The organism is Tardiphaga robiniae (assembly GCF_013359755.1).
GTDB lineage: Bacteria > Pseudomonadota > Alphaproteobacteria > Rhizobiales > Xanthobacteraceae > Tardiphaga > Tardiphaga robiniae.
In genome coordinates this window covers 1-57,671 of the sequence record NZ_JABMCJ010000082.1, presented here as the reverse complement: position 1 = coordinate 57,671, position 57,671 = coordinate 1, and the positions used below count along the sequence as shown (strand labels likewise).

Here is a 57,671-nt window from a genome sequence, read left to right as displayed (position 1 = left end):
GCTGGTCGCTCTCAAGCCGTCGGATGCGGCCGCGCAGAATGTCAGCCTGTCATCGCGGCTCACATTGAACGGCGACAAAGTTACGTTGGAGGATATCGACAGCACACTGGCTGGCTCACGCGTGCGCGGCCGTATTGCGCTGACGCTCGGTGCCGAGAAAGCCATCGATGGTCAGATCGGCATGGATGCGATCGAACTTGGACCGGCCTTTGGTCTCGCTGTGGGCACGAGAGGTCGCGACGCCACGGATCCGCTCGGGCATGGTGTGCTGCAGGGATGGCGCGGGCAGTTGGCCTTTCAGGCGCTGCGCGGGACATTGCCTGGCGGTGTTGAATTGCGTCCCATCAGTGGCACTGTGAAGAGTGATGGCCAGGCCCTGACGATCGATACGATCAAAGGGTCTGTCGGTGGCGGCGAGATCACGGCCGATGTCGATCTGAAGCCATCGATCAGCGGATATGCGCTCGGCGCCCGCGTGCAATTCGCCGGAATCGATGGCGCTGATTTGCGCTATCGTTCCCTGGCAATGCCCGCGGGCAAAACATCGCTGCGGATGACGCTGGCCAGTCAGGGGCGCAGTGCCTCGGCTCTGGAAGGCGCATTGTCCGGCAGTGGATTGCTGACGATCGACGGGGCGCGCATCAATGGCCTCGATCCACGTGCGTTCGACATTGCCATTCGCGCCAGCGATTCTGGGCAGGCCACGAATGACGTCAAGTTGCGTCAGATCGTCGATACCGCGATCGCCGCCGGTGCATTGTCCGTAACTTCGGTGCAGGTCCCGTTCAGTATCAAGGATAGCCGCCTGCGCGTTGGTGCGACGACGCTCGATGGCGAAGGAGGGCGTGCGATCGTGTCAGGAGGTTACGACATCGTTGCCGACCAGGTGGATATGCGCGCGACATTGACCGGCACGAGCGCGGGGACGTCGAGCGTTCGACCGGAAGTTCAGATCTTCGCGGTGGGAACGCCTGACAAGCTTGATCGCACGCTAGATGTGGCGGCGTTATCATCCTGGCTCGCAGTGCGCGCAATCGATCGCGAGACGCGCCGGCTTGATTCGCTTGAACGCGGTGAGTTGCCACCGGCGGCTGTGCCCGTTGCCGTTCCTCCGCCGTCCGCCTCGCTGCCCGTCGACACGCAGACGCCTGCGAGCGATCCACCGACAGCCTCTGCGCCCTCCGATGTGCTTCTTCCCGGTCGCGATCCGCGCCGTCTTGCACCGAAGGCTGCTACGCCTCGTCCTGCGACACCGCCTGTTGCAAGTCAGCAGGTTGCGCCGCTGCCAGCACCCATTGAAGTTCGTCCGGCACCCGGTGCTGCGCGCGCACCAAGGCCGAGGCCCGCGCCTCCGCTAGTACTGACACCGCCGACCGCGAGTTCAGCGCGGCCGACGTTCTGACGATGACTCAGCAAACACGACCGACGGCGAAGCGATTCGCTGAAGGTCGGCTGTGTTTACGCCGAGAGATTGTGCTCCGGCATCCGCTGTTGCGGAACGGCACGTGTACGGAAGTAATCGAGCACGAACAGCCGAATCGCGGACGACAAATTGCCCTGCTGACGGTTTGTGTCGATCTCACCAACCAGCTCGGAAAGCGTCATGTCGCGAAGATTCGAAATCTCCTTCATGCCGTTCCAGAATGCCTCTTCGAGACTCACGCTGGTCTTGTGACCCGCAACAACGATCGATCTCTTAACTACGGGCGATTTCATGATGCGTCCTCGCCATCGATGTGATGCTGATCCAGCACGTTGTTCGCACGGACTGTGCGCTGCTCCTGCAATGTTCGTTCTGACTTAGTTCGTCCGAAGCGCGCACGGTTTATATCGGCTTGTTTTGCCGATTCCTCTCGTGCAGTGCGCTTCTTGAAGCGATTGAGATTGATCAGGTCACCCATGATCGCTCCTGTCTTTAAAAAATGATGGGGTGGGAAACGTCGTCTTCACCATCCAGTAGTTGTACGAGACGAGGGTGAATTCGGTTTCGGTATCCATCCTAAAATATTCTCCGTAGTTCCAAACAAGCTCCGCAGAAAAATGAAGTCATCTACGAAGCGTAACCAGATCACCTTCTGCTGTATCACAAGGAAAAACGCGTCTGATATGCGACCATTCTAACCATTTAGCAGATATGAATTATAACTATTTCCTTCTGGAGTTATTCTCAACAAGCTGTGAGCAAATATTCTTGCTTACCCAGGATGTATCATTTTGGCCGGCTGAACAAGAAGATCGAACTCTGCTGCACTAACAAAACCGAGCCGCAGCGCTTCCTCCTTCAATGTCGTTCCGTTTGCATGAGCAACCTTAGCTACTTTCGCCGCGTTATCGTAACCGATTTTTGGTGCGAGTGCAGTCACGAGCATCAGTGATCGTTCCATCAACTCATGAATTCGTTTTTCATCGGCGCGAATGCCGTTGATGCAGTGCTCTGTGAAGGATCGCGCAACGTCTGCCATCAATTGAATGGATTGCATCATGCAATGGGCCATCACCGGCTTGTAGACATTGAGCTCGAAGTGACCCTGACTGCCGGCCACCGTAATTGCCGTGTGGTTACCGAATACCTGACAGCATACCATTGTCATTGCTTCACATTGTGTCGGATTTACCTTTCCAGGCATGATCGATGAGCCAGGCTCGTTCTCCGGAAGTATCAATTCGCCAAGTCCGGAACGCGGGCCAGATCCGAGCAATCGGATGTCGTTTGCAATCTTAAATAGACTGGTTGCAACTGAGTTGATCGCACCGTGTGCAAACACATAGGCGTCGTTTGATGCGAGTGCTTCGAATTTGTTCGGTGCAGTGATGAAAGGCAGCTTGGTAATTGTTGCTGCGTGCTTCGCGAACAACTTCGCAAAACGAGGCTTGGAGTTGAGGCCGGTCCCGACTGCAGTTCCACCTTGGGCGAGCGGGTAGAGATCCTTCACGACGCTTCGTAGGCGTTTGATGCCGCTTTCGATCTGTGCGGCATAGCCTGAAAACTCCTGCCCGAGCGTGAGCGGCGTCGCGTCTTGTGTATGCGTACGTCCGATCTTCACGATCTTTGCGAAGGCTTTTTCCTTCTTGCGCAACGCAGCATGTAGTTCGCTTAGTGCGGGGATGAGGTACTCAACAATACCCTGCGTTGCCGCAATGTGCATCGCAGTCGGAAACGAATCGTTGGACGATTGACTCATGTTGACATGGTCATTGGGATGCACTGGCTTCTTCGCGCCGCGTTCACCGCCAAGAAGCTCGTTCGCACGATTGGCAATGACCTCGTTGAGATTCATGTTGGTCTGCGTGCCGGAGCCGGTTTGCCAGACGACCAGTGGGAAGTGATCATCCAGCTTCCCATCGATGACTTCGCGCGCTGCGCTCACAATGGCTTTTGCAAGCTTGGGCTCGAGAAGTTTGAGTTCGCGATTGGTTTCGGCCGCTGCCAGCTTGACGATGCCGAGCGCGCGAATGATCGGCATCGGCATGCGATCGTGACCGATCTTGAAATTCTGTCGCGACCGTTCCGTTTGCGCTCCCCAATAGCGATCCGCTGCGACCTCGATCGGACCGAAGCTGTCGGTTTCGGTGCGGGTGGTGGCGGAGGTCTTCGAGGATTTGGCCATGGGTACGGTCCTTGCGATGCCGCGCTCCCTGCAGAGACTTCTGGCGGGTGCGGCGCATAAGAATGGGGCCGCGCGAACGCGGCCCCGGCACCTTACAACGTCTTGCGATTATTTTTTCCGGAAGCGGTCTAAACGGACGACTTCTGCACCTTCGCCCGATTTTGGCGGTTCTTCCTCTGAAGCAGGCGCGGGCGGAGCCGGAGGGGCGGCGAGAGCAGATGCCGCAGTGGCTGCGGACGACGCGCCGGCAGCCGGGGTCTCTACAGCGGTTTCGGTTTCGAACTGCAGGCCGAACTGTACCGAGGGATCGTAGAAACTCTTGATGGCGTTGAACGGCACGACTAGGCGCTCGGGGATGCCGTTAAAGGACAGGCCGACCTCGAAGCGATCTTCGGTGACCACGAGATCCCAGAACTGATGCTGCAGGATCACCGTCATTTCCTCTGGATACTGGGCCAGCAGGCGCGGCGACAGTTTGACGCCGTCGGCCGTTGAAACGAAGGTGATAAAGAAGTGGTGCTCGCCCGGCAGGCCATGCTCGGCAGCGTCGATCAGCACGCGCCGCAGAACGCCACGAAGGGCGTCGCGCGCCAGCACATCGTATCGAATATGATCGGTTGCCATCGGTCGGTCCCGTCGCTTGTCTTGGTCATGGCCATATATGGAGTGAGGGCGAGGCCGGAGGCCGACTCGCGTCACATACTGTTCTATCCATTCTATCCCGGTCTTGACCCGAGGTCAGCAGCCGGAAAAGCTGGCGCCCTCTATATATGACGCAAATTGGACGCGATACAGCCGGGCGGTCATTTCAACCGCCGATTGGCGTGGAAACAGGCAAAAATCAATTGGCCCGATGGGCGGATGGCCCTAGTTCTGGACCATGCGTCCAAGTTCACCACAGGCTGACGCCCCCATTGCGGAACTCGCGTCGGCATCGCCGCCGGGACTGCTGACGCTATTCCTCGCCTTTGCAAAGATGTCCCTGGCCGGTTTCGGTGGCGTTCTGGTTTGGGCGCGCCGGGCGATCGTCGAGCAGCACGGCTGGATGACGCCCGAGGAATTCAATGAGACTTTCGCGCTTTGCCATTTCTTGCCGGGGCCGAATATCGTCAATCTGTCGGTGGTATTCGGGGCGCGGTTTCGCGGTGTGCCTGGCGCCATTGCAGCCTTTGCGGGATTGCTGGGGCCGCCCGTGGTCATCGTGACCATTCTGGCGATTCTGTATGCACGCTTTGGAGACATTGAGGCGCTGCGGCGCACGCTGGCCGGCGTCTCATGCGCTGCCGTTGGACTGCTGTTCGCGGTGATTTTCCGAATGATGCTGCCTCTTCTGAAGAAGCGTGAGCCGGTCAGCTTGGCGCTCCTGATCGCCGTTTTCGTCGCGGTCGGCGTGATGCGATGGCCATTGCCGACCGTCCTTTTGGTATCGATTCCCGTCAGTATCGGCCTGACCATGTTGATGCGACGGCGGGCGGCAGCATGAACGATGCCACTCCCGGATCGCTTGTCACGCTGGCCTGGTCGTTCGGGCTGATGTCGCTTTTTGCCGTGGGCGGCGCCAATTCGGCCATTCCCGAAATTCATCGGCTCGCGGTCGATGTCAACCACTGGATGTCCGACAAGCAGTTCGCGGATGTGTTTGCGATCTCGCAGCTGTCGCCGGGGCCGAACGTTCTCATTGTGACGCTGATCGGCTATCAGGTCGCCGGCATCCTCGGTGCGATGGTTGCAACACTCGCCATGTGCGGGCCGACGGCCGTGTTTGCTTATTTTGTCAGCCAATTGCTTGCGCGGTCGGGCCACGCGCAATGGCCGGGAATCGTACAGGCCGCGCTGGTCCCCTTATCGATAGGTCTCATGAGCGCGAGCGGGCTGGTTCTGCTGTTCGCTTCCGACACCACCTGGACGGCGTTTCTGGTAACGGGGAGCGCCGCCGTTTTGGCGTTTGCCACGCGGCTTAACCCGCTATGGTTGTTAGTTGCCGGGGGCCTTCTTGGTTTCGCTGGCGTTCTCTGACGAAAATCGCTAGCAAGCTTGACCACGGAGCCGTTGGGCGGTCTCCGAACGATGTTGTTTGGGCTAAATGCTCGTGACAGGGGAACGTACCAATGAGTGATGCGCCGAGCCATGCGCCGGAGAAATCCATCTTACCGAGCTGGGTCAAAGGCCCTCAAGACTTTATCGGCGGCCTTGCTTTGGTGGCGATTGCTGCATTTGCTCTGTGGGCATCCAGCGATCTGCAGGGCATGCATGGCTTTTCGTTCGGAGCAGGTACCGCGCCGCGGATGTTCGGCATTCTGCTGCTGGGTCTTGGTGCAGCCGTAACCGTTGTCGGCATTTTCACAGAGGGCCCCGGGCTCTCCAAGTTCCACTGGCGCGGTCCGTTTTTTGTGGCGCTGGCCATTCTGGTTTTCGCGGTCGGCATTCGTCCGATGGGCATGATCTTCGCGGCGATGTCGAGTTTTCTGATTGCTGCGCTCGGCACGCCCGAGACGCGCTGGAAAGAAACGATCATCGTTGGCGCCTGCCTCACGGGCTTCTGCGCCTTGCTGTTCCCGTATGCGCTTGGTCTGCCGTTGCAGATGTGGCCGACATTTCTGATCCGCTAAGAACGAGGGCGTCATGGGTGATCTTTTTTCGAATCTCGGTCTTGGCTTCAGCACCGTCTTCCAGTTCGTGCAGTGGACGCCGGCGTTCCTCGGCGGAATGTCGATCCCGCTTCCGATCAATATTCTGCTCTGTCTGATCGGTGCGCTGGTCGGTACGCTGGTCGGCGTTCTGCCGGGCATCGGTACCATTGCCACCGTGGCGATGTTGCTGCCGATCACGTTCGGTCTGCCGCCAGTCGGCGCGCTGATCATGCTCGCCGGCATCTATTACGGTGCGCAATATGGCGGTTCGACCACGTCGATCCTGGTCAATATTCCGGGTGAAGCGGGTTCTGTCGTAACTGCGCTCGACGGCTTCCAGATGGCGAAGCAGGGCCGTGCCGGTCCGGCGCTCGCGATTGCAGCAATCGGCTCGTTCTTTGCGGGTTGCGTTGCGACGGTCCTTATCGCTGTGCTCGGCGCGCCGCTCACCAAGCTCGCGCTTGCGTTCGGTCCTGCAGAATACTTCTCGCTCATGGTGCTCGGCCTGATCTTTGCCGTGGTGCTTGCCAAGGGCTCGGTGCTGAAGGCGATCGCGATGATCGTATTCGGTCTGCTGCTGTCCATGGTTGGCTCGGACATCGAGACCGGTGCGTCGCGCATGTCGTTCAACATCCCTGAACTCGCTGACGGCCTAGGCTTCGCTACGGTCGCCATGGGTCTGTTCGGCTTTGCGGAAATCATCCGCAACCTGGATGCGGGCGGCGAGGAAGATCGCCAGCTCGTGCAGCAGAAGGTCACGGGCCTGATGCCGACCAAGAAGGATTTGAAGGACTCTGCGCCGGCAATTCTGCGCGGCACGGTGCTCGGCTCCATTCTCGGCATTCTGCCGGGCGGCGGCGCGGTCATCGCATCCTTCGCGGCCTATACGCTTGAGAAGAAGCTGTCGAAGGATCCGAAGCGTTTCGGTCGCGGAGCGATCGAAGGCGTTGCGGCGCCGGAAAGCGCCAACAACGCTGCAGCGCAAACCTCGTTCATCCCGCTGCTCACCCTCGGCATTCCGCCGAACGCGGTGATGGCGCTGATGGTCGGCGCGATGACCATCCATGGCATCGTGCCGGGCCCGCAGGTGATGCAGAAGCAGCCGGAACTCGTCTGGGGCATGATCGCCTCGATGTGGATCGGAAACCTGATGCTGCTCGTCATCAACCTGCCGATGGTCGGCATCTGGGTTCGGCTGCTTCGTGTGCCGTATCGCCTGATGTTCCCGTCGATCGTGGTGTTCTGCAGCATCGGCATCTATTCGGTGAACAACGCACCGATGGACGTGGTGCTCGCAGGCGTGTTCGGTTTGCTCGGCTACTGGTTGATCAAGCATGACTTTGAACCGGCGCCGCTGCTGCTCGGCATGGTGCTTGGTCCGCTGATGGAAGAGAACCTGCGTCGTGCGCTGTTGATCTCGCGCGGCGATGCGACGGTGTTTTTCACCCGTCCGTTGTCGGCCACCCTGATGGCAATCTCGGCGTTCCTGCTGATCCTCGCTGTGCTTCCCGCACTGCGAAAGAAACGCGACGAAGTCTTCGTCGAATCCGAGAGCTGACGAATCTCTCCACGCATCTGCGTCGTTACGCCACGGCCCGAAGTCGAATAGACTTCGGGCCTTTGCTTGTATTCAGTCCCGCGACTGTCGTTATTTTCGCGGCAAAAACATTTTCGGAGGAAACCAAATGAAGCTGTTCAATCGCAGAGTTGCGATCAGTGGCCTGGCGGCCGTCGCCGGCTTCGGCGCACTGGCAACCACTGTTCAGGCGCAGGAATACCCGACGCGCAACATCACCATGATCGTGCCGTTCGCGGCCGGTGGCCCCACCGACGTCATCGCGCGCATCGTCGCTGCCGATATGTCGAAGACGCTCGGCCAGCAGATCATCATCGAGAACGTCGTCGGCGCTGGCGGCACGACTGGCGCGACGCGTGCAGCGCGCGCGGCCAATGACGGCTACACGATCATCACCGGCCACATGGGCACCCATGCTGCGGCGGTGCCGCTGTATCCGAAGCTCGCTTATCACCCCGAGAAGGATTTCGAGCCCGTCGCGCTGCTGGCCGGCACGCCGATTCTGATCCTGGCGAAGAAGGATTTCGCGCCGAAGGATCTCAAGGAATTCGTCACCTATGTGAAGGCCAACAGCGACAAGTTGAACATGGCCCATGCCGGCGTCGGTTCTGTGTCGTATTCGTCCTGCGAGTTGCTGAGCTCGGTTCTGGATATCAAGCCGACCGGTGTGCCGTTCAATGGCACTGGTCCGGCGATGAACGCGCTGGTCGGTGGTCAGGTCGACTATATGTGCGACCAGATCGTCAACGCGGTTCCGCAGATCAAGGGTGGCACCATCAAGGCCTATGCCATCGCGACGCCCGATCGTAACCCATCGCTGCCGGACGTCCCGACCACCATCGAAGCCGGTCTGCCGAAGTATCAGGCCTCGGCCTGGAACGCGATCTTCGCACCCAAGGGCACGCCTGCCGCGATCACTGCCAAGCTGAACGCCGCGGCCGCCAAGGCGCTGGACGACGAGAACGTCAAGAAGCGTCTGCTCGATCTCGGCTCGGACATTCCGAAGCCGGAAGCCCGCACCCAGGCTGCGCTTGGCTCGCTGGTGAAGAGCGAAGTCGAAAAGTGGTCGGCGGTATTGAAGCCGGCGATGTGATCGGAACCGGGTAACCGGTTGATTCCAATGGCTGGATCCCAACGGATCCAGCCATTGCCGTTTGCGGGGCGGGGATACACTTTTTCGGGTATAATCCGGGAATCGGCGTGTCCGACCACCGGCCGAGGCGATAAGTTCGCCCGCTCACAAGCCCGCAAGATCGACCATGAACCAGTATCACGACCTGCTAGAGCGAATCCTGAGTGACGGTGCCGAGAAGCACGACCGCACCGGCACAGGCACGCTGTCGGTGTTCGGCCATCAGATGCGCTTCAAGCTCAGTGATGGCTTCCCCGTCCTGACCACCAAGAAGCTGTCGCTCAAGGCGATCATCCACGAGCTGCTGTGGTTTTTGGCAGGCGATACCAATATCAAATATCTCAAGGACCACGGCGTCTCGATCTGGGATGAATGGGCGGACGCCAATGGCGATCTCGGTCCGGTCTATGGATCGCAGTGGCGCTCGTGGCCTACGGCGGACGGACGCACGATCGATCAGATCGCCAATGTCATCGACATGATCAAGCGCAATCCGGACTCGCGCCGGCTGATCGTGACGGCGTGGAATCCCGCCGAGATCGACAAGATGGCGCTGCCGCCGTGTCACTGCCTGTTCCAGTTCTACGTCGCCAACGGCAAGCTGTCCTGCCAGCTCTATCAGCGCTCGGCAGATGTTTTCTTGGGCGTGCCGAGGTTTTCCGGCATAGCACCTCGATCAGTGAATGTATATCATTGATTCTTATAGTGAATTCTGAAGGTTGATCATCGTAGCGCTATGATAAAGGAATGATCGTTAGGCCGCCATCTAGTTCCAGAACATTGACCGAGATGTTCTTCAACCGATGGCTTACGTAGGCTAATCGAATCACTTTTTGCGTGTAGTCAAGAAGTTCATCACCCGCGCGGCAGGTCAAGCTGGCGCTTCGAGCGGGGATATCTTCCAGCCAGAGTTCTTTGTCTAACTGTCGCGGTGTATGAAGGCTGAAGTCGTGATCGAGAACGGCCTTTGCCTTCGAGAAGCGCAAAGCGTGACGCCTTGAACTCCGACGCTGTGACCGAAATCAGGGACGGCGTCGGACGACATCAAGGGCGGCGATAAATATCCCAGATCCACGAGGCGCAGCGCATGCCATTGCGACATCCCGAATATCAATACCTTGATCTCCTCGCGGACGTTCTCGAACGAGGCGACCAGCGCATAGATCGCACCGGTGTCGGCACAAAGGCGCTGTTCGGTGCGATGTTTCGGTTCGACCTGTCGAATGGCACAGTGCCGATTCTCACGACGAAGCGGGTTTATTGGAAGCTTGCGGTCAAAGAGATGCTTTGGTTCTTGACGGGGAAAACAAATATTCAAGCCCTGTTGAAGGAGGGTGTCAAAATCTGGTCTGACTGGCCGCTGGCGCACTATCGGAAAGAAACCGGTGAACCAATAAGCCAGGCTGATTTCGAAAAGCGCATTGTCGAAGACGATGCCTTCGCGACGCGATGGGGGGATCTTGGCCCGGTCTATGGCAAACAATGGCGCCGCTGGCTTGGGGCGGATGGTCAAGAGCACGATCAGATCGCGCAACTCGTACAGACCCTCCGAACAAATCCGGCCAGCCGACGGATGCTGTTTCACGCGTGGAATCCGCCCGAACTTGGGACGATGGCGTTGCCGCCCTGCCACATGGTCTATCAGTACCACGTGACGAGTGATGGCCGGTTGAACTGTCTCCTCTATCAGAGATCCTGTGATTTGCTGCTGGGCGCGGCCTTCAACTATACCGGGGCTTCGGCTCTACAATTAATGCTTGCGCAACAAGCGGACCTAGTTCCCGGGGAGCTTATCTGGGTGGGAGGCGACGTCCATCTTTACCTCAATCACCTTGAGCAGGCGCGCGAGCAAATCTCGCGCATTCCGCGTGCATTCCCAACTATGAAGCTCACACGTCGTCCCGATAGCATCGATGGCTACAAGATCACGGACTTCGAAGTAGATGGCTACAATCCACATGCTGCAATCAACGCAGAGGTCGCAGTTTAGCGCGCTCGTTCCTAAAAGAGCTCATCCGAGCGGATGAGGAGCGCGCGTGACGACTTGTTGAGCAATCTCCCAAAGGCTCATGGCTAACATGCGACAATTGGCTTTCGCCGCGAGATAGGCTCCGCTAGGTCGCGACATAAAATGGCACATCCATCCAGCGGTCGTGGATTGCGTTCGCGCGCATAGACCGCATGAGCGGCCGTAAATAGATGGGCTCCGGAGCGATCTTCGCCCGTGGTCTGTCACCCCTCTAAGCCGTTGCACTCTGCTCTATTCGATTGGTTTCGACGGGCGGATCAGAACAGCGCGCACTCCGCGATGGTCACCGCTCGCACTCATTCGGAGGAGCCTCCCGCGTCTTATGGCTCACCTGCTGCCAAGAATACACTGCGGCCCCGTCGGAACCGTAATTCTCGCTTTGAAATTTTAGTCGTCGGCGGCTGTTCAGTCTTAGCCGGTTACGTCGCTGGATATCCGTTGAAGGCGCTCCAAGAAGTGAAGCCCCTGGCCGAGCATAGCCGGCCGGCGTCAGTCCATTCAGGCTGCGATGCGCGCCAGTCCCTAGCTGCGTGAGTGGTCCCGATCACAAAATGTTACACGCCTCGCCACGTTACAGACTTGGGCGGGATAGCGATGCGTAACACGGCGGAACGAGCCCTCTCGAGTTTGAGGAGCGAGTCCTTCTAACTACACATCGAGTCCTTCAACAGAAGAATTCGATGCAAAAAATCTCGATGTGTAGTTCGAAAGCGCAGGTCGCGCTTGACGATCACGAACCGCGAGTGAAAGAGCGCTCGCAGAAAATAACGCGATTGATATCGACATAGGAACGTGAATGAATGTTCGAAAATAATGTGGCGTCCGATAGTGCGTTGATCGTTGCGTTGGGCTGGGATGAGTTCCGAGAATGTAATGAGATGCGATCTACCCTCGGTGATGGTTACGATCAGGACGTGTAGAAAGTTGCGGACATGCGTGATCGCAAGATGTTCACGGACCGGTTGCGTCAGATGCTCGACCAACAGCGAGCTTCGAGAAGTCCCGAGGACGATAGACACGCGTTGGTCGATCGGGGGCGGGCGCATACCGACTCTGCCGCCGCTTCCGGGCCGTTCGCGACTGCTCGCGCTGGAACGATTAACCGCGCCCAGTTAGAGGCACTGCTCGGGGGCGCAGGCGAAATCGCGGAGGTGGGCTTGAGAGAGATTCTCAGGCGTTATGAAGAGCGGGCGCGGGCGATAGATAAGAAGTAGACGGCGAAAGGAAGGGCATGCTCGACTGGGTAAAAATTGCTGACCGGTTACGCGACCTCCTCGACCGCGATCGAGAATCAGGCAGCCTTCCCGTGAGCAAGCTCGGAATGATCAGTCGGCGCCACTACGCCAAGGTCCTGTCTGTCCCCCTCACTTCGTTGATCCGGAACTGCGCCGATGTTTTCAATGAATACGAGCGCTATGGAGCCGCATTGATCGATCGGGTGCGCGAGCGTCTCGAGCGGGACGCTGCTTCTTCTTCAATTGTTGTCGGGCGAACAACCGGACTGATCAATCGCGGCCACTACGCGAAGCTTGTAGGTATCACTAGAAAGACCTTGAGTGTCAGATGCGGAGATGTCTTTGCGCCCTACGAAGCGAATTTTAGCCTGCTTGTCGATAAATTACGCAGTATCCTTCATCGAGACGAAGCCGAAGGAAGGATCATCACATACAAAGAAGGGAGGATAGATCAACGGCATTACGCTCGAGAGATCGGCGTTACCAAGTCTTGGTGGAAGGGGCATTGCAGAGAGGTTGTCGCGGAGTTTCAAGGTCGCCTCGTGTCTCCCGCAAAACGACTGCGCGCCTTACTCGATCGCGACATCAATTCGGGAGAAATTCAGACAAGCCTCGACGGGATGATCAATAGGTCACATTATGCGGCACTTCTTGGTATCTCTACGACTTCAATCACTCGCCAGTGCAACGCAGTTCTCGTTGAGTACGATGCCGTCCTGGGTAAAGTTCCGGACCGACTACGCTCGATACTCGAGAGAGACCGAAACGCGGGAGAAATTGTTAAAAGCCGCACGAGCCTAGTCAATCGGGCGCACTACGCTAAGGTCCTTGGCGTCTCTCTCTCATTTGTGATGAATCGATGCCGCGCCATCTTTTCTGAGTACGAAGCCGATTGGGAGAGCGTGGAAAATAAACTTCGAGGTCTTATCGAGCGCGATTCCGCGGCCGGTACGCTCGTCGCGAGCCGTCGTGGGTTGATCAGTCGCACCCATTACGCGAAGCTGATCGGAGTCTCACAATCTCTGTTAGGAAACTCCTACAGGGAGATTTTCGCTGAGTACGAGACAAAATACGCGATCTCGACGGGAGGCATGTCGAAGATCGGAGCGATACGGGAGTATCTCGAAGAAGCGTACACGTCCGGCTCGCTTGGATACCGCAATGGGAAAGTCGATCGCAAGACTTGCATGGAGGCGATGGGATATAAGGACGGTGGCAGCATTTATCGCACGCCAGAAATTGTCGGGATTTTCGCAAGCTACGATCTCAGGGCGCGTTTGGAAGCATACATTCCACTAGATAAACGGTTCGCTCTCGAGAAGGTGGAGACATGGCTGCGCAAGCCAGTGCTCAAGAAAGATCTCCGCACGATCAACAAGAAGAGGCTGTTAGCGGACACCGGCATCGAACCTCGCCTTCTTGATGAGCCGAAGATTGCAGATGCGATTTCTTCTCGCGAGGCGAAAGTGCTTGCGAAGGCGCAAACGAGCATGAGTGACCCGTTTCTGCAGGGTCGCGTGTTCCCCTTCGGAAAACTTCGGGCTCTCTGGTCCGGGACGTTCATTGATCGGATCGGGTCGCGGTTCAAGATCGCAATGTCCGGCTTGGCCGCGCCAAAGATTCCATACCTGGCCCTGTATGACGCGTTGAAGTGGATTGGCCGAGATGCCAGCCCGATATGCAAAGCGGTCGTGGCAGACGCGAAAGCTAATGGCAGGATCACAAACGAGCCCAACTGGGTGCAAGCCCTCAGTTACTTTCGCGAGCATCTCGTAGGCGAAGCGGGTGGAAATCCATCGGCAAGAAATAACGTCATGACCCGGATTAAGGCGCTGCGGACGGCCTTGAATGCGATGCAAGCGGGGGGCGTGACACCGAAGCTTGAGAAGCGTCTGCGCAACATAAGTATGCGAGGAGGGCGCAGTGGCAGGCACCTACGGAGTGTCGCGGAGCTGACGCCGGCTTGTTCGGAGGGCGTGCAGGAGGGTTATTTGCAGTTCGCGAGGGCGCGGTTCGACCAGGCGTGCATATTGGTCAAGAGTGACATGCAAAAAAATGAACGTGATGATTTCATTCGAGGGCTTGGTGCCGAGCTGGCGCGCCAGATACGCTTGCCGGACACCGCTTCAGAAGCGGTGCTGGTAATCTTGAACAACCGCATATCCGCGTTGATCGATCGAGCGATTTTGTCCATCGAGGAGGCTCGCTCAAGATGGGCACAAGGCCAGAAACTTCTTGCCGAGGCGGACATCGAACCTCTGGACTTCGAGAGGAAGTATTTTGCGCAGCAGGTGAGTAAAGAAGGGAGGTGTGCTCGGGATGAACTGGTGCGAAAATACTTTCCTTATCCTCGCGATAGCGGTGCCGCCGCCCGCAAACGCAGCATGGCTAATCTATTTAAGCTGGTACGAGATCGCCTGGGCGGTGCGCTTCCATCGATTAATGATCCGATAGTCGGATATGGGTACTTCTTCCGGTCTCGAATTAGCGAGCTGGGCGGTCTGGAAGAGCTTGATGGAATTCTGACACCAAGTCTCGATGCTTGCGGCGCGATCCTTACGCTCTACTTGGCTGAAAGCGGGGCAAACGTAAGCGTCGGGCGTACTCTCGATCGTGCTTGTGTTCAACCGAGCGATCTAGACGATCATTCTCGCATTACGGGGCATAAAGCGCGCGCCAAGGGGAAGCCGATCTTCTTCGATCATCCTAAAGAGAGCGCGGTGGTGGTGGCGCTCGAATGGATGAAGGAGGTATCGCAACCATACGCATCATCGGCCGGTAGTGATCAGGATCGCCTGTTCGTCGTTCGGTGTGGCGGGAGAATTCAGCTGATGCCCGCGGATTGGTACACCGCCTGGTTCAAACGCTTCTCAGACGAGACGCCAGGATTGGAGGGATTGGAATTCGTTCCAAGAATGATCCGCCCAAGCGTATTGCTGCGCGCCGCCCTCTCAAATGATGGCCGCCTGCAGGTTGGCCTCGCTATTGCGCAGCATGGGATTGGCGAGGCGAAAGGCTATCAGAACAAATGGCCAACAAGACTTTTATATGATGACGGCGTTCGTCGATTCCAGAATGATCTCGAAACGGTGATCGTTCGAGGAATTCCCGAAGCTGCGCATCGACTTGGCGTTTCTGAAAATGAGATGCGCGCACGTCTCGATCAGGTGGCGTCTACGGGATTGGGAACATTCTGCCTCAACCTTAAGAATGCGAGAGGGCCAAGGGATCGTTTGTGCCAAACGATGAGTTGCTGGGATTGTTGCCCACATATGTTGATTATTGCCGAGACGGAGGCGATTGCGACACTGCAGCTTTGGCAGGAATCGCTGCGAGCGGCCGCGGCGGAGTGGGAGCGCGATCGTCCCGAGCGGTGGGAGAAAGTCTGGTTGCCGTGGCTATGTCTCGTTGATGTTGTCCAAGAGAAGATGAGTCGGGGGCCGTTGCATAAAATATGGAAGGCCGCGATGCACCGAGTAACCGAACTCAGGCAATCGGCCAATTTTGTGGCTCATACGCCATGGTAGAAATAAACCCGATTTTAGATCCTGCCATTGAGCGGACTGAGCGGCGCACTCTTGGTAGCGCAGAGTTTGACGAAGCTCGGCGCGCAACGTGGCTGCAAAGTCCTTATTCCGCTGATACATGGCAAGTCGCCGATACGGACGATGCTCGTAATGTGGAAACGATTCGCTTCGATTATCTCCTGGCGGACGGGCGCTCCCTCGTTGAGGCGCCTCGATTATATGCGACTGTTAAGGAATATGCGTGGTTCATCAGAGACCCGCGTTTCGGAGAAGTGGATAAGGCGAAAACGCACGCTTCCTTAGTGCGGCATTTGATGCATATCGCTCATGCTTTGACACTCCGTGGTCTCGACTCCTTCAAATATCTCGTCGAGTATGATTTTGAGTTGCTGACGGAAGCCTGCCGCTACGGCGTGGATTCTATCCTCGATGCGCCGAAGCGTGTTGAGGCCTATCTCGCGGCGCTTGCAGAGTCGGGCAATTCACCGCCGTGCAATGTCCGTCTGTCGGGAAAACTCAGGGACTACTCGACGAAGAAGATCGTTGCGGCATGTAACCTCCCTGAGGTGGCCAGTCATTCCAGTCAAGTTAGTTGGCTCATAATGAGGGCCGAGGGCGACGCGGGTTTCAGAGACTGCAGCGATCTGCCTGCCGAGATGCCGCCGTTCAAGAACCTCACCGTTGGCGGATTGTACCGCTGGCTCGGTGTGATGGAGGGGCTCTGGGGCATGCGAAGGGCGGTCCAGGCGGAGGTGTCTAACACTAAGCCTTTCGAAGCTGGTGCCGTCCGTGTCGCGATGATCAAAGGTGTTCCCAGCGAAGTCACACCCGTTCCGCCGTCGCACCTTGCTCTCCACCTATTTGAGCAATCCGTCAGCTGGGTGTTTACACGCTCGGAGGCGCTTCTTGCCGCTATCGAAATCCGAGATCGCTCGAAACTCCGTGCAGATGTCGTCAATATGGCTACAGCGTGCTGGATCGTGATTGCTGCGTTCTCGGCTCGTCGCGATCGAGAGATCGACGAGCTGACCGTCGATTGCTTGGCCGGCGACGATGCTGGGGGCTGGTGGCTTTTCGTCTACATTGAGAAGACATTGGAACGAAAAGACTGGATCCCGATCCCCAATGTCGTGGCGCGAGCCGTCGAAGTGCAAAAGGCGATCAGCGCCGGAGCGCGTCGGCAAGGGGGAAATGAGGAGATTTTCCAGTGGCTCGACGACCGCAATAGGGTCACCAAGCTGGACGTGGGCGAACGGCTTGATGCTTTTGCCGACATCGTTGGCGTTCCGCTTCACACTCCTCATAATGAACCATCGAGGAAATGGCATTGGGTACCACGGCAAATGCGCCGGTTCTTCGCCGTCCTGTACTTCTACCGCTTCGACGGAGCCACCATCGAGGTTCTCGCCCATCAACTAAGGCATTTCAGCCTTGAGACCGCCCGTGGGTATGTGACCCAAGACACAGAGGTAACGCAAATCTGGCGGGAGGCGGAGATACAGTATCGGAGCGACTTTTGCCGATCCGTCGTCACGGGAAGTCGTGCCATCGGGGGGAAAATGGGTGAGAGGATCAAACGGGCCGCCAGACATATCACCGATCAACTCCGTCGAAAAATGCAGGTCGTCACGCCGAACCATGCGGCCTCGCGCCTGTCGGCCTTCATGGAACGCGAATTACTCGTTCTGTCACCGCTGCCGTGGGTCACTTGCTCCTGTCCGTTGACAAACGATGCTGCAAGAAAAGCTGTTTGCCGCGAAGGAGAGGTCGATCTTTCAGGCGTTAAGGGACCGGACCGGACGAGGCAGGGGCCGTTGACCTGTCATAGCTGTGTGTTCTCGATTATCGAGGGAAACCGTGCGCCTTATGTTGCTGCTCAAGTCAGCCATCTTGAACGGACTGTAGAGGCGGGTTGTGGCAGGTCGACGTTGTTCGGTGATCTTGAGCGTATGAACCTCGTCACCCTCAAAAGCGCCTACGAGGAGATTTACTCGACGGCCGAGCCATTGGAGCCGGTGTTTGCGGTTAGGGACATCCAATGAGACCAGGATCTGGTAGCACTATTGTTGATCTTTTTGCTCGGCCGGGAAAAGACACGCTAGGCGTCGCCGATCGTATCCAACGACGGAAGGTGGTGTTGCTTCAATGGCTTGACGACGGAATTCCGATGGGAAAGCGATACAGCGTTCCTAGAAGTCTTCGTGCTGCGCGCGAATGGGACGATCCCGAAATCGGGATATTTAGAATCTCGTCGCCAAACGACTTCACGCAAACCCATTCGGTGTTCGGCGAAGGCGTCAGGGAAATCGCCCGACTTATGAACGCGATTGCTAAGCGTTACGGGCAACCGAAGCGTCCCATGAAGCCGTCATCGCCGCCATCGAAATTCAATAAATCTCATTTCGAGCAGAAAATCGCAAGCATCGCGTCGCAATGGCATATGGAACGCTATGCACGATTGAATGAGCAGAGGCGCGCAGATGCCGCCGATCAGCAGTCGCGGATACTTCGAGAGGAGAACGCTGACCTTAGAAGGAAGCTTTCCATCTATCAGGGGCCGACGATCGTATCATGAGATACCGCGAAATTGAGAATATCTGGACGGTAGATGTCAGCGCGTTGTCAAATGCGGACCGTGGTCGAGTGTTTTATGAGCGTGCGAAGCAGATCGCCGAGGAGGCGCTGACCGATCCGACGGCGCGGAGCGTTGCGGTCGTGGGCTCTCGACTGCGCCGCAAGTATCTAGCGTCGAAAATTGGAAGCGGAACGTCTGTGATGAACCAGAACCCGAGGATCAAACGTCTTCTCGCTTCGATCGACGAGGACCTATTAAGCGAAGCCCAAAGAGGGGGCCCGGAAGATGATGGGGTGAACTCCGGGGAGGACTTCAAAGTGTCGGAGTTGGTGGGGAGGCTTCGAGACCTCAGGGAGAAGCTGAGGTTGAAGACTGCGGAAGTTTCCAAATTGCGCCGACAGGTACGGCAGCATTCTTTGAAGTCCTAGTCAGCGATTGATCCGCCGTGGTCAAGGTTCAGTCAAAGAACGACTTGGGTTCAATCGTGAAGACGGATGCAACCTGCGTGATTGCCGGACGATCCTACAATGGTCTACCAACGCTTGTATGGGCGGAAGGCATCGATGAGGCTGCATCGGACTGGTTGCGACACATTGTCATTAGGACCGGTGCGGCTCTCTCTAGCGCCTATGAGTATGCCAAGATCCTGCGTCCGTTTCTTCGGTTTTGTCGAGTCCACGGACGTCCTTGGGACGGTGTAGACGACGAATTTCTCGTGCTGTGGCGAGAGAAGATGCGTCGCACTGATGGTATCGACGCAAAACGTATTAATACGGTGTTGATCATCGTGTTCGCGTTCTATCGCTGGGCGGAGGAGACTGGCAGACTGCGATTTCATGTAGGGATCTACGATGCTGAGTTGCTGCCTCACTACGTCCAGCTTCGCAATTTTCCGATTACGGCCGAGAAGATCTTCAGTAAGGGAAAGCGCGGGAGGGTCATCACGTCCTGGACGACGCCTCTTACGATGAGCGTGAGTCAGTCGAGCCAGGGCAAGCGACATACACCTAACGATCATGAAGCTATGAGAATACACGAAGTTGCCGCTGATCGCGAGTTCGGCGAACGCGACACTCTGATGTATTCGTGGGCTGAGGAAGTCGGCACGCGCAGGGCGGAGATCTTGAGTCTCCGCAAAAAAGACCTACCGAAACAGGCCGACGTCATGCGTGACAACGATGGCCATGTTAAGTGGCCGATTAAGGTCGTTCGCAAGGGCGGCGCGACCTGGACGGTCCTGGCGCCGACCGACCTTGTGCTTGCAACATGGGATTGGATCTTCCTTGGGCGCGCAGACATGGTCGAGAGATGTCGCAAGTCAATTCTGGGATATCAGGAGCCACAGGAAATCTTCATCTCAAGTAGAACGGGAATGCCGCTAGACGAGGACAGCCTCACAACTCTCGCCAAGAGGGATTTTGCCGTGGCAAATGTCGAGAAGGCTAGTTTGCATCGCTTGCGGGCGAAGTATTGCGTCGAGCAGATTCAAACGCTCGTAGACTCTTTGTTCGAAGGGGGCCTAAAAGTTGGAGCGACCTCTTCATGGGTTGAGACCATATTGACAATTGTTGCCGAGCGAATGGGACACATGAGTCCGATGTCCCTCAGGCCTTATCTCAACCAGGTTCTTGATCGCAAGATTCGCACAGCTGAGGCGTCGCTGGCACAATCGATGAAGAGCAGCATCCGAATTCTGAACAATCGTAGGAAGATCTTGCGACGGACCGTTGATCTAAATCTGCATCTAAGAGACATCGCTGAAAGTATCGATCGTGGCGATGCCAAGAAGACATCTCAATTAATACGCCAGCTTCAGGTAGAGGTCGACGAATTCAATGGATTGCCAGAAATGGCTTGATCTACGTCGCACATTTGTAAGGCAAGAGATCGTCCTATTTGTCTCGCCCCGGAAGTGCACGAGGTTCAACGGGGGGACGGAGGTGTTGCATGTCACTATCCATTGCCTGAGCGTCGGACATTAGTCGTACGTCGTTATTTTCTTCAAAGAAGAACCGATGCTGACTTGGCGATGCGGACCTTCCACGGCGTAGCGTTCGACGTCAGGAACAAGGGGCGATCCGTACAAGTGGCAGGTCGGTTCTCACCGATAGCCGACCGGTGGGGATGAAGATCGTCGCGGCGCTTAGTCACGTTAGATCTTCCCGGTCAATCCAACTCGATAGGAATTCGCGAACACCCCGGTGTCTTGATCGCTGCCGTTCTTGTAAGTTATGCGCCAGTCAATTCCGGACAGAAGATAGGATAATTGCGCAACGCTGATCGTGACAACGCCGTCTGCAAGGGACGGCCACAGGAAGTGGCCGCGCTCCAGTCGCTTCGTGAACAGGCACGCGCCTTGACCATCATGCCAAATAATCTTGATCAGGTCGCCGCGACGGCCCCTAAAAACGTAGAGATCACCAATATGAGGATCGCGCTTCAAACCCTCCTGCACGAGACGTGCGAGGCTGGGGAATCCGCGCCGCATGTCGGTATGACCCGTCGCAAGCCAAACCCGCACATTGCCAGGTATCGCAATCATCGACGTTCCAGCACGTCGAGAACCCGCGCCAATGCATCCGCGTCGACTTGCGCATCCACCCGGACGCGTCCCCGGCTGCCAAAATCAATCTCGATCAATCCAGTGCGGGCGACCGGCACCGGCCGCACCCGCCTGTCGGCCTCCGGCACAACCTTGGCGGCTTGCTCGCCCGTTTCCGCGGTGGCAATCTGCACCGGCGCAAAATAAGGCCCGACTTTCTCGACCGTTCGAGCCTGCCGTCGCCAGGTGAACACCACGCTCGCCGCAATCCCGTTGCGGCGCGCCACCTCAGTCACCTTCGCGCCCGGCGCCAGCGTCTCTTCGATGATCCGAATCTTGTCGTCATGCGACCAGCGTCGCCGCCGCTCGACCCCGCCTAAAACCTCAACCCGCATCGCCTGATGACCTTAAAGCTAGACTTAAGGTCACATGCTTCGCGAGATATCCCGTTCAAACAAGGCGGTCCTCGTCGGACGCGTACGGATCTCCTGCTGTTCCTCAACTTGCACCGCGGCCGGAGCGTCGAGAGCCGAGCGGCTCTACCAGTAAAATGGAGAAACCAGCGGCCATCGTTGTCGTTCTAAGGTGAGCGCTAACAGAAACTATTGCTCAGAGGCCTCGTGCTTCGGGAACTCCAGTGCAAGCCATGCGCTGGCTGCCGATGGCGTTGCATGACCATGCGAGCGGAGGATTGAGACGATGTCTATCGCTGAGATCACGACGATCGGATGCTGGTCCTCCTTGATCTCGCGATAGGCTTGGCTATCAAGGTGACTTGTGGTCACTAGAATTCCGAACTGCCGGTGGCGCAACCGGGAGATCAATCGGGACATCTCCCGGACTCCGACCGCGTTTCCGAATGCGTAGCACTTCGCCTCCAAGGCGAAATCCACGAGGACCGCGCTCGCCCCGCTGCCGATGTTGAACTTTCCGGTCGCGTCCCGTCCGCCGTCCCGCGACGCCCGGGTCACGTCGATGCTGACAATGTCGGGCATCATCATCTTCGCCAGGGCGGCAGCGCAGTGTTCGAAATTGTGCGGGCGGTCGATAAAATATGAGTGGATCCTCGCCACCATGTCGCGATCGGCGGGAGCGGACGGCTGCTGTTCAAACTTCGAGCGGTGTTCGATCGAGGGTAGCGACCGCAGGGGCCGGTACCGTCCGGAAAGGATCCAGTCGCGCCAAACGATGGGCGCTGTGGCATGGACCTGTGTGCCCGCTGCCAGCTCGTTCAACCAAGCACGTGAAATTTCCGGAATGTCGAGAATTGTGAACCTCGCGCGATAGTTCTGGAAGCGCAGGCCAGCGTTCGTCCGCCAGACGGCCACTAGGTCTTCGTAACTCTGCATGTCCGGGGATCCGGGGACCGCTAATCCGAGGAACCGCACGTCCCGCCATTCGCCTGTCTTGGCGAACACGAAGATCGGCGGAACTTTGCTCCGATCCGCCGATCCGGAGTGGGCGGACTCGAAGAACCTGCGCAGCAGATCGTTCCCAAAGCGACGTGTATCGTGCAGGGCATGTCCCGGACGTTTGTTGTCGCCGAAATATACGAAGGTGCCCGACTGGCGGTCGAGCGTGTCAGGCCAGTCGGGGTCGTTCATCGACGAAACGAGGGCCACCAGATCGAGCGAATCCAAGCTGCCTCGATATCTGAAGCCTCCCTGGTTCGACACCTTCAGAAGGTGGGAAATCGGATCGTCCGCGGAGTTGCCCCTCCGGTCCCCTTGGTAGACCGCATCGACGATGAGATCGGCGGTCCTGAGCTGGCTGAGGCTGAATGTTTTGCCGGCGGACATCGGTGGCATCCTGAAGGCGGGCGACGAAGTCATCGGAGCGCATTTGCGCCCGAGTCGAGCGTCGGAGCTGTCGTTTGATGCGAGTCTTTCCGCTGGAACCCGAGCGACCTAGACTCGGCGGCCGCTCGGGTCGCTTGCGCTCGGGGAGGGGAGGCCGCAAGCGCCTTTTCTTTCTCAGTCAAGGTGCGGGACAGGCACCGCGAGGCGCGCGTGGACTTCGGGGCGACTAGGTCTTCGGCCATGACGTCGGCGCTGTTGCCACCGAGCAGTGAGCCCACGACCGCGCGCATGACCGGCGCGCACACACCATTTCCGATGACCTTGACCTTGTCCCTGCGCGTGCCGTGGTCGAGCAGGAATTTCACGCCCTCACCGTTCTCGTCCTTGAGATGGGTCAGCCCCATCGCGCGCTTGAGCTCGGGAATCTGCAGCATGCGCAGGGTGGGCTGTCCATCGATCCACTGGACGAGACCGAAGCGGTCGAGCGTCGTCAACGTGCGCAACGGCCGGTCAAGCCGCTGCCAGCCGCCTGCGCGGTCGGAGCCGTAGTATACGATCAGGAAATCCTTGTTGCGGCCGAGCTCGGCGATCCCGCGCTCGACACGCGCGATAGTAGAATCCGCGCGCTTGCCATTGAAGACCGGATCGGCTCTGAAGTTGCCGGCACGTTCGATGATGCTCGCCGCGTCGCGTGTCGGGCGGTTGCCGGGGTGCGCTATCGACGGATTGGCTAAACGGTCTCCCACGATGAACAGCCTCCGACGGTTCTGCGGGGTGCCGAAGTCGGCCGCATCCAATGGTCCGATCCTCAGATTGTACGTCTTCCGGAGCATCTCGATGAGGTCATCATAGCCAGGCCAGTTCTTCATGGGGGTGACGTTCTCGAGAACGATCCAGCGCGGATTGAGCTCCCTGATGAACTTCATGACGTACCAGCCTGAGCGCTGGCTCTCTGTGTCCACGGGCCGGTTGCCCCGTGCGATCGAATGATGCGTGCATTCTGGAGACGCGATGAGCATGTCGATCTTGCCGACGTTCCCGAAGATCTCCGGGCCGCTGCGGTCGGTAAGCCTTGTCGTGACGACCTTCGCTGCCTTGAAGTTCGAGCGGTAGGTTTCGGTAGCGATGTCCCAGGCATCCGCCGCTCCCACCATCGTGAGGCCGGCGTGACGGGCGCCGGCGCTTCCGAGACCCCCTCCCGAAAACAGATCGATGCCCTTCATTTGCTTGCCGTTCCTTGGTCGTCGTTTTCTGTGGTGGAAAATATCAGCTTCCGGCTGAACGCATCGCGGTGCCGGCTACCAAGATTGCTGGCTCGGTCGAGCGATACTCGCTTGCGTCGGATCGACATCGATGCCGTCATCGAGGATCGACAATCCCCATCCGGGCAGTTCCGGCCGTCCATGCCTGGATTGTCTAGCATCTCTGAGATCGGCTCCCAGGACAGGTCGATCAGCCCTTGCGATGTCTGCGCTAAATTCATGTGACCTACAGAGGCTCTCGCGGTTGCCGGCCCGTTTTTCCACTGGCTGCGTTTCTCAATCATGCCAGGCTTGCCTGTTGGACGCCAGGCCCGTCGCTTGTTGTACCGAAAGAATTCTTGCGATGCAGCCCGCCGGGTCCTTCTCGATCTGATGCTCCCAGATCCTGATGACGCTCCAGCCTGCGCGGCGCAGCGCCCTGAAGTTTCTGGCGTCGCGCATCCTGTTGGCTGCAATCTTCCGCTCCCATTTTTCGGAAAGCTTCATCCGCCACGCCGGGAAGCGCCAGCCGTGCCAGAAGTCTCCGTCCACGAAGATCGCGATCCGCTGCTCGCGCAGGACGAAATCCGGACGGCCCGGCAGGTCCTTTGCGTGTTCTTCCCAGGTCAGGCCCGTCCCGGCCAGGAGGGCAGCGACCGCCAGTTCGGGCTTTGTCCCTTTGCCCCGGATGCGTGACATCAGGGCGCTTCGCTTCTCGGGACTCATGATGTCGCCGCGGTGAAGGCGTTCGCTCTTGCCCGCGGCGATCGTGGTCTGTCTAGGTGATCGGCGCGCCATGGAAGAAGCCTAGATCAGGTCTGCGGACTTGGCCGACGAGCAGACCGCGGTCCAGAAGCCTGTTTCCCTCCTCGCAGCTCGTTTCCGGCAAGAGGACGCAGCCGTGGCAGGCAGCGAGGTTCGATGTCATTGCTCCATCGCCTGGACTCTCCATGCAGATGGGATCGTTGGAGCACCATTGCGAACGGCGAAGCGCATCTTCGACGAGTCTCTGCAGACGTCCGGGGCGGGCTTCGGATACCAGGCCGCCGAGAGTGCCTTCGGAGTCGCCTGACGCCGTGTAGATCAGAAAGCCGTTCATGGGCTGGTTTGGATCCTCCAGGTTGCAGTAGAGGCGCTCCCGGAGCGCGGCCGAGCCGTAGCCGCACGAAAATGTGAGCTCCTTGATGAGGGCATGTGCCAACGTATGGATCATCATGAAACGGGCGTCGATGTTCCGGGCCGAGAGGCTTCGGATCAGGCGTCGATTGTTGAATTCGGTGAGCAGCGAACCTAGTCGCCCGGGCGCCTTGCTTCGTTCGATCCATGAATCGATGGCGTCGGAATCGATCTCGATGAAGATGCCCTCTCCGCGCACCTCCATCGCCGGCAACCAGTTGATGCTGCCGTCGATCGAGAGCCTCTGGACCGCGGGGTCGCCCCTGTCCGTCTTTGGTACTAGCCTGGAAAATCCAGTCAGTACCCGTGTCTCCCTCAGCTTTCGCACGAGGCCCACGCGCTTGAAGAAATGGCCTAGCCAATCATACTGGTCGCCGTCCAGGCGCTCCACGAACAGCTCGTCCGTGGGGTTGCTCACTCCCGCGCGGAGCACTTCGTATTCCTGACGTCGGAAATCCTCTTCGGTCGTTGCGACGTTGGGCGTGCCGGAACTATCCAGCCTCGCCTGGGCGGCAGCCGCAAGCGCAGTGGCGTCGACCTGACCCATCCTTGCAACGATTTCAGCGGCCATCTTGATGATTTTGCCGTCTTCAAGTCCGGAGGTAAGCGCAGACCACATCACCGGTTCGTCGAGGACGCGACGTATCTCATCCGTTTCGGAGGAGTGGGCTGGTGGAATATAGATCGAACTTTGCACGGCCGGGAAATAGATGTTGGAGCCGCCTCTCTGTAGGGTCTGAAGCCCGGCCGAGCACGAATGGACGCCCGTCTCGCGGCCAAGCCAGGGCTGGGCCGCGCAGCACTGCACGTCGATCTTGCCTAGTGCGCCTTCTTCGAAGGCACCGGCCAGCGAGCGCCTGCGGTCGCACGCTTCGCACTCGATCTTGATGCCGGCGAGACTCGCCGCGCTGCGGCCTGCCTTGAAGAACATCCTGCTGTCATACTCGGAGGCACAGGTGCATCCGATCCATCGCTTGAACGGGAAATCCTCGATATGCCCGTTCTCGCACACGGCGACGATGCGGACCGGGATCATGCGCCGGCCATGCTTGGACTTCGAACACGTCTGTTCGGTGCAGACGGGTTGACCGCCGAACAGGGTGGTCTTTTTCATGCGGAAGCAGCGCGGGCAGTAGTGCCAGAGCGGAAATCTCACATGGGGGATCTTGTACTTGGGGCCGCCTTCGGATTCCGAAAAGTCCGGAGGCTTTATGAAGAAGGAGCAGTTCAGCCGGGCGGCGAGCCGTTCTTCCGTTATCCTGAGCGTCTCTTCCGGAGGGCTCCTGAACCATTCGTCGAGACCCGCGCACATCAGCGCCTCGTCGTTCCGGAAGTCGTTCATCGATCCGACGCCGAAAGGAGCTATCAGTTGGCCTCTGCGCACGGGTCTCGGTTTGAATGCAGGCTTCTGAAAGCCACCGGCGGCTTTCTTCTTGCCGTTCCATTTTCCTGGCTTCATATCGAGGTCTCCGTTCCGTAGTTCTGGATCGGGACCGCTTCGCACTCCGCGTCGACGTTTCGCATCGAGGATGGTGTCTGTCTGAGCACGTGCTTCAGATATGCAATGTCTGGCCTTATAGGCTTGCCCGCAGGCCAAAGCAGCGGATCGGAGTCCTGTCCGTTCATCTTCCCGTAGAACTGCGGTTTCCGTCGCTCCCAGTCGTCGAGGAATCGGTCGAGGATGGCGGTCGCGCGGATGAGTTCTTCTGGCGCGACCTTTTTCACTCTGTCCGTGATGATTTTGACGATCTCGGTCCTCCGGTTGGCGATGCCTCTCGACGGTTCGTCCCTCAGTTCCGGATAGCGGAAACGTGCGATCGAGACCGCCAGTGCATGTATCGCGCGCTCGCAGACGGGGATCGAGAACGGCGTCACCGATGTCGGCTCGACGTGGCGGTAGGCGTTTTCGTGGAAGGAACGAAAGCTCTCGAAGTGGGACCGGTCCCTTGGCTTGAATGGATTGTAGTTCGTGATGACGAGGCCGGGATTTCCGGCGGAGCGGCCGACGCGGCTTGACGCCTGGATGTATTCGGATGCGCCCTTGGGCTGGCCCACGATGGACATCAGGCTGAGACGCGGGACGTCGAGACCGACCTGGATCATGTTGGTCGCGTAGCAGAGGTCGACCCTGTCCTTGAGGGGCGTATCAGTGAATAGCTTCTGAAGGACCGCCGGAATGTCGGAGCTGCGCATGCGGCTTGTCAGCTCGTCGAAATTGTTGATGAACCGCCGCATGCCTTTCGCGTTCTGGGATAGTCCTTCCATCAGGCCGATGCGGTCCCAGACCGAGTTGAGATATTCCCTGATGTCCGCCTGGACCAGCGTCGAGGCCCTGCCGAGTTCGCGCAGGCTGTTGAAGTAGACCATCAACGTCCAGTACGGGTCGACCGCTTCGTCCGGCCCGTCGATGAGCGCAGGAGCTTGCAGCAAGGTAGCAAGGGTGCGGACCTGTGCGGTGACGTGCGATGAGAGGGCTGTTGCGAGGACACCGACGTAGGTCCGACCAGCTTTGCCCACGCCCTCGAAAGCGAAGAACGACTCGCCCGCGACGAGGCCTTGCGGCGGGAAGAGGATCGACGGGCGGCCGTAGATCGCGTCGATCTGCTCGGATGCGCGCGCGATGGTCGCGGTGGAGGCGACGATCTTTGCAGAGATGCCTGTCTTTGGGTTGGTCGAGAATTCGTCGATTACAGTCTCGTAGTGGCCGACCATCGATCCGAGTGGCCCAGAGATGAGATGCAGCTCGTCCTGGATGATGAGGGAGGGAGGTTCGACCGCCTCGGGATTGTCGATTCCGAAAAGCAGGCGCGATTTCGGCTCCCACGGCATCATTGCGAACTTGTCGACGGTACCGATGACCAGCGTCGGCGGCCGTTCGTATATGCCTTCGTCGACGACCTCCAGCGGCAGCCCTGCGGGCGTCGAGAAGTCGCAGTCGGTGTCTTCGCAACGGAACTGGATCCTGTCTTCAGCGCCGGTCCGTTTGTCCAGCCTGTAGCCGAACACGCGGGAGTTGCCGGCATATGGGCGCGGCCCCATCGCCACGCCGCACCAGGGGCAGGAAAGGATGATGAAGGGATTGTCGCCACCTTCGCGAGCAAGACGGCTGTGGGCCTGGACGGCCTGCGAATGCCGGTTGGGCGTCACGGCGCCTCCGAGCCAAAGCCCGATCGAAACGGGAACGGTGCCGAAACTGCCCGGGTCCGCGCGCCTGATGTTTTCGAGCGCGCAGATCAGCGATGAAGCACGCTGGAATTGTTGCGTCGTGAGGAGGCGGAGCGTATAGCGCATCAGCACTGTCGTTCCAGCATCGTCGGAATTCTGAAGGCGGCGGAGCAGGGTGACGAACGCCGCGAGTCCTAGATAGGCTTCCGTCTTGCCGCCGCCCGTGGGAAACCAGATCACGTCCACCGTCTGGCGGTCGTCATGCTGCGGATCGACGAACGCGCAGACGTTCATGAGGATGAATGCGAGCTGGAATGGACGCCATTTCGTGTTCGAGTATTCCGGCGAGACGTACGGCTTCTCCGGAATTGCTGTTCCGGAGGGGCCTTCGATCCACCCCCGCAGATTGTTGGTCGATAGCTCGTAATGGTCACGTTGCTGGACCATGGCTCGGTTCATGAGCCTGAATGCTTCCATCGCATCCGCATGGGACGACAGCAGCGTCGTGCCTTCCTCGATGCGGCCGAGGCACATCCTGCAGAATTCCATGTGCTTCGCGGCGGCTGCCTTCAGCTGCGGCTTCAATGACGGGTCGGCAGCGATTTCCTTTTCGCGTTCTTCTATCCATTCCCTGTACGCCTCGGCCATCGAGGTGCAGGAAGCCATGATCGCTTGTGAAGACCCTTCCCACAGGAATTTCATCGAAAGGTCGGCGCCGTCGATGCTTTCGCGCGGCAGGATCGGAGCCTGCTCGAAGACCGGAAGCGTTTCCGTGCGCACTTCCGAGACCGTTCCGTTGGCGGCTGTCCAATCGGCCGAGCAGCCGTGTCCGACGGCATAGTTGGGCCGATGCCGATAGAGGAGCGACAGCGAGAGTTCTTCCGGATCCTGACTGGACTCGGGGCGACCGGGGTAGCCCTCGATCCGTGATGCCCCGGTCGGATGCACGACGAACCCGCATTGGAAAAAGCAGTTCTCGTTGACCGGCTTGGTGTCTGCGGTGGAATTGATCAGCGTGACGGTTATCAGGCGCTTGCCGTTCCAGGGCCTGCTGACCACGTCGAGCTCCAGGGTGCCATGCCCCTCCGGGTTTTCGAGCCGTCTCCGCTCACTGGTTTTCTGCAGGTCGGCGTGGCTTAAGGCGATCGAAGCCTTGCCGGGCACTCTGAACCACGGCTCCACGTCGTGTCCGGCTTCGGCCTGTTTTTCCGTCCCTAGGAGGCCAGGATAGCCGGAAAGAGGACGCTTGCCGTACGTGCCCCATGACGCCTCGATCTCGATGCCGCCGGTGGTATCGGCAAGAAAGCTTATGCCCATCGTGCTGGGCAGGAACATCGACGCGCCGTTCATTTCGGTGTCGACTTCCGGCGCGGGATCGCTCGCGGCGTCCTTGCTTGCGGTCTCTCCCGTGGGTTCGTCGAGCGGGGCGTCCTCGGCGGGCGCGTTCTCCGCCGAGACGGCGTCGGCTGTCTCGATGCCTGCTTCTTCCTCGGCCGCGTCGAGGGATCCCGAATAGGTGACGCCGTTCGGGAAGAGTATCCCGCAAGCGTACCTGTACCGCGGAGGATCGCGGGGCCGCAGGATCTCTTCGCCGTTCAGCTGGACCATCGGATATCCCGGCGACGGACCGACGAGTTCGGTGCGAAGCGCGTCGATGACATGGTCGCGGACCTCCGTCGCCTGGGTGACCTTCTTGCCGATGTTCATGCTGTGCCGACCATTGCCAGGAGACCGTCTACCATTCGCTTGTTGAAGATCGCCCTGGTTTCCTCCGGGCAAATCAGGAGCAACCGGACTCTCGCTCGCGACATGGCGACGTAAAGGAGGGCGTCCGTCTCGTCCGTGTTGCCGGTGCCAGCATCGACTACGATTACGACCGGGCTTTCGAGGCCCTTGAACGCATGGATCGTCGAATACGAAACGGCTTCCGGATCGGCCGAGGAGATGTCTCTGATCTTCCACCCCGCCACGGAGTTCATGCGAGACGCGACCGAATTTTCACGCCTTCGGGGCCCCAGCAGCGCGACGTCGGCGGCCCGGATGCCGGCGGCCTTCAAGGCCGTCACGATCTGGCTGAGCTTGGCAATTCCGTCAGCCTGGTTGGCCGCGTAGAAGATCTCGACAGGGTCGCCTTCTGGCTGCTTGTCACTGATCTTCATACCGGTGAACCCGCAGATCAGATCGGTGTGCCGAGCGATCCGTTTCGTGTTGCGGCAGTTGATGCTGAGATTAAATATGGGCGGCCCCGAGAACGCCGAGCGCAGCTCCTCGTTCGATGTGGTGGATCTGCCGTAGAGGGCCTGACGAGTGAAATCGCCGAAGAGGATGGTCTTCGCGTCGGAGATGCCGCCCGTCCAGGCTCGTGCAATGTCGGCGATCCGCGCGGCCTCGAAGTCCTGTGTCTCGTCGATCAGCACGGCGTCGAACCTTTCACCTAGCTCGTCGATTGCGAGCGCGCCCAGGTCGAAGTAGTGCCGGTCGTACAGCTCTTCGCTATCGATCTGCCCCGATTGAGGGAGGTCGCCGGCGAGCGAGGACCGCGCGATGCGGTCGCGCAGGAGGCTATGAATGTTGCCTGCCACGACGCCCTGCAGACCCTGTTCATCCAGGCATCTGCGTAGCCAAGAGCCGAGGTGCCGGTTGTAGCATGCAAGGACGACCCGCTTTCCGGAGAGCGACAGCCGCCGAGCGGATTCGATGGCGATGTTCGTCTTTCCCGTCCCTGCAGGTCCCTTTACGAGGCATGAGGAATTTTCGGCGATCGCGTCGAGTACCGCATACTGCTCTTCGGTAAGCGACTTGATCCGCCGTTCCGTGTCCCACATCTCCGAAGAGGCCATCTCGACCCGGTCGAAGTTCGGTCGGAGGAACGCGAGAATCCGCTTGCAGGTCGCGGCATCGGGTGCATTCAGGTCGTTCCTGCCAGACAACTGCAGCAGGGAAGGGGAGCCGCTGATACGTTTCGAGAAGTCGCGCGCCATGTCCGACTGGTCGATTACCTCTGCTCTCGAGAATTCCGGAGTGATCGGCGGGCAATCGACATCCGGAAGGATGGCCATCCACCCGATCGGACATCTGGACTCGGACGAGCCCTGTCCGAACTTCTGGATGAGCGCTTTCCTCAGCTTCCACATCCCTTCTTGTGCCTGACGGAACGGGCTCCGCTTCAACGCCTCGGATGTGTTGGAATTGAACCTCCGCGTGTACCAGATGCCGTCCTTGTGGGTGACTTGACCGCCTTTCACCTCTACGCAGACGATCCCGAGCCGCGGTATGATGACGACGAAGTCGATCTCCCCGTATCCACCTGTCCAGGTGCTTGAGAAGCCCAGCGAGTGGAGGATGGTCCAGTCGCCGGAGTCCGCGCAGTTCTTCAGGCCTTCAAAGACGCGGCGTTCCGATCCCGGCGTATCGGATGACGGAGCAGGTGGGATCATGGTGGCCATTTACGCTACCCGGACCTTTACCCGCTCGCCGAACATCCGCGCATGCCAGGAAGCGTTGAGCCATTGAAGACGATTGACAATGCCGACGGGGCACTCGCGCGTGGCCGCTTCCACCTCGGCGACTTCCAGGATCCAGACGGCACCCAGCTCGAACTCGACGGCGGTCTCCGTCTCGGTCGGCTCGAACAGCATCTTTCCGCAGCGGGAGACGAGATGGTCTGTGAGCTTCATTCCGGCAGACAGGTGCAGCCCGCGGAGCTCGCTGATAGCCGCGCAGCATGCCTGCCAATCGGCGGACGTCTTTCCGGCCAGCGGGAACGCCTTGGCGATGGCGAAGACGTCCTCGTCCGATCTCGGCCCGATGCGCGACTTGTTGGTGAGCCACGAGCGCAGCGTCACGACATGACGGCGGACGCCGCCCTCCTGGAGGATCCTCGCGATGTGGTTGGGATCGGATCCGCCCGATTTGAGCGCGTCCCGCCACAGTGAAGCGCGCTGCCAGAGGCGGTCATACTTCTCGTCTCCGCAGAGCTCCTGGGCGATAGCCTTGATGACGTCCTTCTCGCCCTCCTCGCGTACGATTATCCGCATTCCGGGGCGCAAGTCGGCTAGGTCGATGTGCTCCACACCGGATTTCCTGCCCTCGTTCCCGGCCTGCATGATGCACAGCGGTCGGTAGTCCGCAGCCATCGGCATCCACGATCGGCCGACGAAGCGGACGATATGCGATTGTTCGGTCTCCTCGTCGCCGTCCACCGTGATATCGATTGCACGCGTCCCGTGGGCGTTGGGCCAGGAATCCGGGGAGCCGAAGGACGCCGGATCGGGATCCGCCGGCGGAGCGTCCGCCATCCTAAGGGAGCTCGTTTCGGCAGGCGGGACGCCGAACGCGGCAGTCGGCAGGGCGGTCAGGTCCTCCCGGAGGCTGGGGTTGATTTCCAGCCTTCGTTTCTGGGATTCTCGCCAGATCAGCCGCTTCTTGTAGATCTCAATCTCGAACTCATAGCCGGTCAGCAGGATCGATTTGGACGGCCATGGATCGACGAACTTGTCGAACATGTCGCGACGAAGGAGCGAGAATGCCCTCGGTGACTCGCTGGCGTCGGTCAGCTCACTGGCGATCTTGCACTGCAGGTCGATGCCGTTCGTACCAAGGAACGCGTCGGCTTCCTCGCGGCTTTGCCGCGAGCCGGTAACGAGGACTTGCTTCAAGGCAGGGTATTGCACGATGTTCTTGGCCAGCTGCAGGAGCGCATCGCCCTTCGGGGTGATTCCTGTCGCGGAGGAAGGCGACGCGAAACGCTCGATCGCGTCGGTGAAGCTGCGGAGCGCAGAAACAGCCTCGCGGTTTGCATATCGACCGACGTAGGTTTCGGCATCGCGCAGGTGTCGGACTGCCGCGTAATATTCCGCCGCCCGATCCCCCTTGGGGATGGAGAGCCACGTGGCCGCATCGAAGAACAGGCCCCGGACCTGCTCGAGAGCGGACTGCATGGTTGGGTCATCCACGCAGGATTCCTCGTTGAGGTGTGCATCGATCTCTTTCCACCGCCTGAAGGCTTCGGCAAGGTGCGGCGCACTCTTCTCCAGATATCCGATGTTGGGCCGCTGTTCGGCGAAGGCGCTGTGCAGCGAGACGTCGACACCCGGCACATCTGTCTTGGCGGGCTCCGCGAAGGTGCGGGCTGCAGGCAGAAGCTCCCACGATCGCGGCTCCCAGACTTTCCAGCCTTGTTTCCGGAGCTGGACTGCGTCGGAACGGCGCTTCGCATCCGCGAATACGATCAGACGCTGGCGTTCGCCGAGGCGGCCGGCGAAATCGAGGTTGTTCAGCACCAGTTCCAGACGGTCGGTGAGTATGATCTGCGATCCGGCTTCGACGCTCGGGTCCAGGCTCGCCTTCTCGAGTTCGCTTAGGTTTCTGGCGATCGCTACCAGGGGACATCCGCTTGCCCCCTCGGGAGACAGGACGAAGGGACGCCCGTTCTCGTCGAACGTCCCCCAGGCGAAGTCCTCGGCGAGCGCGCTCGTTGGGACTGCCTGCGCGCGTGAAGAGGGCGCAAGCGTGGTGCGCGCGAGCATCCGCTCGAACTCCGCCCGTGATCCCACCAGCACGACGCGGTTCCTGTAGAGGCCGGTGTTTCCGAACGTCCTGACCTCGGCGATCTCGTCGATTGCTGTCGGCCGCGCGGGTCCGTGCTTTATCGATGAACGGCTCTTGGGCAGCTGCCTGCTTGTCGGCTCGAACCGCAGCAGCTCGTCCACCGGCACCACCCGCTTGCCGTCGCCGTCGAGCGTCTCCTTGTCCGTGTACCCCATGTAGACGCCTTCGACGCCGTGCACGGAAGTCTTGTCGCCGGCGACATAGACGTTTCCGTCAGGGAGGATTCTGACGCTTGATCCAGGCCGCAGATAGCGCTCTGCGAAGTGCTTTTTGTTGTCCGGGTAGTCTGCCGCGAGGCATTGGATGGAAGAAAGGATGGCGACCAGTTGGGCGACGCTCTCTGTCGATGGGAGCAGGATGCAGATGGGTCCTATCGAACGCGATTGGAGAGCGGTCGAAACAAGAACGTTGACGATGTGCGGTACGGGAATGCTCGCGCTTCCGACGAGACACTTTTCCAGTATCGCGGGAACGGCCCGGAATTTCGTCCCGGCTCCAGACTCGGCGCGGGGCACGGCATTTGCTGATTTCGGTTCCGAAGCAGCGATGGTGGATGTCGGAGCGACTTGCCGGACTACGGAGTTTTCGCCAAACGTCGGCGTGGTAGGGTGACTAGACACCGTCGGACGAATGTTGAGCTTGATTACCTCGGCTGAGGGAATGCCTTGTTGAGTCGACGGTTGTCGATCGGCAGATAGTTCGCTTTTATTCGCGGCGGGGTCTGTGGCCTGATATTCGGGGATTCTCACTGACGATTCTTGAACACCGGAGGCGATCGGTTTCGCGATCGCCACCGGTGTCGAAGGAGTCGCAACCTCGAGGTCTGAAGCAGGGCTGACAACGGGATGGCTCGTGACAGGCGCAGCGTTGGGCGCTTGAACTGGAGATGCTGCCTCGGTAGCCGCCTGAGGCGATAGCAGGTCGAATTGCTCTGCCATGTTCCTAAACCGGTTGTCGATCAGCACGGCGCTGCCGTTCAGCTTTTCGGCGAGGGTAGTCCGGTCGCGCGGCGACTGCCGCCAGGCGACCATCGGATGCCAGCCCTGGGTTTCGGCGCGAGCTACCCTTTCCGCAACGGTGTCGTCCTGGGCAGCAATCGCCCCGGCTTCTTGCACTAGAATGACGAAGCGGCCGTCTTTCTCGAGGACCGTGCCGTCGGCGGCTGTCCGCGAGATTTTCCAGCCTAACGCGACTGCCGTGTCGATGTCCGCAGAGGGAGTAGAACTGGGGAAGGATGCCGGAGCGCGGCGGTCGACGCGGCAAATTACGATGACGCCACTTCCGGCTAGGGAGGCGACCCGCTGAAGATCCGTATCCTGCAGTTCGTCCAAGGCGGCTACGATTACGTCAGCAACTTCGCCTGCGGACGCCAGGGCCACACTGCACCTTTCTGCTTGAAGTCTGGCGACGAGCCGTTTGGCCGCCGAGGCTATCTCGGTGGCGGTCAGGTTCGGTGCTGTTCTGACGACCAGCCCTAGGCTGTTCGGCGCGCCGATCCAGCGCCTGTCCGTGCCCGTAGCGAGATGTGCGATGCCGGATGCGAGCGATCGGTGCGGTGTTTCCAGGCTGATTGCGCGCGCCTGATCTTTGACGCCGATGCGATGCACGCGCGCGCCTGATGCAGCGAAGGCATCGAGCAGTTCGGTTGCATATTCGCCGCAATCGTCGACCACGACGGTGTCGAAAGAACGTGCCGAAGCCGCCATGCCGGAGAGCTCCTCTCGGCTTCTGGCTCTCGCCAAGGAGGCAGGCCATGCCGCCGGCGCGGGCCACTCGGCGTGCGTCGTAAGGTCGAGCAGAAGGTCGAGGACCTCGGGGCCATACTCCGAACGTGCCGGTTGGAGCAGAACGGTTTTTTGCGCCCGCTCGATGCTGGCTTCGAAATCGGCGGAAACGGACAGCGGATCGCCGAAGCCGGTCTCCGCAAAAAGCGCCCGGAGCTGCCGCACTTCGTTTGATGCTCTGCTCCGCTCGTCGTCTGGCGCGCCGTTTTCGAGAACTGATGCCGCTTCTTCTATCGGCGCGGTGAAGAATGATGCGCTTGTCGCTGGGGGCAGCGCGCTTTTTATTCTGACGAGGAGTCCGGGCAGCTCTCGGGCGGCTTGACGGGCTTCGCGGATCTTCTGAATCGACGAGCCAGGATTCGCTTCTCGTGCATCGGAGGAAGCGGTTTGTGGGGGAGCGATGCCGTCAAGCGATCGGGCACCGTGTTGCTGGAGGAAGCGCTCGAGCACGACGCAATCATACTGGTAGTCACGCAAGGCGGAGTCGAAAGCTCGCAAGGCGGCGCTTGCGTCCTGCTCCGACTTCATCCGCATGAAGAATTCGATTGCCTTCGCACCCGACGACTCCGGGTCGGCGGCGAGCGCGGCCCTCAGACTTCCATGGCTTCTCACAAGCCTGTTGGCATCGTTCAGGACGCCTGCCATCCATGAGGCGTGCTGATGGCTCTCGGCTATCGTCTTGCCGCGGGAACGGGGGCGCCGGAGCGTCGCGATCCCCTCCGATAGCAAGCGCTCGTCGTCTTTCAAGCTGTGCGCGTTGAGGATTTGGACGAGCGCCACTTCGAATTCCGTCTCGTCCGCTCTTATCATGGCGAGAGCGTTTTCATCGGCGGGCACTTCGGTAGACTTGCCGGTCAACACTTCCCGGACGTCGATAAACGTGCGGCCGGCACGGCCGTTGCCGGTCCAAAGCTGGTCGGCCAGCCTCAGACCGTCTTGAACGGCTAACGCGGCAAGAACTCGCATTTCGCTTCTCAACGCTTGAGCGGTCGCGAGAGACATCTCGATCTCATCGGCGCCCAGCCGGTGTTTCTGAGCGAGCTCGCGGGTCCGGCGTAGGATTCGTACCGCGGTCCGTGCGGCATCTGGATCAGCCTTGGCGCGAACCTCGACCAAATCGGTAGACGTTACGGGCGGAATTGGTTGGCCCGATACGTTGGACGCCTCAGTCAGTTGCGCCCGGTCCTGAAGCGCAGGGTGCAGATAGCTTAGTGTCCGAACCGCGATCGGCGTGTTTAGAACAGGGCTGCTGCCAATCAAAAGGCATGATCGGCCGGCTTCTGACTCGCGCGCTGCGAGAACGTTGGCGAGCACAGACTTGCCGGTGCCGGATGGGCCATGGACTTCGATGGCCTCCCTAGCGGCTGTCGCTAGCGCATGGGTCTGGGCTGCATCGAGAGTAATCATGCGATGCTCATGTGCCTCAAGCAATTGCTTGTTCGCTGAATTTCAGGCGCGGTCGTTGCCGCTTGGATCGGTTCTGTCGAATACGTCACGTCTCACCCCGCTAATAATTTATGCGGGTTGTTGGTCGGATGACAAGGAAGTTGATGAGACGCACGTCATCAACTCCTGATTTTGATCTAAGCCTTAAGTATTATATGTCGTCGAAGCGGCATCTAGTCGGAATGCTTCGGGCAATAAACAACCCGTCCGTTCTTCGCTACGCGGGCAAACTAGATCGCCAATACCGGCCACCTATGCGGAAGAAAAAGATCCGTCGTGCGCCTTGGCCGCATCCTGGCTGAATGCCACCATTGGCATGTGCGTTCAGCGGGCTTCGGCGTGAGATAGAAGTCGACCAGATGGGACACCCGCTCGGACGTCTTCGAGCTTCTTTCCGTAATGCCGGACCACGCCGCTTTCGTCTTTCCGAACGCGGTCGAGCAGGCTTCGGCGGCGAGCCACGTGCAGGCTGCACGGACATAAGTCTCATAAGGCGGATGAAGAAATTGAAGCCGGACAAAAAGAACACATATAAGGACGCCGATAAATAAAGAAAGGATGAGCCTAGGATGCTGCTTGTCTACATGAAGCCGGACTGATCGCGGCGATGAAGATGGTCGCGGCAGATGCCGGTCTCAAGCTTGACAACAAGTGGAGAGAGCCCGTTCAGAAGGCGCTGAAGTCGAAGCACAGGGCGGGATCCTGAAGTAAGGTCGAACGGCATTTCGAGTGGAGAGGCTTTTCATGAAGGTCGCTAAGCTTGCGGACGAATGGTTCATTGGCCCGCAGATTGGAGCAGGTGGTTTCGGAAAAGTGTTCGAAGCTCGGAACGCGTCAGGTCTCCAAGCCGTCGTGAAGCTCGTGCCGAAGTCACCCGGTGCTGCGCGGGAACTGCTGTTCGTGAATTTGGACGGGGCACGCCGCATCGTTCCCATCATCGATCAGGGGGAAATCGACGGAGCTTGGGCACTGGTCATGCCGCGGGCGACGGAATCTCTCCGTGATCGGATGGAGAGATCAGCCTCGTTGAGCTTGGCTGACGCTATCGAAATCGTGTCCCAGATCGCGGCGGCTCTGGGAGAAATCGAGGGGCGGATCGTCCATCGCGATCTCAAGCCGGAGAACATCCTGTTTCTGGACGGTCAATGGTGCCTGGCCGACTTCGGGATCTCAAGATACGCGGAGGCGACAACGGCGCCGGATACCCAGAAATACGCCATGACCGCGCCCTATGCGGCACCGGAGCGCTGGAGAGGGGAGAGGGCTTCGTCTGCGTGTGACATCTATGCGCTTGGCGTGATTGCGTTCGAGTTGTTGACGGGCAATCGGCCCTTCACCGGCCCATCGTTCGAGGATTTTCGGGAGCAGCATCTGCATGTCGATGCGCCTGCAATCCAGGTCGGATCGACAGCTATCCGCGCGCTTGTCGCGGAAATGCTGTTTAAAGCGCCCGGTGCACGTCCCAGCGCAAAGAATATGTCAGCCCGGCTCGAGCGGGCACGACAGAGGAAGTCGGGCGGGTTGGCGAAGCTGAGCGACGTGCATCTGTCGGAGGTCGCCAAGAAAAGTGAGGCCGAGCGCCTAGCGTCCGCGGCACGGAGCGCCGAGGATATCCGAAAGGAACTGTTTGCGGCGGGGGCCGCCCTGATGAAGACTCATCAGCAGGAGCTCGTCGATGCCATTCGAGATGCCGCGCCGAGCGCGATCGAAGGCGCGAACGGAAAACGCAGCGGCCGCACTATCGATCTATCGACGGCGCAGTTGGAATTGGCCCCCGTACGCGAGACCCCGACGGACCCGTGGAGCTGGCAGCCGCCATCGTTCAAGGTTATCGCCCAATCTGCGATCATTCTGAGGGTGCCGCGCGACCGGTATGACTTCGAGGGACGAAGCCATTCTCTCTGGTACTGCGATGCGTTCAAAGAGGGCGTTTTCGAGTGGGTGGAAACCGCGTTCATGGTCTCTCCCTTGTCATCAAGATCGACCACGATGCGGCCCTTCATGGCGGACCCCGGCATCGAGGCCGCGAAAGCGCTTTGGAATGGGATGGCCGAATTCCAACTTGCGTGGCCGCTGGAGCGGCTCGATCCGGACGCGTTCATCGACAGGTGGGCGAACTGGTTGGGTGACGCCGCGCAGGGAAGGCTGCATGCTCCGTCCACGATGCCTGAAAAGCCGACGCCGAGAAATTGGCGGTAGCGGGATCGGCGATGTAGACCCGGTCGAAAGGGAGAGCGGAGTGGCAAATCAATCGGGAGGTACCGAGCCACGGAAGCACCACTACGTGCCTCAGTTCTATCTGCGCAACTTCGTCGACGCCAAGGGAATGCTGCTGGTCGCCGATCGTGGGAAGAAGAAAGTCTTTCGCTCCAAGCCTCCTGGAGTCGCCAACGAGCGCGATTTCAACCGCATCGAGGCGGATGGCCTCGATGCGAACGCGGTGGAGAAGTTGCTTTCCGAATTCGAGGGAGAAATCGCGCCGCACCTGAAGAATGTCATCGCCACGAAGTCCCTCGCCGATGAGAAAGATCGGGCCGCGATGGTCAACTTGATGGCCGCTTTGAGCTTGCGCAATCCCAAGCGCAGGGCGGAATTGTCGCGCGCCATGGAAAACGGTGCACGACGCCTGCTCGGCTCTCGCGACCGCTACGAACAATATGTCGCCAACATGAAGAAGGCGGGGAAGTGGAATGGAGACGCAGCGTTCACTTTGGGCGAACTCGAGGTTGCCCTGGCGGAGACCAATTTGAAGCCTGCGCACGAAGCCCTTGTCGCAGCCGAGATCGATCACCACGACCACGTCGCCGATCAGCTTTGGCAACGCAAATGGGTCGTTGTGGAAGCCGCTCCGGATTCCAGCGGCTTCATAACGACGGATGACCCGGTCGCCATCTGCTGGACGGACGCCGGGCAACACGCGGGAGACCGGCCCGGAATGACAGAAGCGGATTCGGAAATCATCTTTCCCCTGTCACCCAGGCTCGCGCTGAGAGGTCGGTTCGATTTCGAGGCGGACACTTTTGAGAAGGCCGGCCCCGAAACCGTCGGTGCGATGAACACGCACATGATCAATCATGCCGACAAGCAGGTCTACTCCGACACGCACGCGTTCAAGTACGCAGTCGTGGAGGGCAACGCGCTTAAAAGCGGTGCCGTCCTTGTTCAAGACGAGCAGTTCCTGAGGAAAAGAGGCGGCGGTGACAAGATCGTTGCCCTGAAGGTGAAGTAATCGCTCATACAAGTAGAAGCACCGACAAGAAGTCGCCGCAGGACGTTTACAAGCAGCTGGAGATCAAACCAGGCAATTGGCGGGGGGAAATTCTCGGAAATTGCAGCGTCCATTTCGGCCAAGTTGTCCAACCCGGTCCGCCTCGTCAATCGGTCGAATTCACGTATCTGATCATGCCGGGCGGCTTTACCGGGCCTGATAATCATTTCACTTGGCCGGGCGTAATCATGATAATGACGCCGACCCCAATGAAGCATATCATCCTCTTCGAACAGACGCTTGATCATCTCCGGTTCCTTGCCGAATTCCTCGGCGACTTTTTTGTAGACGCGGGTTTGGACACCATAAGAGGACGCGCCAGGAGTGCTCTGCCGATCTTCGAGGTCTTGGAGCAATAACTGTCGCACGCGCTGGATGATAGCGCGGGACGTCGCATGTGTTGCGTAGTCCTTGAACACGGATCCACCAGATGAATTCCGCGTCCCGAGCACGAGGTCAGCAGCAAGATCACGCGCGCCGATCGTGCCCTCTAACGCGTGACCAATCATCTTCGCGCCGATCTTTGCAAATTCATTCACAACATCGGTCGGAACGGTGACGCCAAACTTAGCGCTCACGTCCAACACCGCCCAAAGCGCCAACATATTCCCTGTGCGATTGAAGTATGAAATCTCGGCGTTGATGGCATGATCGGCCTCGAGATTGCCGGTGTTGGCGGGCGGCAAACGATCGTCGTTGGACGTGCTCATAGGTTTTATCCGTGCAAAGCGTATGATGGCCAGAACGAGCGTAGCCGCTCGCTTGGCCGATATGTATCGGGCTTGATCCGGGGTCAAGCAGGCCGTCGGCGAATGCCCCACAACTATCGCCATTCCCCTTGTTTCCGCGCCTATTGCTGCACGGTCGCACCAGGTGCCGTGATCGCGATCATTCGCGCTCTCCATCTATGAAACAGCTTCATAGATAATGTGGAACACCACACGCTACGTTGTTCACTTGTCGAAGCCCGGAGGCGTCGAGATCCATTCCGAACCCGAGAGTCCGGCCTTAAAGCCGTATTCGAAGAGCGTGTTCATGTATTTCCGATCAAAAAGCGAGCCGTCGGGCTCGTCCTCTGAAAAAACATCACCGATCGAAGTGTACTTGACCTCCACTCGGTCCCGTCGCGCGAGTTCGAAGTCGCGATAGAGGTCGCCCAAGCCTTGCGATGAGGTGAGCGTGATCACCGCCCGTTCGGCGATGTCCAACGCATTCAATTTCACCGGCTTGGGCTTCGGATGTAGGCGTCCGTTGCGGATCACGTAGGCCAGGATGCGGTTCGAGGCGCCTTGCGGTCTCGGCCCCTCGCGCAAATGAAGGGTCGGCGAATACAGGAACTGACCGACGGTCGTCCCGCCGTCGACGTGTAGCTCGCGGACGACACCGTCCTCGGATTCCAGCTCCATGGTTACGGGCGGGAAGAGCGTCGGGATCGCGGCCGATGCGAGCAGTATCTTGCGGATGAGTGTCGGAGCCTGAGGGTTGCCGCTGTCGGCGATCGCCCCGATATTCCAGAACACCGGTCGCGCGGCGACGAGATTCGTCGTTGCTATCAGCAACAAGCGTCCGTTCCGATATTCGCGTGCGATGCGCGCGATCATCTCCTCGTCGACGGCGGCCTTGATCTTCGCAAACAACGGGGTGGTATCGTACAGGGAGTCGTCCGTGAGGGCGGCGCCGAACCAGCGCTTGTGAATCAGTGAATCCTCGTCGATCGACGTAAAGAGTTCGTGCAATCGGGCGTCGTAGGCCGGTCCCAGGAACGCGAACGGCGCGATCAGGGCGCCGGTGGAGACGCCTGTCACGTAGTCGAATTCCGGGCGGTCGCCTTTCGCTGTCCAGCCCGCCAGGACTCCGGCGCCGAACGCTCCGTTCTGCCCTCCGCCGGAAAGCGCGAGCACGGTCTCCGTCCATCCGACGCGCCCATGAGAGCGCAAGAAAGCGGTCCGGCGCGCCCAGGCAGCCCTCGCCTCGCGCTCCCATTCGGGTCGACCGGCGGCGTCCGTCAGGAAGCGGGCGTGCGGAATGCCCTGAAAGTGTTGGACGTGGGCGCTATCCGGAAGCGAAGGCATGAAGGCCGCGGAAGCCACGCATCCGGACAAAGCTGCCGCGAGCGGAAGCAGCAATGCGAATTTGCGGACGACATCGGGAGCCGACAGCGTTCGCGAGACGCTCGCCGCGCATCTCGATGGGTTCGGATTCCGGGATTTACGGACAAGCCGTTGGTCGCACACTTCCCGGATCCGATCGAACACCGCACGCCTGCCAAAAATACCCGGGAAAATCATTGCGAATGCGGACTTTCACTCTGCTCGCCAAGTTCATAAAGTCGAGGCGAGGCCGCCACAATATCAGAGATGAGAGTTAAGCCGGCCTACCCCACCGCGCCCATGGCGGCACGCACTAATCGTCGTCGTTGTCTCTCCCAATCGTCCTGGGGGTCCAATCCGCGGCTCCAATTGCGATCAGGGGCTAAGCCTCCGCCCGGAGCAATCGACAGACTTCCGCCGGGACCGATAGATTGTCCGCCACCAGGACCAATCGAAAGCCCGCTTCCGGGTCCGATAGAGAAACTGCCGCCCGGTCCGATTGATTGCCCATCACCGAGCCTCTCGAGTCGCAGCTCCGGAACCGATCGAGCCCTGAACACAGTTTCTCCAAGCTTGTGCGTTTGCCGGCGCTGCGTCCAAGCCACTGTGCCAACCGATGGTACGGCACTTCGAATGATCAGAAACCCTATCCTTAAGGACAGGTCGCAGCCTCGAACTTGCGGGCGTGCGAACAAGCCCGCGAACCTTAGATTCGCTGCTTGCCAGCACCGGGGCGACCGAGCTGCCGATCGTCATAGGTCGGATAGTCGATGTAGCCAACTGCGCTGCCGCCATAGTAGTGAGCGCGGTCCGCGGGGGTCAGCGGCCAGTCGTTCTTCAGGCGCTCGACCAAATCAGGATTGGCGATGAACGCCTCGCCGAAAGCAGCGATGTCGATCAGGTCATCGGCAATGAGCTGTTCGGCGCCCTCGCGGGTCATGCCGCCCGCCAAGATTAGCACACCCTTGTAGCGAGCGCGGAACTTGGCGAGGAATTCGGGCGGGAGCGCAAAGCTGCCGCGTGACCTCTGATTTATCAGATGGACATAGGCAAGGTTGCGCTTGGAAAGCTCGTCAGCGAGATAGAGGTAGGTTTCCTCGATCTCCGGATACTGGGCCATGTCGAACAAGCCGCTATAGGGCGACACCCGGATAGCGGTCCGCTCGGCACCGATGCGCGCGATGACGGCGTCGATCGTCGCCAGCACGAATTGGGTGCGCCCTTTCAGCGTGTCGCCGCGGAACTCGTCTGTGCGGTCATTGACCACGAGATTGAGAAACTGCTCAATCAGATAGCCGCTGGCGCCGTGCAACTCGATGCCGTCGAAGCCCGCCTCGATCGCATTGGCGGCAGCCTCTGCGAAGTCGGCGATCACGCCATAGACCTCGCCGGTGGTCAGCGCCCGCGGCGCCGATGCGTCGACCGCGCCTGGCGTTCCGTCCTCGGTCAGGCCCCAGGCCTGCGAATTCCTGGCGATCTGGCCCGTCGAGCTGACCGGCGCGATTCCACCGGGCTGATTCGACACATGGCTGACACGGCCGACATGCCAGATCTGGGAGAAGATCGCGGCGCCCTTCGCATGGACAGCAGTTGTCACCTTACGCCAGCCAGCCACCTGCTGCGGTGTATAGAGGCCCGGGATGAACAGGTAACCTTCGGCGGTCGGGGAGATAGGCGTGCCTTCGGTGATGATCAGGCCCGCATCAGCGCGCTGACCGTAATAGACGGCGTTGAGATCATTGGGTACGCCGTCTGGGTTACGCGAACGAGTCATCGGCGCCATGGCGATCCTGTTGCCGAGCTGGCGCCCGCCCATGGCGAAGGGTTCGAATAAATTGCTCATGGTCCTCTCCCGTTTTGTTGGCGTAGGCACACCAATCAACTAGCGAAGCAGATGGGTAATTGCCCAAGAGCGATTGACGTGATTGAAGAGCAATTGCTGCTAACGCAGCCGCCGACGCCACTCGGTCGGGTTCGCGCCGCTGAACCGCCTGAACGCCGCGGCGAAAGCGGTCGATGATGACGAGGAAGTCCGCGTTTCGGTTCGAGAGCTGCTCCTGTCAGTGGGAATCGATCGCAGCGATTGCCTGCACCACCAACCGGGCAACACTTATCTGGCCGGGCCAATCAAGCCGACACTTAGACTTGAGGTAGGCTCGTTGAGCCTCAAGAGTATGGTCGATCGGGCTCGTTGTTTAGGGCAACCACACGGTAGGTATTGATGTTCGGCGACCCCAAACATCTGACTCTATTGCCGACGCGTCCCGCGGATGCGCGCTTTGCTGTCAATCGGGGCCAGCCGGGATCGCCGACTTACCGATGCAGTTGTCGACTTTCTTGTTGCAGCACTTGGTTTGTCCTGAAGAGGGCGCTCCTCCTCATGCCCCAGCGGGACCGAGGTGCGTCATCTGACGCCGATCGAGTAGGTTTCCGCAGCCACCGCTCTCCGCTCAAGTTTGTCGACCGATAAGTTCGAAGATCGGCTATTACGCATAGACGCGGGTGACCTCTGAGAATGGATTCGTTCATATTCATTTCGGTCATGGTTCACATCAAGGCTGCGATAGAACGGCTGAGAACTGGCGTTGTCCTTTAAGACAAACCGACAGAATTTTTCGTGACCGATCGACCTGGCGTTCAACACCATGCATTGAAATAGAAGCCTACCGGTGTCCTCTCCGCGGTGTTTCTGATCTACAATCAGCCATTTCATCATGAGATGGTTAAAGCGAATGCATAAATGGGATTTCATAATTTATGGAGTATCTTAGACCACGCTTGTCACTTCACGAACGGTCTTCAAGCAGAATGCGTGGCAGGATCAACCCGAAGCTCATCGCGAGTATGACTAGAAATGCTGTGGCACCATTCGCGGCAATGTTGCTTAGCAGAGCTATCGGCGCACGTGGCCCCAACGAAACTAGTTCGACGAGGGCACTTGCTGCTTCGAACAGGAAGAAGCCCGGTATCATCGAAACAACCGCTGAAAAGCCGAGCGCAGCGAAGGGTAGATGGAAGCGATCGACGACTGGTGTGACGATGATGCTGACCAGAATGCAGGCGACGAGCGCTCCAGTCGCTACATTCGCGCTCGCGAGCGAGATCAGGGCCCAGTGTGCCGCATGTCCGAGCATGCCAGCTGCAATGGGAAACGGCAGCATGCGCCAGGGCATCGAGAACAAGTTACCGAAGGAGGCGACTGCGCATCCTGCTGCAACTACGTCAGCTAGGAGTGGCACGGGCGCGATCGGCCCTGCGGCCTGGAGTGTTGAGCTGTCGGCGATGAAGCCCAACAGCAGGCCGACGCAAATCATAAGCACGATCATGCAGGCGTAGGTCAGGCGAGCGATGCCAAGCGCGATTCGCGTACGTACGAGATCGATTGCACCATTGAGAAGATGCGGACCAGGTACCAGCACCATGCAGGGACAGAATGCGACGAGAGCGTTAGCGATCGGCTGATGCAAGCCGATAGCGGAGATGGTCGTTGTGATGCTGGCGATGAGGGCAGCACAAAGCGGTTGAATGAATGGATTGTTGCTGAAGACTGACAGCCAGCGGCGCACTAGCGCGCCGAGGGCAGCACTTGTCCCGATTAGGATCAGGCTCGAGCTGTCGAGCACGCCGAAGATGACCCCGAGCGATACCGCTCCAAAGGCAGCAAATGAAGTGAACTGTAGCGTGGATATTGGTGGCACGTTTCCGGCCAACAACAGAGCGGACCGTGCTTCCTCAGCGCGCAGCGTTCCGTCGCACAACCGGTCCACAACGGCTGTGACGGCCAGCACCTTATTCATATCGATGCCGAGTGGCTTTGTGGCAACGATCCGTGACAAGGACGTTCCTTCGAGCTCGACTGTAAGCTTGTCCCAATCCGGCAGAACTCTCGCCGGCACGCCCAGAGCGCGGCCGAGGCGTTCTGCAGCGACTACGGTCCGCTCCGTGGTTTGGCCATTGGCAAACAGCAGCGTCGCTGCCAGTGCAACCACACCCAGTGCTGCCTCGCGTGCGGTCTGATCGGACGCAAGGGGAGATGGTCGAAAGGCAGCAGTCATGGTTGCTCGCTTTCTGCTCTTGGTGTGCGATCCCGTCACCATCGACAGATATCGCCGCACCCGTGATTTGATCTGCCGCAAGCGTTCATAGGAAGGCAACGATACCGTCAAGCTACGAAGAAGGAGCGAAATCCTCAGACGGCAGTTTCTTCGCTAGAAGCTCTTTGGTCGCTTCCGTCTAACTTTTGCGGCCCGCCAGGACATACGGCGTGTCAGGTCACCCACTATCGGAAGTCTTGAGGCCGGACGATCGCGACTTTGCTCTTCAACATGACATTTCCTTTCGATAGTTGAGAAACAGGTCGCAAAGAGCCTCAATGGGGGCCAGCGCCGTCGAGGCGGTCGGGCTTCTTGAGGAGAAGGCTTGCGAGCAGTGCGATGATGAGGGCCGCACCCAGTATGTAGAAAGTGTCGCTGAAGCCTAGGATGAAGGCCTGCTTCTGGATGACCTTGCCGACCACGACATAGGCGCGGTGGGCGGCGTCGGCGCGATCGATTACACCGTGGCTCACGAAATACTGCGTGAGCTGCTCCAGCCGCGTGCGGGTCGTCTCCTCGAACACTGAGACCGACTGCATCAGCACGTTGGAGTGATATTGCTCACGCTTGGTCAGCACAGTCTGGAGCAGCGCGATGCCAACGGCACCGCCGAGATTGCGCATCATGTTGAACAGACTGGAGGCCGAGCCCGCATTCTCCGGCTCTATGCCGGCAGTCGCGACCGCGGACAGCGGCGCCATGACCAGCGCCTGGCCGATCGCGCGGACGATGTTGGGCCATAACAGCTGGTCGGCGGCATAGTCGCTAGTCATATAAATATTCATGAAGTTAGAACCAGCGAACAAGACGAAGCCGACGCCGATGATGATCCGCGCATCGAACCGCCGCATCAGGCCCGGCACCAGCGGGATCAGCACAAGTTGTGGCAGTCCTGTCCAGGCCAGCACCACGCCGATCTGCTCGGCATTGTAGCCCTGAATGCGTGACAGGTATTGCGGCAGGATAAACACAGAACCGTAAAGCGCGACGCCGAGCACGAAGTTCGCGAGCATGCCGAAGCCGAAATTGCGGCGAACCAACAGGCGCAGGTTCAACAGCGGCTTCTTCACTGTGAGTTCGATGACCAGAAAGGCTGTCAGTGCGACGGCCGCGATCACCGACAGTTTTACGATGAAGGGCGAGCCGAACCAATCGTCCTTGTTCCCTTCCTCGAGCACGGTCTGAAGCGCCGACAGGCCGATCGCCATGGCGATGATGCCGGCCCAATCGCCGTCGCGCAGCAGCGACAGCTTCATCGGCTTGGGCTCCAGCGCGTACCAGAGCATGCCGACCATGATCGCGCCCGGGACGAGGTTGACATAGAAGATATACTCCCAGCCGAAATTCTCGGTGAGATAGCCGCCGATGGTCGGGCCGATCGCGGGGGCGAACGTCGCCGACAGCGCGAACAGCGCAAGGCCGACCGGCTGCTTGGCGCGCGGCAGCAGGGTGATGATCAAGGTGAAGGCCATCGGGATTAGTACGCCGCCGGTGAAACCCTGGATCGCGCGCAGCACTATCATTTGCGGCAGGTCCTGCGCCAGCGCGCAGGCCGCTGACAGCAACAGGAACAGGACTGCGTTGGTGAGCAGATAAAGGCGGATAGAAAACACCTGCGCAAGCCAGCCGGAGAGTGGAATCACCACGATTTCGGCGATCAGATAGGAGGTTGAGATCCAGCCCCCGTCGTCGATGCCAGCGCCGATCGCACCTTGGATGTCGGCGAGCGAGGCGTTGACGATCTGGATGTTGAGCACCGCCATGAAGGCACCGAGCGTGGCGCCGGTGACCGCGAGCCAGGTTCTTACGGATGTGGTAGGCATCGCAGATGGCGCGTCGGAATCGCCTGCGGACACGGCGTCGATGGTTGTTGGCTGGGTAGTCATGGTCGGTCCTCGTCGCTAGCGATGCAGGGTGCGGTTCGCTATCGTGAACCGCGCGGCTTAGCGCCGCGTGATGCGAGGCGTCTTTCCGCGTCTCGCTCGGCGCTAACGGCCGATATGGTATTCACAGTCGGCACGGCCGACATGCCAGGGCGCAGCAGGCCCTTGAGATTATGATCGTCGAGCACGATCTTCACCGGCACGCGCTGCACGATCTTGGTGAAATTGCCGGTGGCGTTGTCGGGCGGCAGCAGAGCGAATTCCAGGCCGCTTGCGGGCGACAGGCTGTCGACATGGCCCCTCAGCCTGGTCGATCGAAAGCTGTCAACGTAGAGTTCGACAGGTTGGCCGTTGCGCACATGGGTGAGTTGCGTCTCCTTGAAATTGGCGACCACAAAGACCTGGTCGAGCGGAACCACCGCCATGAGCTGCGTGCCGGCCTGCACATATTGTCCGATACGGAGCGAGCGTGCTCCGACTGTGCCGTCGACCGGCGCTGTGATCTGCGTGTAAGACAGGTTCAGTGCAGCCTGGAGCTCGACCGCGCGAGCGCGGTCGAGCTGGGCGACGGCCTGCGCACGCTGGGTGGAGAGCACCTCGATCTTCGTATTGGCGGCGGTTAGTCCGGCCTTTCCCTGCGCGAGCTGCGCGGTCTGCGCGCGCAATGCCGCGTCAGTCTGTTGTGCCCGCTGAACCGTGCCTGAGCCCGACTTCATCAATCCGTCGTATCGGGTTTGCTCCTCCCGGGCGAATTTCAGATTGGCTTCGGCAACGTCGACTTCAGCGGCTTGTTGCAGGATCAGCGGCTGCTGCAATTCAATCTGCGCGTTGAGGTTCTGGATCGCTGCCTCCGAGGCTGTAACATCGGCCTTTGCTTGATCCAGTGCGGCCCTGAAATCGCGGTCGTCGATCCGCGCCAAGAGCTGCCCGGCCTTCACCGCCTCGTTGTCCGCGACCAGCACCTCGTGGATGTAGCCGGAAACCTTTGGCGCGACGATCGTGGAATCGGCTTTGACGTAGGCATCGTCGGTCGTTTCCAGGTAGCGGCCGGCCGTCAGGTAGTAGTGGCTGTAAACGGCAGCGCAAGCGACACCAAACGTAGCGACGAGGGCGATCGCGGTGCGTTGGATGCTTCGACGCGATAGGCGAAGGGGCGTTTTGGTCTTCTGCTTAGAGGTATAGGAAAGGGTCGACACTGCAGTCTCCGAAAGCTGTTGGTTGCGCTCAAGTTCAATCACGGCGATGCACGTCATGGCTGACGATGCCGGGCTCGGGCGGCTGGCGGATCCAGCCGGTTTGGGTCGGCCAGCGTGCGGCGGACGTCGTTGAAGCCGCTCCGCCAGTGCGCGCGCACCGCATTAAGCCCGAACTCGTAGTCGCGCGAATGGCCCTCGTGAATCTTGGGCTGATAGATCTGATGGACTATGTTGTAGGAGCGACGGCGGGCCATCTCCGCGGTGGCACGAATTTCTGGATCCTGCTTTGCGCTATCGGGAAGCATTTCGAGCGTCCGCTGCAACGCTTGACGCATTTTCTGGACGATGACGCGATAGCCCATGCCTAGGAAGTAGAGCATCTGGGCACCCCAGTCGTCAGAGCTCAGCGGCCAGCCATCGTGAAACACGATTGACTGGACAGACTTGGGTCCCCAGTCCTTGTAGAAGATCCGCACGTCATCGCTTGTGGTAACCGAGGTCACGGGGCCAGTCCTCTCAGCGAACAGGAGCGCGAGCTTCGTTTCCTCGCCGCCAAGGTAGAGTGGATGATGATAGACGTCGCGTATATGAGGGTGCTTGCGACCACTTTTCGCCGCGAGGTATTGTCAATGCCGACGGACTTGATCCAGACCATTTGAGCATTTTCGCTTCATTGCTGAACACGAAGAAAACTACCGAGCCGAATGTGCCGCTGCCCCAGCGCGATTGACGTAATTGCATCGCGATTGCTGCTAACGCACGCGCGTGCGCCAAATCGCTCGGCGCTTCGCCGGTCAGTTTCCTGAACACCGCCGCGAAAACGGTTTGCGAGGAATAGCCAAGGGCGGCTGCAATCGAGAGGTCCGTAGCGCAGTCTGAACGCATCGTTCGATCCCGCGAAGAAGCGTCTTTGGCGGCTTCGTCGGCAATGCGCTTCAGCGTTGTCTGAGACAGGATAGAGCTGAACGACATCAATAGATTTCGAAATGTGCCATCGGGAACTCGATCCTTCCGAATGACTATCACGCCCCCGGGGGAAACGTTTCAATCGCAACCGATTACCCCGATCGCCATTGTCAGCCACGATGATGTGGCGGCTCATGGGTTCGACCACGTCGCGCAACGGTTCATGCTCCAGCGGACTATCTCAGCGCCGGCGGGGTCCAATGCCATGCGAAATGGCGGGGTCCCGAGCACACGAGCCACCTCCACATCACCACGACGTTGGTCGTCGCCGGCAGGTAGGTCGTTTGTTTCCGATACGCTGGAAAGATGCTCCGAGGAATCGCGCAAGTTGGGCTTGCTCATGGAGGTATGCTCACGTTTGGGAAGACATTCATTCTGCGTATCTGCGGATGCAGCACTTCCCGTGTAGTGTGATCATTAGGCCGAGCGCTATATGAGCGTATTGCGCAATGGGTCAGGTCGCGCTGGTTCAGCGACTAGATCGACCTATACCTAGGGATAGTGCGGAAGTGAGGCCTCTACCGCGCGCGCAATTGATCGTTGCGGCTGGCGCCTATTCCGGAGGTTGGCCCACTTGGCGATCGAGTGTGACGATTCTGGACGCGGACCTGCAATCTTCGGCGCAGGAAGTATGAAGCGAAGTTGTGCTCGCCATTCTGGCTATTCGCTCTCCAAATACTGCCGCCATGGGCTCCGATGATCAACGGGCAGATCGTAAGGTCGATGCCAATTCCAGCATTCTTGATACTGAAGAAGCTGTCGAAGATATGCGCGAGAACTGGCGCTGCGATGACGGGCCCATGGACGAAGACGAAAACGCAAACCGATCCATCTTCGTCCACCGAAGTGGATGTCGATCCGATATTGGTTGGCCGAATTGCGCAATGGCCGCGACGCCGTTGGCAATCAGGTTGATGATCACTCGTTGCAACGGAGTCCGATCGCCAGTACCTGAGGTCGCCCGGATGCAAGATTCATCGAAGGCAATCGATTTTGAATCAATGTCGGGGCGCAGGATGTGCAGTCATCGTTTGCGGCACCATTGATCGTCAACGGCACCGAGCCCAAAGGCTTCGTCTCGACTGAGGCGAGGTCCGCGCGTTCGGCGCCAACAGGCGAAGCCGCGAGAGGGGCTCGACTATCTGGCGAAATCTGTCAGACGAGATTAGTCATCTGACGGCGGATCTTTTCGATCGTTGCGTCGCGAGCGACCTGCGTAGCTCGTCGCGTTCTGCAGAAGATGAAAGAGGACTTCGTCATTAAGCGGCTTTGTCAGACATGCATGAGCACCGCCCCTCATTGCGCGCGCTTGAGTCGCCGGACTTGTGTCAGCTGTGATGAAGATGACCGGCATTGACGAACCAAGCTCCCGCAATCTCTCCTGTAGTTCAAGCCCGGTTCGGCCCGGCATGCTCACGTCGGTGATCAGGCAATCGAAGCATCCCGGCTCGAACTCGGCCATGAAAGCTTCTGCCCGATCAAAGGTGCGACAATCAACTTCCAGAACCATAAGAAGATCGGCAAGCGCCTCTCGCACAGCCAGGTCGTCGTCTACGACAGCCACTAATGGGGTTTTGGACAAGCAGGTGTCTTTCACTGGCATGGTCGGGCGAATATCTACCCATTGTCGGTCGGATTGTACCTATTCTCTAGTTTAGGCCGAGTGCTCCCTTCGACGTTCTGCAGGCAGTGATTCCAAAATCCGGATCAGATCTCCGGCGGACGATGCCTGGAGCTTCCACTTCGCACTGCGGCTTGACCGAGATTTCGTTGGTGCCCGGATCGAACGCAACCAGATGGCTGCCGCGCGAACTTTGCCGTCACGACCTGTCGGGGCGTGCACGCTTTTCCCGCAACGAATGCGAGGAGAAACGGGCTTCATCAAGTTCAAAATCGTCCCGGTCGGCGGCGACGTGACCTTGACCGAAGGAGGCTTCTCGATATCCGGATGCCCAGCGCGAGCGGCCTCGATCTCCAGCAGCATTTGCCCGCGAGTGGCAGTACTAGGCCGTTCGTCTTCCTTATCGGTCACAGCGACATTGCCATGACGGTGTAGGCGATGACGGCTGGAGCCGTCGATTTACTGGCCAAGCGGTACTGGATCAGACGCTCCTGGACGCCGTCGCGGCAGCCATCGAGAAAGACATCGCGCAAAGAGGGCCGCGCATTGTGTGAAACGAAACATCGAGCTCCCTTGCAACGCTGACGACGCGCGAGCGCGAGACGGTTAAAGGCCGGCTCAACAAGCAGATCGCCTTCGAGCCTACGATCAGCGAGATCACGGTCTAGCTGCATCGCAGTAATACGAATAAGAAGCTTGAGACAAACTCCATCGGTGAGTTGATCCGGCTCTGGGATCGGTGCCGGCCGAACGCCGAGGGGGAGCCAGCCTACACCAAAGAATAGGTACAACCGGGGGACCGATGGGTAGATGGTCGTTGAGCATGTCAGCGAAAGATATCTGCTTGTTCAGAACCCTCGTTGCCATCGTGGACGACGACTTGGCTGGACGAGAGGCTCTTTCCGAACCTCCTTCAGGTGATGGACGTCGCGTGTCGTACATTTGATCGAGCGGAGGCCTTCATGGCCGAATTCGAACCGGATTGTTTTGATTGCCCGATCACTGACGTGAGCATGCCGGCCTCAGCGGGATTGATCTGGTGCGGCAACAGCGGGGCATCGGTTCCACCATGCCGCTGATCGCCATCACGGTCGACACCAATCCGGCGCCCGGTTGCGCGCCATGAGATACGGCCCCATGCCTATCTGACCGGCCCGATAGAAACTGAAGCACTGCTTCATCATTTGCAGTTCGCCCGGCGGCGGACTGGCTTTCGATCTAATACCTAATGACAGAGAGGCTTCTGATGGCGAGCTCCGTGGATTGATATGCTCAGCACTATGCAGGTACCCGCAGAAGTCATGCAAAAATGGCAGGAGATCGTAGATCTTCTAGCCGAAATTCTATGCGTTCCCTCGGCATTGATCATGAGAGTAGAGTCGCCAAATATTAAAGTCTTCGTTTCCAGCGCGTCGAAAGGAAATCCTTACGAACCGGACGAGGTCGCGCGTCTCGATACAGGCCTCTATTGTGAGACTGTCATGAGCACCCGCCAACCGTTGAACGTTCCGAACGCCCTGCAAGATGAGGCATGGAAATCAAACCCTGACATCAAACTAGGCATGATCTCTTACCTCGGCGTGCCGATTACTTGGCCTGATGGCGAGATGTTTGGAACGATCTGTGTTCTTGATAAGAAAAGCAACGAATTCAGCGAGCTCTATCTCAGACTGCTATTGCTGTGGCGTGACGTGTTGCAGGCGGACTTGAGAAACATTGCCACTATGCAGCGAGAGATCGAACAACGGGAGGTGAAAATTCGTCGCCTCGTCGAGGCCAACATCATCGGCATCATCATCTGGAATGTGGAGGGTCAGATTCTCGATGCCAATAACGAATTTCTCCGCATGGTTGGTTATGATCGTCGCGATCTTCTGTCCGGTCGCGTGAGCTGGATGGACATGACGCCCCTTGAATGGCGCGATCGCAACGCGATGGCAATATCCGAGCTGAAGAACAAGGGAGCCGTGAAGCCCTTTGAAAAGGAATACGTCCGGAAAGACGGCAACCGTATTCCTGTGTTGATCGGCATTGCGGACCTTGAAGGAATGGAGGGTCAGGGTGTCGCATTTGTGCTCGATTTAACCGAGCGTAAGCAGGCAGAAACAGAAGCGCGCGAGAGCGAGCGGCGATTTCGCAACATGCAGATGGAATTGGCCCACGCCAATCGCCTCGCAACTTTGGGTCAACTTACCGCGTCTATTACGCATGAGGTGAAGCAGCCGATCACGGCCACGCTCCTGAATACCCAAACAGCCCAGCGATTCCTCACTCGCCAGCCTGCAGATGTTCAGAGAGCGAAAAAGGCGATAGACCGCGCGGTGCTGAACGGCATGCGGGTCAGCGAAGTTGTCGACCGGACGCACGCGCTGGTTAGCAAGGCGCCCATGCGAAAGGACCGCTTGGAGATTAATGAAGCCATTTCAGGGGTTATCGGGTTGACGCGCGGGAAGGTCTTGAAGAACGGCGTTCAACTGCGAACTCAATTGGCAGAAGGCTTACCCGATGTCCAAGGCAGTCGGGTCCAGATTCAACAGGTGATGCTGAACTTAATCGTAAATGCCGTCGAGGCGATGAGCCAAATGAGCGACGATCCTCGCGAATTGCATATCAGCACCCAAGCTGAATCTGACTGTATTCTCGTTATAGTGCGAGACACTGGCCCGGGTCTATCGGAAGGCGCTATCGAGCGAGCCTTCGAGGCATTTTATACGACGAAGTCGAACGGCTTGGGAATGGGACTATCCATCTGCCGGTCGATCATTGAGGATCACGGAGGACGATTGTGGGTGACCACAGACGTACCAAGAGGTGCGGCGTTTCAATTCACAGTTCCAATCAATTAGGGCTGCTAGGACTGACTGCGTATACTCGTGCAGTCTTCTCAAATTAGATGACTGCTTTGACGGCATTTGGCTCCGGCACCCCACGCGATAGGCGAGCGGGCCGTCGATGACGCACGACCCATGGGACTATCCCAAGGTACAGGTCAATCTATTCCCCGAAGCAGCCGGACCAGACCCGCCGCCCGATTTCGGGATGTGGCGCTTGCCGTCATTGTTACGAGCACTGAGGCAGCAGTGTCGCGCCTCATTGGTTTTGACTTAGCGCCAATGCGAGCGGAAGTTCATGAGCAAGTCCAATTTGCACGATTCTCCGGAGAATGTGCCCAGCGAGGCGCAAGCGCATAGGAGAGACGATCCGATCGGTGAGCGGCGCCCTGCCGATGAAGAGATGGCGCGCGTGCTCAGGACCAAGCCGTTTCGCGTGGCTTCGCAGCCGTCGAGCGGCACGATCGCCTACTGGAAGCACGAGCCCGTGCACGACGTCGTCAAGCCGATGGTCGATCATGTCATCATGACCTATCCGACCGGCGTGCAGCGGCTCGAACGACGTACCGGGAGATCAGTTGCGGTCGGAACGGCGCGTCCCGGTGTCGTAACGCTCATTCCGGCTGGCTCGACCTCCCGGTGGGATATTCATCGGCCGATGCACGTCCTTCAGCTCTTCCTTCCGCACGCGACACTCTCGCGCGTTGCCGACGAAGCCGACGTGGCGACGCCCGGTGATCTTCTGGAGCGGACGGTGCACCCGGATCCGGCCGTATCACGGTTGCTGATGAGTTCGGTCGATGTTCTGGAAGGTCACGCGGTATTGGACGCCTTGTTTAGGCAACAACTGACGGACGTCGTGGCCACGCGCATCTTGGCTGCCCACGCAGGCTCGTCGATCACGGTCCGGCCAACTATGGGCGGTCTGTCGCCAAACGTCTTGGGGCGTGCCATCAATCGCTTGCGCTCAGATAGCGATGCGGATGTCTCTCTCGCGGCGCTTGCTTCGGATGCCGGCCTTTCTCGCTTCCACTTCTGTCGCGCCTTTAAGGAGAGCACAGGCCTTTCGCCTCATGCTTGGCTGCGTCAGCACCGGCTCGAGCAGGCCATGAACATGCTGCGCGACACCGATGCATCTGTCGTCTCGGTGGCGGCGGCCCTCGGCTACGGCTCTCAGACCGCGTTCGCTTCTGCATTCAAACGCTTGACCGGTGAGACAGCGACTAGTTGGCGGCGCCGCATGCGTTAGCCGCAATCGCGCTGCAATCGACGCAATCGCTCTTGGGCAGTGGTCCCTGAGATCCCCTAAATCACTGTAAGTAATTCGGACGACACGAGACGAACAGATGATTTCCACCAACCTCTTCAGCCGGCTCGCGAGTACGTCGCGTCGAAACCTGCTAGTGAGCATGCTCGTTTGCGCGACCTCATTGACCGTTTGCTCGCCTTCGGCGATCGGAAAAGAGAGAGACAACTCGATGTCGCCCAAGAACGGCCTCGTGGAGATTTACGACCTTCTGCCGAACGGCCCGTGCACGACACGCGCTAACATTATCAACGCCAAGATATTCGCGATTCTCTTCACGTAACTTGCACCCAGCCACTTCACACCACTGGAGCAAATCGCATGCGACTTGTGATCATTGGCGCCGGCTTTGCCGGCATGTACGCCGCACTTTCTGCTGCCCGCCTTCGCGACATCCAGGGCGTTCCACCCAAAGAGCTCGAGATTGCGCTGGTCGCGCCTGAGCCGACGCTCGTGATCCGCCCGCGGCTTTATGAACCGAAGCCGGAGACCCTGACGGCGCCACTTGAGAACGTTTTGAAAGCCATCGATGTGGTCTACGTGCAAGGTAACGCTGAGGCTGTCGATACAAAGTCCCGCGTGGTGAAGATCGTTCCCGCTAAGGGCGCGAACAAGAGCCTCTCCTACGATCGGCTGGTCGTGGCCACCGGCAGCCAGCTATTCCGTCCCAAGTTTCCCGGCCTTGCTGAGCATGTTTTCAGTATCGATCAGCTCGACGACGCAGTCGCGCTCGACCGGCATTTGCATCAACTGGCGAGTTTGCCGATATCGGAGATGCGCGACACGGTCGTTGTTGCGGGTGGCGGTTTCACCGGAATTGAGGCGGCAACCGAGATGTCTTCACGTCTACGAGCGATGCTTGGCAAGGACGCTAAGCCGCGTGTCATCATTGTCGATCGGAATAAGGCAATCGCCCCCGACATGGGGGACGACGCCCGCCCTATCATCGAGGACGCCTTGCGCAAACTTGGTGTGGAAACACGGCTTGGCGTTGGCGTCACCTCGCTCGAAAAGTCCGGTGTTACGCTTTCCAACGGCGACTACATCGAGAGTGCCACGGTGATCTGGGCCGCCGGCATGCGTGCCGCGCCGTTGACCGCGCAGATCCCCGCCGGGCGCGACGGTTTTGGCCGTCTGCTCGTCGACCGTGACCTGCACGTGCTGTCGGTGCCTGGCGTCTTTGCGACTGGCGATGCCGCTAGGGCGGCATGTGATGACGTCGGCAACTACGCGCTGATGTCGTGCCAGCACGCAACGCGGATGGGCGCCTTTGCGGGCAACAATGCCGCCGCCGAATTGCTCGGTGTGGCGACGAAGCCATATCACCAGAAGGCTTATGTC

The 57,671-nt window shown here is 59.1% G+C and carries 41 protein-coding genes and 3 pseudogenes (1 of these 44 running past the window's edge); 19 read left to right on the top strand and 25 right to left on the bottom strand.

Features of this window, described 5'->3' with window-relative positions; genetic code table 11:
• Positions 1-1,402, top strand: partial view of an AsmA family protein gene (locus tag HP556_RS12170; protein ID WP_175367165.1) — the final stretch only. 2,270 nt of this gene lie to the left of the window's left edge; only the last 1,402 of its 3,672 coding nucleotides appear in the window; the start codon falls outside the window, past its left edge; its stop codon occupies positions 1,400-1,402.
• A gap of 56 nt (positions 1,403-1,458) precedes the next feature.
• Here HP556_RS12170 and HP556_RS12165 read toward each other — a convergent pair whose 3' ends face one another.
• From HP556_RS12165 to HP556_RS12150, 4 genes are all read right to left on the bottom strand, one after another.
• The gene (locus tag HP556_RS12165; protein ID WP_068734045.1) at positions 1,459-1,716 is read right to left on the bottom strand and encodes a ribbon-helix-helix domain-containing protein; all 258 of its coding nucleotides are present in this window, start codon (positions 1,714-1,716) and stop codon (positions 1,459-1,461) included.
• Positions 1,713-1,901, bottom strand: a complete 189-nt coding sequence (locus tag HP556_RS12160; RefSeq protein WP_068734044.1) for a DUF4169 family protein — start codon at positions 1,899-1,901, stop codon at positions 1,713-1,715. Before HP556_RS12160 ends, HP556_RS12165 begins: the two co-directional genes overlap by 4 nt.
• A gap of 294 nt (positions 1,902-2,195) precedes the next feature.
• Positions 2,196-3,608 carry a class II fumarate hydratase gene (gene fumC / locus HP556_RS12155; RefSeq protein WP_175367164.1) on the bottom strand — a complete coding sequence of 471 codons (1,413 nt, stop codon included), beginning with the start codon at positions 3,606-3,608 and terminating at the stop codon, positions 2,196-2,198.
• 108 nt (positions 3,609-3,716) lie between these two features.
• On the bottom strand, positions 3,717-4,232 hold the full coding sequence (locus tag HP556_RS12150; RefSeq protein WP_089268256.1) for an SspB family protein: 516 nt from the start codon (positions 4,230-4,232) through the stop codon (positions 3,717-3,719).
• 256 nt (positions 4,233-4,488) lie between these two features.
• Here HP556_RS12150 and HP556_RS12145 point away from each other — a divergent pair, with 256 nt between their 5' ends.
• From HP556_RS12145 to HP556_RS12120, 6 genes and pseudogenes are all read left to right on the top strand, one after another.
• Positions 4,489-5,091: a chromate transporter gene (locus HP556_RS12145; RefSeq protein WP_089268257.1), complete on the top strand. Its 603-nt coding sequence runs from the start codon at positions 4,489-4,491 to the stop codon at positions 5,089-5,091.
• A complete protein-coding gene (locus HP556_RS12140) occupies positions 5,088-5,624 on the top strand; it encodes a chromate transporter (RefSeq protein WP_120289067.1) in 537 nt (178 codons plus the stop codon). Before HP556_RS12145 ends, HP556_RS12140 begins: the two co-directional genes overlap by 4 nt.
• A 92-nt stretch (positions 5,625-5,716) precedes the next feature.
• Positions 5,717-6,217 carry a tripartite tricarboxylate transporter TctB family protein gene (locus HP556_RS12135; protein WP_089268259.1) on the top strand — a complete coding sequence of 167 codons (501 nt, stop codon included), beginning with the start codon at positions 5,717-5,719 and terminating at the stop codon, positions 6,215-6,217.
• A gap of 13 nt (positions 6,218-6,230) precedes the next feature.
• Complete coding sequence (locus HP556_RS12130) at positions 6,231-7,796, top strand: tripartite tricarboxylate transporter permease (protein WP_170849787.1); 1,566 nt, start codon at positions 6,231-6,233, stop codon at positions 7,794-7,796.
• A 127-nt stretch (positions 7,797-7,923) separates the two neighbouring features.
• The gene (locus HP556_RS12125; RefSeq protein WP_089268260.1) at positions 7,924-8,907 is read left to right on the top strand and encodes a tripartite tricarboxylate transporter substrate-binding protein; all 984 of its coding nucleotides are present in this window, start codon (positions 7,924-7,926) and stop codon (positions 8,905-8,907) included.
• 166 nt (positions 8,908-9,073) lie between these two features.
• Positions 9,074-9,598, top strand: a pseudogene (locus tag HP556_RS12120) (thymidylate synthase); the annotation flags it as partial.
• A gap of 82 nt (positions 9,599-9,680) precedes the next feature.
• On the opposite strand, the gene HP556_RS12115 reads toward HP556_RS12120, so the two are convergent.
• Positions 9,681-9,932, bottom strand: a complete 252-nt coding sequence (locus tag HP556_RS12115; RefSeq protein WP_175367162.1) for a hypothetical protein — start codon at positions 9,930-9,932, stop codon at positions 9,681-9,683.
• A gap of 101 nt (positions 9,933-10,033) precedes the next feature.
• On the opposite strand from HP556_RS12115, the gene thyA reads away from it, so the two are divergent.
• From thyA to HP556_RS12085, 6 genes are all read left to right on the top strand, one after another.
• Complete coding sequence (gene thyA, locus HP556_RS12110) at positions 10,034-10,936, top strand: thymidylate synthase (protein ID WP_210269162.1); 903 nt, start codon at positions 10,034-10,036, stop codon at positions 10,934-10,936.
• Positions 10,937-12,206: 1,270 nt separating this feature from the next.
• On the top strand, positions 12,207-15,737 hold the full coding sequence (locus HP556_RS12105) for a hypothetical protein (protein ID WP_175367161.1): 3,531 nt from the start codon (positions 12,207-12,209) through the stop codon (positions 15,735-15,737).
• The gene (locus HP556_RS12100; RefSeq protein ID WP_175367160.1) at positions 15,731-17,779 is read left to right on the top strand and encodes a hypothetical protein; all 2,049 of its coding nucleotides are present in this window, start codon (positions 15,731-15,733) and stop codon (positions 17,777-17,779) included. The genes HP556_RS12105 and HP556_RS12100 overlap by 7 nt, the downstream gene beginning before the upstream one ends.
• On the top strand, positions 17,776-18,312 hold the full coding sequence (locus HP556_RS12095) for a hypothetical protein (protein ID WP_175367159.1): 537 nt from the start codon (positions 17,776-17,778) through the stop codon (positions 18,310-18,312). The genes HP556_RS12100 and HP556_RS12095 overlap by 4 nt, the downstream gene beginning before the upstream one ends.
• The gene (locus HP556_RS12090; RefSeq protein ID WP_175367158.1) at positions 18,309-18,740 is read left to right on the top strand and encodes a hypothetical protein; all 432 of its coding nucleotides are present in this window, start codon (positions 18,309-18,311) and stop codon (positions 18,738-18,740) included. The genes HP556_RS12095 and HP556_RS12090 overlap by 4 nt, the downstream gene beginning before the upstream one ends.
• Before the next feature lie 56 nt (positions 18,741-18,796).
• Entirely contained in the window at positions 18,797-20,170 is a 1,374-nt protein-coding gene (locus tag HP556_RS12085; protein WP_175367157.1) for a site-specific integrase, read from the top strand.
• A gap of 294 nt (positions 20,171-20,464) precedes the next feature.
• Here the strand turns inward: HP556_RS12085 and tnpB are convergent, their stop codons facing one another.
• The 10 genes from tnpB to HP556_RS12035 form a co-directional block, all read right to left on the bottom strand.
• Entirely contained in the window at positions 20,465-20,854 is a 390-nt protein-coding gene (gene tnpB, locus HP556_RS12080) for an IS66 family insertion sequence element accessory protein TnpB (protein ID WP_175367156.1), read from the bottom strand.
• Positions 20,851-21,249, bottom strand: coding sequence for an IS66-like element accessory protein TnpA (tnpA, locus tag HP556_RS12075; RefSeq protein ID WP_175367155.1), 399 nt, complete (start codon positions 21,247-21,249; stop codon positions 20,851-20,853). The genes tnpB and tnpA overlap by 4 nt, the downstream gene beginning before the upstream one ends.
• 207 nt (positions 21,250-21,456) lie before the next feature.
• The gene (locus HP556_RS12070) at positions 21,457-22,653 is read right to left on the bottom strand and encodes a restriction endonuclease (protein ID WP_175367154.1); all 1,197 of its coding nucleotides are present in this window, start codon (positions 22,651-22,653) and stop codon (positions 21,457-21,459) included.
• 29 nt (positions 22,654-22,682) lie between these two features.
• On the bottom strand, positions 22,683-23,876 hold the full coding sequence (locus HP556_RS12065) for a DNA cytosine methyltransferase (protein WP_175367153.1): 1,194 nt from the start codon (positions 23,874-23,876) through the stop codon (positions 22,683-22,685).
• Complete coding sequence (locus HP556_RS12060; protein WP_175367152.1) at positions 23,873-24,199, bottom strand: hypothetical protein; 327 nt, start codon at positions 24,197-24,199, stop codon at positions 23,873-23,875. Before HP556_RS12060 ends, HP556_RS12065 begins: the two co-directional genes overlap by 4 nt.
• Entirely contained in the window at positions 24,192-24,692 is a 501-nt protein-coding gene (locus HP556_RS12055) for a very short patch repair endonuclease (RefSeq protein WP_175367151.1), read from the bottom strand. The genes HP556_RS12060 and HP556_RS12055 overlap by 8 nt, the downstream gene beginning before the upstream one ends.
• Entirely contained in the window at positions 24,673-26,529 is a 1,857-nt protein-coding gene (gene drmB / locus HP556_RS12050; protein WP_175367150.1) for a DUF1998 domain-containing protein, read from the bottom strand. The genes HP556_RS12055 and drmB overlap by 20 nt, the downstream gene beginning before the upstream one ends.
• Positions 26,526-29,942, bottom strand: a complete 3,417-nt coding sequence (locus HP556_RS12045; RefSeq protein ID WP_175367149.1) for a helicase-related protein — start codon at positions 29,940-29,942, stop codon at positions 26,526-26,528. Before HP556_RS12045 ends, drmB begins: the two co-directional genes overlap by 4 nt.
• The gene (locus HP556_RS12040; protein ID WP_175367148.1) at positions 29,939-31,681 is read right to left on the bottom strand and encodes an NERD domain-containing protein; all 1,743 of its coding nucleotides are present in this window, start codon (positions 31,679-31,681) and stop codon (positions 29,939-29,941) included. Before HP556_RS12040 ends, HP556_RS12045 begins: the two co-directional genes overlap by 4 nt.
• Positions 31,682-37,036 (bottom strand): hypothetical protein, encoded by a 5,355-nt coding sequence (locus HP556_RS12035; RefSeq protein WP_175367147.1) that lies wholly within the window; start codon positions 37,034-37,036, stop codon positions 31,682-31,684.
• Positions 37,037-37,819: 783 nt separating this feature from the next.
• Here HP556_RS12035 and HP556_RS12030 point away from each other — a divergent pair.
• Positions 37,820-39,274: a serine/threonine-protein kinase gene (locus tag HP556_RS12030; protein WP_175367146.1), complete on the top strand. Its 1,455-nt coding sequence runs from the start codon at positions 37,820-37,822 to the stop codon at positions 39,272-39,274.
• 40 nt (positions 39,275-39,314) lie between these two features.
• Positions 39,315-40,304 (top strand): DUF4238 domain-containing protein, encoded by a 990-nt coding sequence (locus HP556_RS12025; RefSeq protein ID WP_175367145.1) that lies wholly within the window; start codon positions 39,315-39,317, stop codon positions 40,302-40,304.
• Here HP556_RS12025 and HP556_RS12020 read toward each other — a convergent pair.
• The 10 genes and pseudogenes from HP556_RS12020 to HP556_RS11980 all read right to left on the bottom strand — a co-directional run bounded on the left by HP556_RS12020 (position 40,238) and on the right by HP556_RS11980 (position 52,175).
• Positions 40,238-41,053: a hypothetical protein gene (locus HP556_RS12020; protein WP_175367144.1), complete on the bottom strand. Its 816-nt coding sequence runs from the start codon at positions 41,051-41,053 to the stop codon at positions 40,238-40,240. The genes HP556_RS12025 and HP556_RS12020 overlap by 67 nt on opposite strands.
• A 243-nt stretch (positions 41,054-41,296) precedes the next feature.
• Positions 41,297-42,631 carry a patatin-like phospholipase family protein gene (locus tag HP556_RS12015; RefSeq protein ID WP_175367143.1) on the bottom strand — a complete coding sequence of 445 codons (1,335 nt, stop codon included), beginning with the start codon at positions 42,629-42,631 and terminating at the stop codon, positions 41,297-41,299.
• A 508-nt stretch (positions 42,632-43,139) separates the two neighbouring features.
• Positions 43,140-44,276 carry an alkene reductase gene (locus tag HP556_RS12010; protein ID WP_175367142.1) on the bottom strand — a complete coding sequence of 379 codons (1,137 nt, stop codon included), beginning with the start codon at positions 44,274-44,276 and terminating at the stop codon, positions 43,140-43,142.
• A 943-nt stretch (positions 44,277-45,219) separates the two neighbouring features.
• Positions 45,220-46,488 (bottom strand): threonine/serine exporter family protein, encoded by a 1,269-nt coding sequence (locus HP556_RS12005; protein ID WP_175367141.1) that lies wholly within the window; start codon positions 46,486-46,488, stop codon positions 45,220-45,222.
• Positions 46,489-46,802: 314 nt separating this feature from the next.
• Positions 46,803-48,413: an MDR family MFS transporter gene (locus HP556_RS12000; RefSeq protein WP_175367140.1), complete on the bottom strand. Its 1,611-nt coding sequence runs from the start codon at positions 48,411-48,413 to the stop codon at positions 46,803-46,805.
• A gap of 38 nt (positions 48,414-48,451) precedes the next feature.
• Positions 48,452-49,663 (bottom strand): HlyD family secretion protein, encoded by a 1,212-nt coding sequence (locus tag HP556_RS11995; RefSeq protein ID WP_175367139.1) that lies wholly within the window; start codon positions 49,661-49,663, stop codon positions 48,452-48,454.
• Complete coding sequence (locus HP556_RS30100; protein ID WP_246297670.1) at positions 49,660-49,911, bottom strand: DUF3734 domain-containing protein; 252 nt, start codon at positions 49,909-49,911, stop codon at positions 49,660-49,662. The genes HP556_RS11995 and HP556_RS30100 overlap by 4 nt, the downstream gene beginning before the upstream one ends.
• Positions 49,912-49,935: 24 nt before the next feature.
• Positions 49,936-50,109: pseudogene (locus tag HP556_RS30250) on the bottom strand (alpha/beta fold hydrolase); the annotation flags it as partial.
• A gap of 13 nt (positions 50,110-50,122) precedes the next feature.
• Positions 50,123-50,578: a hypothetical protein gene (locus HP556_RS30245; RefSeq protein ID WP_246297655.1), complete on the bottom strand. Its 456-nt coding sequence runs from the start codon at positions 50,576-50,578 to the stop codon at positions 50,123-50,125.
• A gap of 1,159 nt (positions 50,579-51,737) precedes the next feature.
• Positions 51,738-52,175, bottom strand: coding sequence for a response regulator transcription factor (locus HP556_RS11980; RefSeq protein WP_175367138.1), 438 nt, complete (start codon positions 52,173-52,175; stop codon positions 51,738-51,740).
• A gap of 330 nt (positions 52,176-52,505) precedes the next feature.
• On the opposite strand from HP556_RS11980, the pseudogene HP556_RS30575 reads away from it, so the two are divergent.
• From HP556_RS30575 to HP556_RS11955, 4 genes and pseudogenes are all read left to right on the top strand, one after another.
• Positions 52,506-52,978: pseudogene (locus HP556_RS30575) on the top strand (response regulator transcription factor); the annotation flags it as partial.
• A gap of 516 nt (positions 52,979-53,494) precedes the next feature.
• Positions 53,495-55,039, top strand: a complete 1,545-nt coding sequence (locus HP556_RS11965; RefSeq protein ID WP_246297653.1) for a GAF domain-containing sensor histidine kinase — start codon at positions 53,495-53,497, stop codon at positions 55,037-55,039.
• A 283-nt stretch (positions 55,040-55,322) separates the two neighbouring features.
• Positions 55,323-56,273 (top strand): helix-turn-helix transcriptional regulator, encoded by a 951-nt coding sequence (locus HP556_RS11960; protein WP_175367136.1) that lies wholly within the window; start codon positions 55,323-55,325, stop codon positions 56,271-56,273.
• 378 nt (positions 56,274-56,651) lie between these two features.
• The coding region (locus HP556_RS11955; RefSeq protein ID WP_175367135.1) for an NAD(P)/FAD-dependent oxidoreductase at positions 56,652-57,671 on the top strand (1,020 nt) is incomplete at its 3' end.

Excerpts from the sequence above, each read along its gene's own strand:
- HP556_RS12165 (WP_068734045.1), bottom strand. The coding sequence starts at position 1,716 with ATGAAATCGCCCGTAGTTAAGAGATCGATCGTTGTTGCGGGTCACAAG.
- HP556_RS12160 (WP_068734044.1), bottom strand. The coding sequence starts at position 1,901 with ATGGGTGACCTGATCAATCTCAATCGCTTCAAGAAGCGCACTGCACGA.
- fumC (WP_175367164.1), bottom strand. The coding sequence starts at position 3,608 with ATGGCCAAATCCTCGAAGACCTCCGCCACCACCCGCACCGAAACCGAC.
- HP556_RS12150 (WP_089268256.1), bottom strand. The coding sequence starts at position 4,232 with ATGGCAACCGATCATATTCGATACGATGTGCTGGCGCGCGACGCCCTT.
- HP556_RS12145 (WP_089268257.1), top strand. The coding sequence starts at position 4,489 with ATGCGTCCAAGTTCACCACAGGCTGACGCCCCCATTGCGGAACTCGCG.
- HP556_RS12140 (WP_120289067.1), top strand. The coding sequence starts at position 5,088 with ATGAACGATGCCACTCCCGGATCGCTTGTCACGCTGGCCTGGTCGTTC.
- HP556_RS12135 (WP_089268259.1), top strand. The coding sequence starts at position 5,717 with ATGAGTGATGCGCCGAGCCATGCGCCGGAGAAATCCATCTTACCGAGC.
- HP556_RS12130 (WP_170849787.1), top strand. The coding sequence starts at position 6,231 with ATGGGTGATCTTTTTTCGAATCTCGGTCTTGGCTTCAGCACCGTCTTC.
- HP556_RS12125 (WP_089268260.1), top strand. The coding sequence starts at position 7,924 with ATGAAGCTGTTCAATCGCAGAGTTGCGATCAGTGGCCTGGCGGCCGTC.
- thyA (WP_210269162.1), top strand. The coding sequence starts at position 10,034 with ATGCCATTGCGACATCCCGAATATCAATACCTTGATCTCCTCGCGGAC.
- HP556_RS12105 (WP_175367161.1), top strand. The coding sequence starts at position 12,207 with ATGCTCGACTGGGTAAAAATTGCTGACCGGTTACGCGACCTCCTCGAC.
- HP556_RS12100 (WP_175367160.1), top strand. The coding sequence starts at position 15,731 with ATGGTAGAAATAAACCCGATTTTAGATCCTGCCATTGAGCGGACTGAG.
- HP556_RS12095 (WP_175367159.1), top strand. The coding sequence starts at position 17,776 with ATGAGACCAGGATCTGGTAGCACTATTGTTGATCTTTTTGCTCGGCCG.
- HP556_RS12090 (WP_175367158.1), top strand. The coding sequence starts at position 18,309 with ATGAGATACCGCGAAATTGAGAATATCTGGACGGTAGATGTCAGCGCG.
- tnpB (WP_175367156.1), bottom strand. The coding sequence starts at position 20,854 with ATGATTGCGATACCTGGCAATGTGCGGGTTTGGCTTGCGACGGGTCAT.
- tnpA (WP_175367155.1), bottom strand. The coding sequence starts at position 21,249 with ATGCGGGTTGAGGTTTTAGGCGGGGTCGAGCGGCGGCGACGCTGGTCG.
- HP556_RS12070 (WP_175367154.1), bottom strand. The coding sequence starts at position 22,653 with ATGTCCGCCGGCAAAACATTCAGCCTCAGCCAGCTCAGGACCGCCGAT.
- HP556_RS12065 (WP_175367153.1), bottom strand. The coding sequence starts at position 23,876 with ATGAAGGGCATCGATCTGTTTTCGGGAGGGGGTCTCGGAAGCGCCGGC.
- HP556_RS12060 (WP_175367152.1), bottom strand. The coding sequence starts at position 24,199 with ATGATTGAGAAACGCAGCCAGTGGAAAAACGGGCCGGCAACCGCGAGA.
- HP556_RS12055 (WP_175367151.1), bottom strand. The coding sequence starts at position 24,692 with ATGGCGCGCCGATCACCTAGACAGACCACGATCGCCGCGGGCAAGAGC.
- drmB (WP_175367150.1), bottom strand. The coding sequence starts at position 26,529 with ATGAAGCCAGGAAAATGGAACGGCAAGAAGAAAGCCGCCGGTGGCTTT.
- HP556_RS12045 (WP_175367149.1), bottom strand. The coding sequence starts at position 29,942 with ATGAACATCGGCAAGAAGGTCACCCAGGCGACGGAGGTCCGCGACCAT.
- HP556_RS12040 (WP_175367148.1), bottom strand. The coding sequence starts at position 31,681 with ATGGCCACCATGATCCCACCTGCTCCGTCATCCGATACGCCGGGATCG.
- HP556_RS12035 (WP_175367147.1), bottom strand. The coding sequence starts at position 37,036 with ATGATTACTCTCGATGCAGCCCAGACCCATGCGCTAGCGACAGCCGCT.
- HP556_RS12030 (WP_175367146.1), top strand. The coding sequence starts at position 37,820 with ATGAAGGTCGCTAAGCTTGCGGACGAATGGTTCATTGGCCCGCAGATT.
- HP556_RS12020 (WP_175367144.1), bottom strand. The coding sequence starts at position 41,053 with ATGAGCACGTCCAACGACGATCGTTTGCCGCCCGCCAACACCGGCAAT.
- HP556_RS12015 (WP_175367143.1), bottom strand. The coding sequence starts at position 42,631 with ATGATTTTCCCGGGTATTTTTGGCAGGCGTGCGGTGTTCGATCGGATC.
- HP556_RS12010 (WP_175367142.1), bottom strand. The coding sequence starts at position 44,276 with ATGAGCAATTTATTCGAACCCTTCGCCATGGGCGGGCGCCAGCTCGGC.
- HP556_RS12005 (WP_175367141.1), bottom strand. The coding sequence starts at position 46,488 with ATGACTGCTGCCTTTCGACCATCTCCCCTTGCGTCCGATCAGACCGCA.
- HP556_RS12000 (WP_175367140.1), bottom strand. The coding sequence starts at position 48,413 with ATGACTACCCAGCCAACAACCATCGACGCCGTGTCCGCAGGCGATTCC.
- HP556_RS11995 (WP_175367139.1), bottom strand. The coding sequence starts at position 49,663 with ATGACGTGCATCGCCGTGATTGAACTTGAGCGCAACCAACAGCTTTCG.
- HP556_RS30100 (WP_246297670.1), bottom strand. The coding sequence starts at position 49,911 with ATGCTTCCCGATAGCGCAAAGCAGGATCCAGAAATTCGTGCCACCGCG.
- HP556_RS30245 (WP_246297655.1), bottom strand. The coding sequence starts at position 50,578 with ATGTCGTTCAGCTCTATCCTGTCTCAGACAACGCTGAAGCGCATTGCC.
- HP556_RS11980 (WP_175367138.1), bottom strand. The coding sequence starts at position 52,175 with ATGCCAGTGAAAGACACCTGCTTGTCCAAAACCCCATTAGTGGCTGTC.
- HP556_RS11965 (WP_246297653.1), top strand. The coding sequence starts at position 53,495 with ATGCAAAAATGGCAGGAGATCGTAGATCTTCTAGCCGAAATTCTATGC.
- HP556_RS11960 (WP_175367136.1), top strand. The coding sequence starts at position 55,323 with ATGAGCAAGTCCAATTTGCACGATTCTCCGGAGAATGTGCCCAGCGAG.